This is a genomic window from Mycobacterium aquaticum (assembly GCF_002086485.1).
GTDB lineage: Bacteria > Actinomycetota > Actinomycetes > Mycobacteriales > Mycobacteriaceae > Mycobacterium > Mycobacterium aquaticum.
Genome location: NZ_MVHF01000023.1, coordinates 57,672 through 108,342 on the forward strand (window position 1 = coordinate 57,672; position 50,671 = coordinate 108,342).

The window sequence follows — 50,671 nt, forward strand, 5'->3', positions numbered from 1 at the left end:
CGAAGGCGCCGGCGGCGGGCACGCGCCTGACATCATGCGCGTGGTCGGTGAGCCGTACTGCCTACCGTCCTCGACCAATCCGACGAACCCATACACGCTCAACACCTTCGACGAGCATCTGGACATGGTGATGGTGTGTCACCATCTCAACCCACGTATCCGGGAAGACGTGGCCTTCGCGGAGTCCCGTATCCGACGCGAGACGATCGCGGCCGAGGACGTCCTGCACGACCTCGGTGCCATTTCGGCGATGGGTTCGGACTCCCAAGGCATGGGCCGGATCGGTGAGAGCATCGCGCGCACTTGGCAACTGGCATCCCACATGCGCGCCACCCGGGGACCGCTACCCGAGGACGTGACCAGCGGACCGCCTGCCGACAACGCCAGGATCCTGCGCTATATCGCCAAGCTGACCATCAATCCGGCCAAGCTGTTCGGCATCGACCACGAGGTCGGCTCATTGGAACCGGGCAAACTGGCCGACATCGTCCTGTGGGAGCCGAAGTTCTTCGGTATCCGTCCCGAAGTGGTGTTCAAGGGTGGATTCCCCGCCTGGTCTGTGATGGGTGAATCGAACGCCTCACTGATGACCTGCGAACCACTGAAATATCGACCGCAGTGGGCCGCCTACGGTCGCACACCCGCCGACGTCTCCGTGAACTTCGTCGCCGAGGCAGCCATCGAGGGCGGACTGGCCGAGCAGCTGGGCCTGCAAAGCCGGCTGGTGCCCTGTCGCGGTGCTCGGTCGCTGACAAAAGCCGATCTACTGCACAACAACTACCTGCCAGATATCTCGATCGAACCCGATACCTACCGGGTGATCGTGGATGGTGAGCTGTGCAGCAGTACCCCGATGGCAGCCGTGCCACTGGGCCGGCGTTACACCCTGAAATAGGGAGGCAGACAACGTGAATGAAGTGATCCGCATCGGCATCGGTGGTCCCGTCGGATCCGGCAAGACCCGGCTGGTCGAGACGTTGATCCCCGAACTCGTCCGAAGAGGGCTCAGTGTCGCGGTGATCACCAACGACCTGGTGACCGACGAGGACGCGCAACGGGTCCGGCGCAGCGGTGTCATCGACCCGGCCCGGGTGCGTGCAGTAGAGACCGGCGCGTGCCCGCACACGGCGATTCGGGAAGACCCGTCGGCCAATCTCGCTGCGGCACGGGCCCTGGCCACGGAGTTCGACGATCTCGACCTGATCCTCATCGAGTCGGGCGGCGACAATCTCGCCGCCACCTTCACTTCGGACCTGGTCGACTACTGGATATTCGTGATCGACACGGCGGGCGGTGACGACATTCCGCGTAAGAAGGGCATCGGCCTTCTACAAGCAGACCTGCTGGTGGTCAACAAGATCGACCTCGCCGAACTGGTGGGCTCCGACCTCGACGGGATGCGGCGTGACTGCGACATCGCGCGACCGACCAAGCCCACGGTGTTCACCGACCTGCGCTCCGGACATGGACTGATCGAACTGACCGATGTCCTGTTGGACGGTGCCATGCTCGTCCCGGGCCGCGCGTGATCGCACCCGGTGAGCTGACCGTTCACGTCGGCACCGACGACACGGGACGTACCCGCATCAGCAAGCTGCGGCAGCGTTATCCGCAGCGGGTCACCACCGTCCTGCATTCCGACGAGAGGTTCCCGCTCGCTGCAGTGCTCTGCGTGCAGAGCCCCAGCGGCGGGACCTTCTCCGACGACGACCTGTGCACCACCGCGGTGTGTCCGTCGGGATCACATCTTCTGCTCACCACCCAGGCGGCGACCCAGGTGTACGCAGGAGCCGGTCCAGGAGCCAGGCATCGGCTGCAGTTCACGGTATCCGCCGACGCCATCCTGGAGTACTTCCCCAAAACGGTTATACCGCAGTCTGATTCGGTATTCGAACAGACGCTGGACATCGATATTTCACCGACCGGGACTTACCTCGGGTGGGAAGCCGTGGCCGCCGGCCGCATCGCCCACGGTGAGCGGTTCCGGTACGCCTCCAGCGACTTCGCCGTCACGGTGCGCAGTGAAGGACAAGTGATAGCACGTGACCGACAACGGTTCACCCCGGCGGTCGCGCCGTTTCTCGGCGGCGACTACGTCGCGACCATGATGGTGCTCACCCCGGGGCGCCCGGCTGTGACCAACGTGGTCCGTGAGGCGCTCGCCGGCCTCCCGTATGTGCGGGGCGGTGTCGGCGAATTGCCCCGTGGTGCGGGGACTTTTGCCCGTATCACCACCGACCGTGCGCCGACGTTACGAAATGCCCAAGAGACCATCCACGCCGCCGTGCGCGACGCGGTCCTGCCGCACTGAAAGGTGCCCACGATGATGATGAATGCCGACACCATTCTCGGCACCGCGACCGACCCACAGTTCACCGGACGCACGGTGCAGCACGCCGATATCGGCTGGGGAGACGCGAGTAAGCACCGCCAACGTGTCACGACCGATGCCGGGTCCGAGGTGCTGATCCAGCTGCCTCGCGGCAGCTTCCTGTACGACGGCGCAGTGCTCAGCGACGACGGGGTCAACGTCGTTGTGGTGCGCCGTCCTGCCGAACCGGCCGTCCGAGTCCGTTTCGCCGACAACAGCGGTCGGGCTCTGCTGCTACTGGGTCACCTGCTCGGTAACCAGCACGCTCCGATAGACGTCGACGAAGAGGGGCTCACCGCTCCCCTGTTCACCAGCGCCGAGGCGGCGAAGCAACTGCTCGCAGACCTGGGCCTGGTGGGAGAAGTAGGCGACGTCGTGATGGCCCGCCAGGGATGGTCCCGAACCTCGGCGGATAACCATGCCGGCCATCACCACTGACCCGGATGTCGGGGCGGCGTTGTGGATGCAGTTACATGACAGCGCGTTTCCCGCAGGACGGCTGGTGCACAGTCACGGATTGGAGGAATGGCTGGCCGGCCATCCCGAGGCCGATGCCGACGCCATCGAGGCCACCGTGCTCGGCTACCTCATCCACGGCCACGCCCCTTTGGATGCCACGATAACCGCGCACGCCTGGGCGATGTCTGAACACCCGCACCGGCTGGCCGAACTCGACGAGCTGACCGCGTCGTACAAGCTTTTCGGCAACACCAGGACCGCGTCGACATCGATCGGCCGCCAACTGGCCGCGACCGCAACCGATATCGGCATGGTCGACGGCGATCCGTACATCGCCGGGGTGATCGACGGGACCTTTCCCGGGCACGCGGCGGTTGTCGAGGGTGCGGTCCAGTGTCGGCTGGGTATCCCCCGGCACGTCGCCGTGCTGGGGTCGATGCAATCGATGATGGCGTCACTGCTCAGTGCCGCGGTGCGACTGGGCCGACTGGGTCCGCTGCAGAGCCAACGCATCCAACTCCGCGCCGCCGAACTGGCGGTTCAGCTGTCAAAGGAGGCGTGCGAACGCCCGTTGCACGACCTGTCCAGCACAACACCCGCTTTGGAGATCAGCGGCATGCGTCATGAAGAACGGACGGCGAGACTGTTTGCCACTTGAAGGCGCGAACTGGCAGCGATCTAGCTGCACCGATATTGGCCGTTGAGAACACAATTCGACGGTGGTGTGTAGAAGCCGCTCAGCACGCCCCTGATCCCACCGGTTGCGGTGCCGCCGGGTGGGATGATGCGATTCCAATTCGCCGGGCCGACAACATAGTGCGTGCCGTATTGCGTGAAAGTACTGCTCCACGTATGCGAGATGGATTCGCCTGGTGGCAAGTCGAACTCCAGCTTCCAATCGCTGAGCGGCACTGTGCTCGCGTTGGTGATGACAAAGCGGGCGATGAAACCGGTCTGCCACGTCGACGTCACCGAAAGGGTCGCCGCAGCCGCAGCCGCATGAGCTACTGGCGGGATGGCAAGTCCGACGGCGGCAGCCACCATTGCCGACATGATCAGATGAAGCGCTGTGCGACAGCGCTTCACATAGTTCCCCTCCTCGACCACAGCAGCCAACGATAGAGCCGTCGAGACGGTGTCGACCGTCGTATCGCGAGTAGGCTGCAGGACCTTTGCTCAACTGAAACCGACACGAGACTTTTGCCTCGCGGTTTGGCCGCCTTTCAGCCGTCCCAGCGCCTAATAGAGGATCGAAGGAATCCAGCCGCCCTCCGGCGCGCGGTATTCGCCCAGCGTCATGTAGGTGAGCGGCTTGATCGGCCGTAGACCCTGACTCAGGCACCACCGAAAGAGAACCCCCTGCCGCGTCGGCAGGATGAAAGACGCAGGCACTTCGCCTCCCACGACTGCCCCCGCGATCAAGGCGCACATGTCGTCCTCGGTCTCCGCCACGCCGTAGGCCGCGGGGAAGAAGGTGACCGTCGTGGCATAGGCAGTGATTCGACCGTCGCGGACCGCGACAACTGGGGAGAGCATCGGCGCGCCGAGGGCGTCGCGCAATTCGCCGGTGCGCTCAAATCCGTGGATGCGCAGGCAAAGTCGCTCACACTCCGCGATGTCGCCCTCCTCAAGCGGCCGGACCTCGATGCCGCTCGGCGGCCCGCCCTTGGGAGTTCCGGTCATGACGACAGCTGGTTCCCTGACTTCGAAGCCCAGCGAGGCGTACAACGCGAGGGACTGCATGTTGAAGGAGTCTTGAAAAAGCCGAATACCACGCGCTCCGGCACCCCGCCCGATCACTTCCTCCATCAGGCGCCGGCCGACACCACACCCCTGCACAGCGGGATCGATCGTGATCGGCCCGACGCCGAGCACCGGGCCCCGCTCATCGAGGAAGTTCGAGCCGACGATCCGGCCGTCGGCCTCCGCGACGACGCCCCAGAACCGGGGATGTGCGATCAAACTGCCGGTCAGTTGCGAAGCCGCTTCGACCGTCGGAAAGTCACGCGGGAATCGGTGATAGTCGTGCACGCCGGCGAAGGCCTCATAGACGATGCGGGCGCACTCGTCGCCGTCGGCGGGTTCAACCCCGCGCACCACGATGCCCTCCACCCCGAGCGCTTGTTTCACATCGGTCCCACCGGCCATGGCGCGCCCCTTCGATAGGTGTAGAGCGATGTTCTTCCTAACCCTCCGCAAAGTCAATCGCGCCGGCGTTACAACTTCTGACCAGCTATCTCGCAGAATCCCACCAGGTGAGCAACCGTGTCCCGTACAACGTGAGCCACTTCGAGGGCTGGCCGGCTGGAACATCGACTTCGAACCACACACGACCGGGCTGGCGACCGGTCTGCAACCACCTGCCATCAGGCCTCCTGGCCGCACGAACGATGCCGATCGCCTCGCTGATCCGAGGATCCGGGAGGGTGCCGTCGTGCAACGCGGCCAGGCGGAAGTACTCACAAGCGTTGAGGGCGCTGTAAGACCAACGCATGGGGTAGATGAAGTCGTTGATCCATCGCCCCACCGGCTGATTCGTCGTCAGCCGGTGCAGCAGGTGGCGTTCGAGCAGGTACTCCTCGCCGCTACGGCGAGCGGCGCGGGTATCGGATGTGCCGCCGGTGGCCGCATCGAAGGCGAGCAGCCCTTTCAGTGAATTCAGCGTCGAATGAAACGACGACCGGCGCGACCCGTCAACCCATTCGCAGTTCCACCCGCCGTCGGTCAGTTGATGCTCGAGAAACCAGTCGGCAATGCCATTGACGTCGGCACCCAGCCACACTCCGTTGGCCAGAGTCCAGGCGTTGATGCAACAGTCCACCTCACCCGACCAGTAGGGCGAGCCGTCGTAGTCCCAGCGGCTGTGCTCCTCGAGCAACTCGGCGGTCCAGCGCTCCCGTAACACGGACACGTCAAGACCCCACTCTCGCAACGTGTTCAACGTCCAAGTGGTCGCTGTCCACGGTTGACCCGCCTCCGACGGCTCGGCGTCGGCGTAGTCGTAATCCTTCGGAAAGAAGGAACCACCCGCCCACTGGCCGTCAGCATCTTGCACAGCGAGCAAACGCGCGCCGAAGCCATCGGTTGCGATTCGTGTCCGCGTCGCTTCCCATACCTCCGGTGCGGCGTCGAGCAGATCGCGCTCGACTTGCCACCGCAAGGCCGGATCGGAGTCCAACAGCCAGTCCGTCACGGGGCCGCTTGTCATGAGACCAAGCTAGCCAACAACGGCACCGACCTGTGCCATGGTGCTGGGATGACAACGTTCGTCATCGATGCACAGGTGGCCATCGACCTCGTCACCGACACAGTGGACATTCCACCGCAGCACAGCCTCGCTGCCCCGACGTTGCTGCGCTCGCAGGCGCTGGCTCTCGTGTATGAATCGGTGCATCGCGGCCAGATCGACGAACCGACCGGCCGCAGGATTCTCGACGGTATCCGTGGGCTGCGGATCCGGCTCCTCGGCGACCGATCACTGCAAGACCACGCATGGCGAATAGCCGCGAAACTGAACTGGCCGGACACTTACCGGGCCGAATACATCGCACTGGCCCAGTTGCAGGCGGACGCGTTGGCCACCGCAGACAGCGAACTTGCCGCCGGGGCACGGGGATTCGTCGCAACCGTGACGCCCGACCACATCCTGCTGCCGTAGGACACGGTCTGCAGATCGGGATCCCTTGTCCCACATCAAGTATCGGACCGTCGGGGGTCGCATCTCGCGCATCAAGGCCGCCGGGCCACGACATAGAGGCGCTGCGTGGTCTCACCCCGCCACTCATGCGGTCCGCGCAGATACCACTCGACATCGGTGAGCCCCGCCGCTTGCAAAGCCGCAATGACGTCGGTCACGTCGTGCAACACGACGTCCAGTGCCGGAACCTCCGTCTCGAACCAGCTGGTCACCCGGCGCACGTCGGCACCCGCATGCAAACCGAGCACCAGAACGCCGCCAGGTGCCAGTGGCCGGGCCAAGGCGGCGACGGCGCCGGGCAGTTCGGACGCAGCGAGGTGGATCAGGGAGTACCACCCGAGGACGGCACCCCACCCGGCAGCCGCCGCCGGTCGCATCAACCGCCGCAGATCCCCCACTTCGTAGCTGATGTCGGGATGCCGCTGATGCGCCTCGGCGATCATCTCCGGGCTGAGGTCGAGGCCCTGTGCGTCGGCGCCGGCGGCAGCCAGATACGCCGTCACGTGGCCCGGACCGCAGCCGGCGTCCATGATCGGCAGGCCATGGGCCGCCACGGCCACGCGGTCGAGGAGCCAGCGCTCGAACGGCAGCCCGTCGAGCTCGTCGGACAGCTCACGCGCGTAGGTGGGAGCCACGGCAGCATAGGTTGCCCGCACCCGGTCGTCGCGGGCCTCGGCCGAGTCGGCGATGGGCGCCTCACGATCGACCGCCGGCCGCGCTGGTGGCTCTCCCGTCTCGACCCGGCCCAGCTCGTGTACCCAGCGGTAGTCCTGCTGACCTGGCCGCCGGTCGAGCCGCCGCACCAGAGGTTGGTCACGCTTGCCCATGCGTTCCAGACACGCCTCGACCGCGCCGCGGTCGGAGAACGGGAACAGCCGCTCGGTTCGGGTGCGCAACTCCCCAGGGGCCTGAGGTCCGCGCAGGAGCAGCACGGTGAGCACAGCGCGCTCGTCGTCGCCCAGGTCGAGGAGCTCCGACAGTGTCTGGTGATACTTCAGAGTGCGCCGGCCGGTGTCAGACCAGACGATGCGCAACAATCCACGGTCCTTGAGTGCCCTGGCAGTGAGCTCGACCGTTCGTTCGTCAAGGTCCATGACCGGCTCGCGGCTGCTGGTCTGGTTGCAGGCGGTGCGCAGGGCAGACAGCGTCAGAGGGTACGACGCGGGAACCGTGACCTGCTTCTCGAGAAGGCTGCCCAGGATACGCTGCTCGACCGGCTCGAGGTCCATGCGCAGACCCTACTTCGACGCCGTCGGCGCGGTGGTCCAACCGCCGTATCGTTGGTCACGTCAACGGTTTTCAGATGTGTGACGCCGACGGTCGTCGCCATCCAGGGCGCCCGGCGATGCCGAGCAGGTTTGAAATCCGCCAGTTTGGATAGACCGACCGAGGAACAAACGGCAATTACGCCTGGACAACGGCACTGGCGAAGGGAGCTTGACGTGGCGGTTTCACAGATCGCAGCGAAAACGACGGCAGTTGCTACGGGGATCGTGACGGCAGGAGTATTGGCAGCAGCGCCGGCGCTTGCCGACCCCGAAGCGCTCCAGTTCGGCCAATCGGCAGAGATACCCAGCCCCGGTGGCGCCATCGAGTACACCGTGAGCAACTTGCAGCCCAGTGGTCACAATGACGGCATCTGGTATTCGGACGTCACAGCCCAGGCTGTGAACGGCTTGCCCACTCCGAACATCTCCGATTTCAACGCGCGAGCCGTCAACAGCTCGACCTACGCGGACATGAAGGGTAACGAGATCGACGGTCTGCCCAACCAAGCGATCGCGCCGGGAAGTCAGACATCGGGCCGGATCTACTTCGACGTGCGCGGCGGTACAGCGCCCGACAGCGTTGTCTATCGCGACGCCGGCGGCACCGACAAGGTCGTCTGGAAGGGCTGACCGTCCCAGCCGATCCCTGCTCAGGTCGGCGCAGAAGCGTCGTGTAGCAGGCGTTCGACCATATCGTCATCAACGTCGGCGAAGAACGCACCCACCACATCTTCGATCTCATCGAATCCCTCGGCGCAAAAGAGCACCGGTTGGTAGTGCGTGATGTCGTACGTCTGAACACCCATCCGGCCGACGTCGAGCGCCCGGAGGTCGGCTTGTTCGATCTGCTGGATCTCGCCGTACGAGGACAGTAGCCCTGCACCGTAGGTGCGCACCTCCCCGTGCTCGCGCACCACACCGAATTCCAGGGAGAACCAGAAGACCTTTGAGATGAACTCCAGCGCCTCAGCGGTTTCCACTCGCCGAGCCGCCTGTCCGGCCAGCCGGTAGAGGCCTGCGAAACGATCGTGAGCCAGACAATTGCCGTGACCGACCACCTCGTGGATCAGATCGGGCTCTGGCGTGTACAGCGGCACGGAGTGATGCCGCAGGTACTGGGTGGAGTGGAAGATCCCATCAGCCAGGAACCCGTAGAACTCGCGCAGCGGTACCAAGCCGGCTGCGGGCACGTACTGAAAGCCGGTGAGTGGTCTGAGCATCGTGTTGACATCGACGAGTTGTGGAATGTGATCCTCGGGAAGTTGGAGCCGCTCGCGGCCCTCCAGGTAAGCCGCGCAGGCCAAGCGCCGGTGCAGCTTGTGCAGCTCAGCGCAGGCGATGCGCCAGACCTCCTGCTCCGCGTCGGTGTATGTCGCGGTCGGAGGCGGCGTACCCGGCTGCCAGTCCATGGCGAGCGCGGCTATCTCGTTGCGGCGGGCACGGTATTCGGGATCGACCGCACCTGGGTGGTCGGCAGCCAGGTGAACGGTGACGTCATCTCCTGACCGCGTCACCGGTGCGTACAGCTGAGCTTCCTCGAACATTGCTGCCTCCCGGAGATCCGGGCGTCGCATAGCGCGGCGTCGCTCGTGGCCGGCCGTCGCTACGGCGTGCCATCACGGCGGCCAGCCGGGTTTGTCGTCCTGCACTCCAGGATATGCGCGCGACGGGCAAGGCGGCGGATGCGCGCGGTGCGTCAAGCGATTTCGCTCGCGCATCCGTTGCAGTGGCGCCGGGACTACCGCACCGAATCCATCGGTATCGGCGGGCTGACGAGGCGGAAATGCGACTTGCTGCGCTCCATGAATCTCCGCTCGTATATGCCCTTGATCTGCTTGCCGTCCAACTCTCCCGTCAGCACCAGCCGGTCCTGGTCGGGCTGGGTCGCGCGGAGCACCACCTGAGTGATATCCGAGTCCGGCTTGCGCAACTCGAGGCGATCTCCGTCGATGGTGAGCAGCCACCTGGTGGTGTAACCCGCGGGCTCCTGGCTGACAAACCTCACCACGCCGAGTTTGGGCACTTTGTTGCGGTCGGTGATCGCCACGTTGACCCACGGCTGCGGATCCGCCTGGTTCAACGTCGCTTCGCGCCCGTCGATGGTGAATGACGTTGCGCGCCAGACGCCGTCGAGAGTTGAGCTGGGCGTGTGATAGCCGATGTATGCCATGACGCCCCCCACTCCGGTGATCACCAGCAGCAGCGCGGCGATGCCGAATTTGGCAACCACGCCGGCTCGCCGCAGCCAACGATTGTCTGCCCAGAGTGGCGACCAGAGCTCGACCGGCCGGGTCCCACCGCGATTGAACACCACACGCGCGAGATTCGGCCAATACGGGCACGTGATGGCGACGGCGACCAAGAACAGTTGGGCCGCAACCAGCTTGACCGGGACGTCGTAGGTCAGGTTCAGAAGGAACACCTGCGCTGTGGAGATCACCGCGCCGACCGCTCCGAGCACCCACGTACGGTTCCACAGCAGCAGAAGTCCCGACAGCAGTTCGATCAGCCCGATGGCGACCGAGTACGCCTCAGAGGCCCCGACGAAGCCCCACAGGGTGTTGAACAGGCTGGTATCGCCCGTCAGCTGCAGCTGATGCTCCGGCAGCGGCATGTACCCCATCTGGACGGGAATCACCTTGCCCCATCCGTAGAAGATCATCACCAGCGCCAGCCCGAACCGCGCGAACACCAGCAGCGATGCGGCCATGCTCCGATAGTTGGGACGCCGTCGATCCATGACTGTCCACAACGCGGTGATCGGCAGTGCCACCACAATCCACCCGAGCTGGAAACACCACATCCACAACATGTCTCCACCGGCAGACCTGGTGATCTCGACGCTGCGCCCTCGGGCCACGTAGCTGCCGATCTGTGCGAGCAGCCAGAGCAGTCGCTCGCATGGATAGTGCCCCTCGTCGAAGCCCACGACGCTGCCGAACACCGTGACGAGCAGAACCACACCGCCGGTGACGGCGAGCATTCCGCCACCAACGGTGAAAAGCAGTCGGAAACCCAGTTTCTGAAGCGATGTCCACTGCGGGACGCTTTCGGCGATATCGGGTGTTTCCGTTGTGGGAATCGGCGAGTACGCGGCTCTCGTCACGGTAGCTAGGGTAAGGCTCCTTGCCCTTTTACGCGCGTTAATTCGCGAGAAGCTACGCGTCGTATCGCGCCAAAACCGTTGGCATTACACCTATCTCGGTTGGCTATAACTGCCCACCGCTCGGACGGTGCTGCGCAAGAATGCGAAAAGAGCAAATAAGTTGGGTTGCCACCGGCATTTTCTCCAGAACCGTTTCACCTGCAATGTCTTCGGTTCCAAATGTCGACGCCGCGTTGTGCCAGTTCATCCAGGTGATCAGGCCGCGGACGACGTGCTCGGCGAGTGTGGCGTTGCCAGAATTGAGCTGTTCTGGAACATCCGCGATCAGCGCGACCACTGCCAGGCAGCGGATGCCGGCCCGCTGGTCGCTCATACCAATCGCGATCAGCCCGGATCGGGTCAGCTGATGGTGAGTGTGTCTCCGGTCGTGGTGACCGTCTTCGGTGCCAGCGGCTGCTCGGCCGGCCCCTTGACCACAGAGCCGTCGACGTCGCTGAATCGGCTGCCATGGCATGGGCAGTCGATGGTGCCATCGGCGACTTTCGACACCAGGCACTGCTTGTGTGTGCAGACCGCCGTGAAGGCCTTGAACTGGCCGGGCTGCGGTTGGGTGACGACGACTTTGGGATCTTTGAGCACGACACCCCCGCCCACGGGCACGTCGGCAGTCTTCACCGTCGCGGGAGCCGCGGCGGCCGTCGGGGTTGTCTCACTGCTCGCGGATTGGCCGCCCGACATCGACGGTTCTTTTCCGCCGCACGCGGTGACGACCATCCCGGCGGCGACTGCCCCGGCGCCGATGAGAACGCCGCGGCGGCTCGCCGCGCCCGGCCCTTCGTACGGTTCGGCTGTGTGCCCGGTCCCTGTCATGTGCCCAGCCCTTCGTTGCGCCTACGTCATGGTCGCAGACGAACGCTCCTCAGATGGGGAATCTCGGCATAGTCGTGGAACGCGCCGGACAATCTGACGGAAAGGTATCGAGAAGCACTGCAGCCCAAGGCAATCAGATGTCAGCGTCGGGGGGTTGCGCTTGTACCCCCTCTGGCTCGACCTGCCGCTCGCGGCTGAGGCAGGGTTCTCTGGTTCGGGTGATGACCCAGGTATCCACTGGCGGTATCGACGCCGTCGACCGGCCTCGGCATGCGCCTTCTACTTTGATCGCGGCGCTGCTGGGCTTCTTCACCATCACGCTCGACGCGGTCGTGGTGAACGTGGCCCTGCCGACCATCCGGGACGATCTCGGTGGTGGTGTGTCAGGGCTGCAGTGGGTGGTCGACGGGTACACCATGATGTTCGCGGCCCTGATGCTGACGGCCGGTTCGCTGTCGGACCGGCTCGGCGCCAAGCGAGCTTTCGGCGGCGGCATGGCGGTGTTCGTGCTTGCTTCGGTGGCGTGCGGTTTGGCGCCGACACTCGGCGTGCTGGTCGCGGCCCGGTTCCTGCAGGGAGCTGCGGCGGCCGCGATGATGCCTGCGTCGATGGCACTGATTCGGCAGACCTACCCCGAGCCGCTGCAGCGGGCGCGTGCCGTGGGCATCTGGGCGATGGGCGGTGCCGTCGCGTCGTCCTCCGGTCCCGTACTGGGCGGGGTCCTCAGCATGCTCGACTGGCGCCTGATCTTCTTCATCAACGTCCCGGTCGGCGTGATCGCCCTCCTGCTTCTGACCCGCACAGATGACTCAGCAACCCGGCGTGCCCCGTTCGATCCGGTCGGGCAGCTCACCGGCGTCTCGGCCATGGGCGGGTTGACCTACGGCGCCATCGAAGCCGGCTCCCGCGGGTTCACCGATCCGACGGTGGTCGTCGCGCTCGTCGTCGCGGCGGTGTCGCTGATCGCTTTCATCGGCTCTCAACACATGGCGGCGCATCCGATGCTGCCGCTGGACCTGTTCCGCTCCCGCACTGTCACCGTGGTCACCGCGACAGGTTTTGCGTTCATGGTGGGCTACTTCGGCCTGCCGTTCGTTGTCAGCCTGTTCCTGCAGCAGCACCGGGGTCTTGACGCAGTGCACACCGGCGTCGTCTTCCTACCGATGATGCTCGTCGGTCTGGTGCTCACACCGTTCTCCGCCCGAATCGCAGAGCACTTCGGCCGCCGCACAGTGATCGCGACCGGTTTGGCCCTGATGGCCGCCGGCCTCACCGCGGTGGGCCTGTAACCCGCGGGCGCACCGCTGTGGCTGCTGTCGGTGCTGATGGTGCTGGTCGGGCTCGGCGGGCCGACCGTCTCCCCACCGGCTACGGCGGTGCTGCTCGACACCGTCCCGCGCCACCAGACCGGTGTCGCATCCGGCGTGTTCAACACCAGCAGACAGGTCGGTGGAGCACTTGGGGTCGCGTTATTCGGCGGTCTGCTCACCAACCCGGAGACTTTCGTTCACGGCGTTCACGTCAGCCTGCTGATCGCCGCGGGCGTCGCCGCCCTGACCGCCGCTCTCGCCCTGTCCCTGCCCCGCACCACCCAACACCACGAGGAGCACATGTGACCGACGACCAGAACACCGGGTGGACGGGCGGCCGACGCGCGTTCGGCGACTTCGCGCCCGGCATGGTGCACTACACCGACCGCGTGCTGTTCGACGAAGTGTGGGAACGGCCCGACCTGTCCAAACGCGACCGCAGCCTGGTCACCGTCGCGGCTCTCACCGCCATGGGCAAGGCTGAACAGCTGACCTTCCACCTCGACTACGCACGCGGCAACGGCGTCACCGAACGCGAGCTGAAAGAAGCCATCCTGCACCTGGCCTTCTACGCCGGCTGGCCCAACGGTATGTCCGCGATGGGCGTCGCCAAGCAGATATTCGGCGATGCCCAAGATGGGACCGCCTGATAACGAGCCGCGAAATCGACAGGAAAATGGTTGGACGGCAACAGGTTCGTATTGCTACCGTGCGGTAGACCGTGGCAGTACGCGAGGAGGTGAGACCCATGAACGCAGTAACCCTGTGGGTGCTCCCACTCGTGTTCACGGTTGGTGATTGAGGTAGGGGTCGCCGGGAGCGCCCGAACACGGCAATCCCGAAAGGCAACCGCTATGCACTTCACTTCTGAGACATCGTCCAACGGTGTCATCGAACGCACCTTCACCCTGGATGACGTCACCGGTGTCCTCTGGTCACCAGAATCCGGCCCCGCCGGCGCTCCCCTGGTCTTGGCAGGTCACCCGGGCGGCCTGGACAAGAAGGCGCCGGGACATGTGGCCCGGGCCCATTCCTCGGTAACCATTGACGGCTTTCATGTCGTCTCCATCGACGCACCCGGCCACGGTGGCCGGCCGCGAAGCGCACAAGACGAGCGCTGGGTCGCCGAATTCCGCCGGGCGCGCGCCGAAGGCAGTCCCTCGTTCGGCCATATCCTTGCCGACTACTGCGCCTCGGTGGCCGAGCGTGCAGTCCCCGAATGGCAGGCAACCATCGACGCCGTGCTGGCTCTGCCGGACATCGGCGCACACGTTCCGATCGGCTACTCGGGTATGTCCTTGGCCGGCGCGATCGGGATACCGCTCGCAGCGGTCGAGCCTCGGATCACCGCCGCGCGCTTCGGCTGGCTGTCCGAGCATGACTCCCTGCTTGCGGCGGCGAAACAGATAACGATCCCGATCGAATACCTACTCCCGTTGGACGACAAGGAAATTCCGCGCGGATTCGGTCTCGAGTTGTTCGATGCCTTCGCCTCGGCCGACAAGGTGCTACACGCCTTCCCGGGCGGGCACGCCCAGGTACCGACAGATGGCCGTCTCGACACTCGGTTCTTCGCCCGGCATCTCGGGCGGGCCGTCGGCAGACCGGCGGCATGACGTGAAACAGGTATCGGCAACCGGCGCGCGCCGGTTGCCGATCTCTGCTGCCCGATATGCGTAACACCCTGCATATCGGGCGATCGAATATGTATCCTCAGACCGCGGCACCGACTTGGAGCAGCGCACGAGAAGCGTTGGGCAACATGATGAGCGTATGTACCGAGACGGCTCTGCCTGCGGCGTTTGACGAGCTCGACACCAAGATCAACGCGGGCATGGCGGCTTACGCGATACCAGGTGTCGCGGTTGCCGTCTGGGCCGGCGGCCAAGAACACGTCAAGGGCTTCGGTGTCACCAACGTCGACCATCCGCTCCCCGTCGACGGCGACACCGTCTTCCGGATCGGCTCGACCACAAAGACTTTCACAGGCACCACGATGATGCGGTTGGCCGAGCAGGGTGACGTGGATCTGGATGCCCCGGTGCGCCGTCACCTCCCCGACTTCGCTGTGGCCGATCCGGCTGCCAGCGCAGCGGTGACCGTGCGCCAACTGCTCAATCACACATCGGGCTTTCTGGGTGACGACATTCAGGGATTCGGGCGCGGCGACGATGCAGTGGCCCGCTACGTCGCTGCGATGGCACGACTACCGCAGCTGACCCAGCCGGGAACCGTGTTCGCCTACAACAACGCAGGTTTGGTGGCGGCCGGACGGATCATCGAGGTCGTCACCGACTCCAGTTATGAATCGGCGGTGCAGAATCTGCTGCTCGAGCCCCTGGAGATGGGCCACTCTCACTACTTCTCCGACCAGATCATCGGCTTGAATGTGGCCGCGTCACACAACGTTGTCGATGGCAAACCGGTCGTCGACACGAGTTTTTGGACATTCCCACGCAGCTGCCACCCGACCGGCGGCCTGATGTCCACTGCACGAGACCAATTGCGGTACGCGAGGTTTCATCTCGGCGACGGCACGGCACCCAACGGCACCCGACTGCTGAGTCCGCAAGCGCTCGCGGCAATGCGGTCCAACCCGGGTGCCGGCGGCACACTGCAGGTCGAGCTCACCGGCATGGGCATCACCTGGATGCTGCGGCCGTCGGCGGAGAACATGACGGTCGTTCAGCACGGCGGCACCTGGAACGGCCAGCATTCAGGGTTCTTCATGGTGCCCGACCGCGACTTCGCCATGACCGTGCTCACCAACTCCGAGGGCGGGGCGCAGCTGATCAATGATCTTTTCGGCGACGACTGGGCGCTGCGCCGGTTCGCGGGGATCAGCAACCTGCCGGCGACGGCACAGAATCTCAGCGCCACTGACCTGGACCCGTTCCGGGGGCGCTACGTTGCCCGGCACGTCGCCGAATCCGGTGATCCGGGGCAGACGGTCATCGACTTCGAGGTCGGAAGCGGTCAACTCGACGGCACGATGACCGCCGATGACATCACCGGAAGCAATCCGAATTCGCAGACCAGCCACCGACTGGGCTTCGCGTTCTATCGGCCCGACCATGGACTCGACCTGGGAGCTGACAACAAACCCATCGGTACCCGCTCGGATTTTGTGCGCGGCGCCGACGGGACCATCGCCTGGTTCCGCAGTCACGGGCGCCTGTATCGACGCCAATAGCGCAGCCCGGTCATGGGCGCCCGCCCACGCGTCGGAGCCCTCGGCAGATCAGTCGTCGTCACTTGGAGCCCCGGATAGGCGCTGTGCGCCGACGACGCCGTTACGTAACATCGATTCCGGCAATCGGCATTCCTACGCAACGCAAAGGTTCTCCATGTACACCATCGATTGCACTGAAGCCCCCGTGGCGCCGCCCCGAAAGGGGCCGCGCAGGTTTGCGGGCATCCTCACGATCGCCTTCACCGTCCTGGCACTGGCAAGTGCTCCGCCACCTGTAGCCAACGCCGACCCGTGCCCGGACGCGGAAGTGGTGTTCGCCCGTGGCACAGGCGAGCCTGCGGGCGTCGGCGGTATCGGGCAGGCATTCGTCGACGCTCTTCGCGCCAAGGCCGGCGCCAAATCGGTCAGTGTCTACCCGATCAACTACCAGGCCAGTGCCGATTTCAACGACGGCTTCCAGTTCGCGCTCACCGTCATCGACGGGATCCGGGACGCTACCAACCACATTCAGACCGTCGCCGCCACCTGCCCGGCGACCAAGATGGTGCTCGGCGGATTTTCCCAGGGCGCTGCCGTGGCAGCATTCACCACGTCGGCCGAGATCCCTGCAGGCGTGCCCGCAGCCTTCGTTCCGCCGCCGATGCCGCCCGAGATCGCCAATCACGTCGCTGCGGTGACGTTGTTCGGCAAACCCTCGAACCAGTTCCTCAGCGATGCCGGCGCGCCGCTGATCACCATTGGTCCGCTGTACGTGCCCAAGACCATCGATCTGTGCGCCAGCGGTGACAGCGTCTGCGATGGAGCGCCACCCGGGCCACCTACCGGCGCGCACAACTCCTACATCGCCAACGGCATGGTCGACCAGGCCGCCCAGTTCGCCGCCGGACGCATCTAGCGACGAACTGGCAGTCGCGGCGTGTGCTAACTTTTCGCGCCTCGCAGTCCCGTTCGCGAGGGTAGGGCCTCTATTTTCAGCGTCCGCTTCACCGGGTCAACCGAATAGTGCGCGCGCTCGGAGAATTCGTTCGCCGCTACGTGCAGAACCTGCAGTCTCTTGGTGTCGAGGCCCAGGTTCAGGGCAACCCTGAGCGTCTGCGCTTCGAGCTCAGCCTGCGAGGTGTCGGGCGCCCCTTCCATCGTCACGACGCGATGGACGTGGTGTATTTGGCCCTGCGGATCGAAAAGCAGGCAGCAGCTGACCGATTTCACGTTCTGCGAACCAGTGGACGAGAATTTCATGGCACACCTACCCCCAGTAGTCCATACGCGCGACAAGAAAGGCCTCTTGATCTTCGCCGGTTGCCGTGGCGAAGGTGATGGAGCTGATGTGATCGAAGATGACCGGAGGCCAATTGGGCCAGGCGCCGAAGTCGATGTCCTTGTCGGATCCGTCCTTGAGTCGTCGCCGATAGTGCATGATGCCGGTGTAGTTGGCTCCACCACCGACTTGGCCTTGCAGGGCCGTTTGGGCACCCAATGTCGCCGGAGGCAAGTTCACCTGGACGGTGTTGTAGCCCGGTGGCCACCCGTCCATCCAGTGCCAATCGATTCTTGTCACGGTCATGCCAATCACCCTCTCTGGCTTGTCATCTCGGGTCTTTGCCGGCGGACCGTACCGCCTGCGCAACACCTAGGATCGGGCTTGCCGACCGTCGCCCAATAGCGTAGGGCGCTACTCGTTTCTCGAGTTTGACGTTTCGACACGTCGTGACCACGACGCATCGTGCCTGCCAGAGGACATCGTGTGAGACCCGCTCGTGGCGGTGCGGACGCATCTGACCCTGGCGTCAAAAATCAAGTGTCAGTGTGTTTGTCGCGAGCAAAGCCGTCGTTTCGGGCGCCATTTCGACGCGGAGCTTGTCGACGGCTCGCTCAGTCCTCCCGGCATGCCCGGGGATGTCTGACCCGACCAGTTCCCTGGATAACTCATAGCGCCGGAGGGCGTTCTACGCGACGACAGGTCATTTCCCGGTCCTCGGTAGAGCGTCAAAAGGAGAATCGCATGAGCTTGGACAACATTTCGCACCTGGGCGCGCAGGGAGCCGACGAGCACGTCCCGTCGCGCTACGCGGTGCAGGTCGGCGACATCGAAGTGCTGGTGATCAGCGACGGGGTGCTGCCGATAACCGCCTCGACGTTGGCCACCAACGTCGAGGCGACGGAGCTGGCGCACTGGCTGGACGACAATTTCCTGCCACCTGAGGTGGTCGACTGGCCGCTCAACGTGGTGGTGGTGCGCAGCGGCGACCGAACCATCCTCGTCGATGCAGGGCTGGGCTTGGAGTTTCCGGACTTCCCCCGGGCCGGACAGACGGTGCAGCGGCTGGAGGCGGCCGGGGTCGATCTCGCAGCGGTGACCGACGTGGTACTCACCCACATGCACATGGACCACGTCGGCGGGCTGCTCACCCAGGGGCTGAAAGACCGGCTGCGTCCCGACCTGAGAGTCCACGCCTCCACAGCAGAGGCCGAGTTCTGGGACGCGCCCGACTTTTCGCGCACCACCATGCCGCAGCCGATACCGGACGTGCTGCGCCGGGTCGCTTCGCAGTTCCTCGACGAGTACCGCGGTCAATTGCGGACATTCGAGACGGAATATGAGGTGGCGCCGGGCGTGCTGGTTACCCGGACCGGTGGTCACACCCCGGGGCACAGCGTGGTCCGCCTGGCTTCAGGCAGCGACAAGCTGACGTTCGCCGGGGACGCCGTGTTTGCACCTGGATTCGATAATCCTGAGTGGCACAACGGATTCGAGCATGATCCCGATGAGGCTGCCCGGGTCCGGATCCGTCTGCTCAGTGAGCTGGCGGCGACCGGCGAATTACTGGTGGCCACTCACCTACCGTTCCCATCCGTCTGTCGGGTCGCCGCATCGGGTGACGTCTTTCGGTGCGTGCCAACGGTGTGGGATTACTGACGGCGCGACGTGTTCACCGCCTTGGCCAGATCAAGGCGGTGCACACTCGACCATTCGGCCGTCAGCGGTCTGTCTGGGATTGCGAAGCGATGATCCAGTTGCCGAATTCGACCGCGAGGTGCCAGCGGTGGGCGGCGACCAATGGCGCGGGCGTGAGGCCCGGAAACTCCACGGTGAGAAGGGCTTCCAGCGCACCATCGCGGTCGCGTAGCTGGTGACGGACACCGCCGATGACGAAACCGTCGTCGAGGAGCGCCTGGCCCGCGATCTGGATGGGGTAGTCAGGATCGGCCGGCGTCGAGAGCGTGTCGGTCGTGGTGTAGTCCACCAGGAATCGCGTCGGTGCCGGTGAGCCACCGGTTGTTTCGACGACCTCCTGTCGTCCGTCCGGCAGCCCGCGCAGCAGATAGTGGTCGGGCATCGCGTCGATCATGTTCACCTCGTCGTTGACGACGACGAGGTTGTTGAACCAGTCGGCGAACGCGGAGGCCGAACACCCCGGCGCAATCACCCGGATGACACTGCGGGCAACACGTCCCCGGCTGGCTGCGACGGCGACCCGGGAGACCTTCTCCGAGGTCGCCAGGTCTCGGCGCAACATGGCATAGATCCCGGCATGCCCGAGTCCGGTCTTGAGGGTGACCAGCGCTGCCCGCTGTGTATCGAGGTCGGCGGCGAGCACGGTATCGATGTTGAGGTCCGGCGCGATTTCAGCGATCGCTCGGGTGCCCAACCGAGAGACGAACTTCCTGAGGACCGCTTTGGCTCGGCCGGCTTCCCAACGCTGGACGTCAGATCGGGCCACGGCCCTGTCATCGATGAAGCTGGTGATGGCTGGCATTCAGCCAACATAGGCCTTGGCCGGCGATAGCGTGGCCGCGGTATGCCTGCCGTCGGCCCAAACTCTCTTGCGGTCACTGGGTGGACACCGCGCACGTTGTCGTCGGTGCGCTCACCGGCGCACCGCCGGCATGTGCAGCCGCCGACAAACCCATCGCACCGCCGATGACGACAGCGACGGCGGCGGGCACAACAGCGTGGCGACCCAGGCTCTTGACGAAGTTCATGGCAATCCTCCTGTGTGAGTGAGCGTTGTGGCAGGACATTACGAAGCCGACCGATGTACGCGCGCCGTTGTGCGCACAAGCTGAACAAACGCGCAATGAGCAGGCTTTTCCGCGTTCTGCTCACTGCTCCGGTCCAACACCAAGCAGATGGGACTCGACCGGCCGACGGCGGTTCGATGAGTTACCGAGCCGCCGCCGGTCTGTACCGGCATGACTGACGAAACCATGAGCGCCGCGTGCACCATCAACGCGCCGGCGACCACCGTCTTCGCCGTGCTGGCGGACCCGACCATGCATCAAGCGATCGACGGCACCGGCTGGGTGCGCGAGTCGCTGGACGGCAAACAGCTGACCGCAGTGGGTCAGGTCTTCCGAATGGCGATGTACCACTCCAATTACGGAGGTATGCACTACGAAATGGCCAACCGCGTCGAGGTCTTCGAGCCGCCGCATGCGATTGCGTGGCTGCCGGGCCAAGGCACCGACGACGACCACCTCGAGTTCGGCGGCTGGACCTGGCGATACGACCTCAAGCAGGTGCAGGTCGACCAGACGGAGGTCACACTCACCTATGACTGGTCGGCGGTACCGCAGGCCATTCGGGAACACATCGGGTTCCCGCCGTTCGACCGGCAGCACCTCGACAACTCGCTCAAACACCTCGCCGAGCTGGCGCAGCATCGGGCCTAGTCCGGCGCGCCGTCATTCAGCATCGCTCATGACACCACGACGGCGAGTTGCGCTGCAGAAACGCGCTTCCCGGACGCGCGCACACGGGCGGGACGACGGAAACCGGAATGCATACCCATCGCCCTCCCGATGGCATCGGTGACACATTCGGCGGCATCGTGCAGCAGCATGTGGCCGGCGCTCGGATGGTGCAGGTGGACCGCGCCGGGAATGGCCGCGGCCAGGTCACGCGAATGCGAAGGCGGCGTCAGGACGTCGTTGCCGCCGCTGACCACGAACGTCTTGGCAGCAATGGACTCCAGAGCGTGATACATGTCGTAGCGTTTGAGGCTCGGCAGAAAGCCGGCGGCCGTCGTCAGTGACGCTGTCCGCAGGGCTGCGGCCCCCACGGCGGCGGCGACCGCTGCGGCCGTGGTGCCGTCACCCGAGAACGTGCTCAGCACCTCACCCAACGGGCGGATGAGCGCCTGGACGGCTTTGTCGGTCGCCCGTTGTGGCATGCGGTGAACCAGCCCGAACAGCGCGCCCGGAGCAGGAGTTGCCAGCAGGCGACCGATCCCCCGCTCGGCGATGCTGCCTGCCGTAGTTCCCACCAGGACCAGACCGGCAGGCTCGACAGGACGTTGCGACGCCGCGCGACCGAAGTATGCGAGCGCTGTCATCCCGCCCATCGAATGGCCGGCCAGAGTCAACGGGCCGGTGATGTGCAACGCCGTCAAGACCTCTGCGAGATCGGCTGCGAGTTGGGAGATTTCGTAGGTGCGCATAGGCGCGCCGGCCGACCTACCGTGACCGCGGTGGTCGTAGGAGATGACCCGAACCCTGCCGCCGTAACGGCGGCGCAGTTCACCCACCTGCAGTCCCCAGCTCTCTCGCGAGAGCAGAAGACCATGCAGCAAAACGATTGTCGGCGCATCGGCGTGTTCAGAAGGGTACTCCGATATCGCGAGACGGACGCCGTCCTTCGTCGTCACCGTCCGCGCGACGCAGCCGTCATCGCGTGCTGCCTCAGACCCAAACACGTTGGGCACCAATGGTTCGGGGGCAACCGACATGATGGACTCCTCGGTACGGGTGGACACCGGTACGGTCCCGGTATTTCGCTGCGCCAGAACCTACGGCGGTGATGCACCCGGCGGCTCACTTGTGCGCGCTACCCGCACAACTCGCCGATTTGGAGTTTGTGTGCATTGACCGCGTCGCTCGGCGTCCTGAATACATTGCGGGAATTGGAGATTCGAGCCGACGACAACTACGTGAGCACAATGCGCAGAAGTGACAAAACGCGTACTTGTACGGCTTGTGCGCACAAGCGGGCCAGCGCGCAGGCAGTTCCCTAGCGTCGTGAGCACCGATGACCAAGGCCCCACACAAGGAGCGACAAATGACGACGCGGCCTCCGAACCACACCGACGACCCATGGTCCGCCGCGACCATGGCCGCCAGCGTTCCCCAGACGGTGACGATGCGCACCGCGGCGGCAGACTCAGCCACCACCCATTACGCGTGGTCGGCCGAGCCGCCCGCGCCCGCCGTGCCACAGCTGGCCCCTGAACCGCACCATCGGTTCATACGCCGACGTGCCCTGTCCCTGATCGCGGGTGGCCTGGCGGTCGCAGCGTCAGTCGGTTTCTTCGGCGCCCTGCACGCACGCCCGAGCACGGCAGTCGACACGGCCACCCTCACCGCTGCGGCCCCCGCGGTGGCGCCGGCCGCGGCGCCCACCTCGCAAGCGGTGTCACCGCCGGCGGTACCGGCGCCCACGCCCGTCGTTCACACGATGCGCACCACCACGAATCACCCGGCGCCCACCGGCCACAAGACATCAAATGCCGTCAAGCGGCAGTCTCCGCCGCCGCAACCCCAGTCGAACCACGACAGCGTGTCGACGCCCAGAAGCTGGAACCACAGCTTCTTCTCCTGGTTCACTCATCGTCACGACCACGACGGCCGCTGGCTGCACAACTTCGGACACGCGAAATGACCACGATGACACCTACAGCACACCCCGACCGGGACAGCCAGCAGCGCCAGATCGGGCGCCTCCTCGACAACCTTCCCGTCGGCCCCGTCCACCGCAGAGCGGTCATCGCCATCGGGCTCGGCCTCTTCTTCGAGGTTTACGAGATCTTCCTGTCCAGCACGATCGCCGCGACCCTGAAGACGCACTACGGACTCGGCGGCACGGCGCTGCAGCTGCTACTCGCGTCGTCGTTCCTCGGAATGTTCGTCGGGGCAATCGCCTTCGGCCGGATCGCTGATCGCATCGGTCGACGGCGAGCTTTCCTGCTCACCCTGGTGTGGTTCTCGGCGTGGAGCGTCATTGCCGCGTTCGCTCCGAACGCCTGGCTGTTGGTTGCGGCACGCTTCATGGCCGGCATCGGTGTGGGAGCCGAATACCCCATCGCCGACTCGTATCTCGCCGACGTACTGCCGAAGGCTCATCGGGGGCGGATGGCCGCGTGGGCTTACACCTGCTCGTTCCTCGCGGTACCAGTGCTGGGCTTCCTGTCACTGTGGCTCTCGGGCCGCAGCATCTTCGGCGTCGACGGTTGGCGAGTCCTGTTGGTGTTCGGCGCGATCGGCGCGCTGTTCATCATCGTGCTGCGCCGCAGCCTGCCGGAGTCACCGAGATGGCTGGCCAGTGCCGGCCGCATGGATGAAGCACGCGCCGCGCTGCGGGCCTTCGCGGCCGGTACCGATCCGGCTCCCACCGGCTCGGCCGGTCGCGATGACACCGGCGACGTCGCGGTGCCGCCAGCGCCGACGGCGTCGGCGCTCGAGAGACTGCGACGGTCGCCCTACCGCCAGCGACTGATCATGCTCGGGGTCTTTCACCTGTTCCAACCGTTCGGCTACTACGGGTTCGGCACGCTGGCGGTGCTGGTACTTGTCAGCCGTGGGTACGACATCACCTCATCGCTGCTGTTCACGGCCGTGTCCTTCATCGGCTACCCACTCGGTTCGCTCATCTCCATTCCGCTGCTCAAGCGGTTCGAGCGCAAGTACTTGATCATGGTGATGGTCGTCGTGATGGCAGTCTGCGGTGTGCTGTTCGCAACCGCGACCGTTCACGTACTCATCGTCGTGTACGGGTTGCTGATCACCGCCTCGAGCAACGTGTTCTCGAACATCTACCACGTGTATCAGGCGGAGATCTTCCCCAGCGATGTGCGCGCGACGGCAGTCGGATGGACGTACTCGGTGTCGCGGCTGTCGAGCGCAGCGCTGCCGTTCATCCTCATCCCGGTGCTCGACCACTACGGGGCGACGGCGATGTTCGCTGTGGTGCTGCTGGCGCTCGCCGCCACGATCGCGGTGATCGCGCCGATCGGACCGCGCACCACGGGCAAGAGTCTCGACGACATCAATCCGACGTGACCGGTCTTCAGACACGTGACCGGATCGCGGGTTTTGCTCATTGTGCTCAAGACGGCGCGTACGCTCAGCCCATGGTCAGAAGGCTGCACATGGATGTGCGGCTTGCCACCCAGGTGCTGCTGCTGCAAGTCGCCGTTGTGACGCTCACGCTGGGCATCGCCGGCGGTCTGCTTGCCTTCATGAGTCACGAGCGTCTCGCCGCCCAGTACGAAGACCGGTCGTTGGACATGGCCCGCGCCATCGCGTTTGCCCCCGCGGTCCGTGCCGATGTCGCGCGCTACGACGCTGCCCCGCTGACCCCGAGCCCTGCGCTCACCGACGAATTGGCGAAAGGTCCACTGCAGCAGCTGGCCACCGAGATCCAACAACGCACCGGCGTGTTGTTCGTGGTGATCACCAACGATCAAGGCGTCCGGCTCTCGCATCCCAACCGCGACGAACTCGGCAAGCATGTCAGTACCGACCCCGCCGAGGCGTTGGCCGGCCACGAGGTCGTGACGCGCGAATCGGGCACCCTGGGTCCCTCGGTTCGGGCGAAAGTACCTGTGCTTGCCCCTGATTCGTCCCGGGTCATCGGTGAGGTCAGTATCGGCATCTCGACGTCCGCCGTGCACCATCAGTTGTGGACCGATGTGCGGACCGCGGCGGCACTGGTCGGCTTGGCGTTGTTCATCGGTGTCGTGGGCTCATACCTTCTCGCCCGGCGCTGGCGGGGCCTCACGATGGGTCTGCAGCCCTCGGAGATGGCGGAGTTGATCCGCACGCAGGCCGCGGTGCTGCACGGTATCGACGAGGGTGTGCTGGCCGTCGACACCACCTGGAAGACGACGTTCATCAACGACGAAGCCGCCCGCTTGCTGGAGGTCGGTCGCGAGGCGGGCAGGCCTGTGGAGCAGGTCGGCCTCACCCCACGGGTAATGGAGGTGTTTCGCGCCGCCGACGCGACACCGAGTATCGCCACCGTCGGTGACCGGATCGTGGTCGTGTCCTCGCGGCCCGTCACGCGGGACGGCCGTGAGCTGGGCACCGTCCTGGTCGTGCGGGATCGCACCGACGTGGAATCATTGACCCGCGAACTCGACGCCGTACAGCTGATGAGCACGGTGTTGCGGGCCCAGCGTCACGAGTTCGCCAACAGGCTGCATCTGCTCAACGGTCTGCTGCACAGCGGCCACGTCGACGAGGCAGCTCAGTACGTCGAGGAGCTGCTGGGCTCGGGCCCGCTGGGCTCGGCGCTCCCCGGCATCGACGCCGTCCGCGACGCGTTCCTGCAGGCGTTCCTGGCCGCGAAGGCGGCAGTCGCCCGGGAAGCCGGCGTCACCTTGACGATCGGTGAGAACACCTGGGCGCCAGGACGACTCGCCCTGCCGGTGGATGTGACGTCGGTGCTCGGCAATCTGTTGGACAACGCCATCTACGCCGCCCGCACCGGCGCGAAAGCCGACAAAGTGGTGGAAGTCGAGCTGCTGCAGGATGGTTCGACGTTGCACATCACCGTGGCCGACACCGGTGACGGGGTTGCCCCCGATTTCGTCGAGCATGTGTTCACCGAGGGCAAGTCGACCAAGCCGGACTCCGGCATACCGGGTGGGCGCGGGATCGGCATGGCGCTGTCCCGTCAGATCAGTCGTGCGCTGGGCGGCGACATCCGGCTGTCGAGCCCGGGTGACGCGGACGCCGAGTTGTGCGGCGCAGAGTTCATCGCCCGGCTACCGGGTGTCATGGTGGAGGAGGAAGCCCAATGGGTGGCACAGAACTGACGGTGCTGGTGGTCGACGACGACTTCCGGGTGGCGAACATGCACGCCGGCATCGTCAACGCCCTACCGGGGTTCTCGGTATCAACGGCGGTGACGACGCTCGCCGCCGCGCACAAGGCCGCTCCGGTCGACCTCGCCCTGGTGGACGTCTATCTGCCGGACGGCTCAGGAATCGACTTCGTGCGCGGGTTGCAGTGCGACAGTATGGTTTTGAGCGCGGCCACCGATGCCCGGACGATCCGCGCCGCGATGGCGGCCGGGGCGTTGAGCTATCTCGTCAAGCCGTTCGCACCGGCGGACCTCGCCGCCCGACTGTCGGGGTATGCGCGCTATCGCCGGATCCTCTCGGGCACCAACCTCGGCGGCAGCGAGGTCGACTCGGCACTGGATGCCCTGCGGCCCCGCATCGCCCCGGTGCAATCCCCCACTGCCGTCGCCTCGCCGACCAAGCAGCTTGTGCTCCAAGCACTTCGCACCTCGGGTCGGGCGATGTCGTCAGCCGAGGTCTCCACGGAGATCGGCGTATCGCGCGCAACGGCACAGCGGTACCTGTCGACGTTGGCCAACGCGGGCGAAGTCAAGATTCAGCTCCGGTACGGCACGACCGGGCGGCCAGAACAAGAGTTTGTGGCCATCGACAAGCCACCCAGTCGCCCTGTGCGGTAACTAGATCCGCCGGCTGAGTTCATCGACTCCCGGTCCGGACAGCTCCGCCAGCGCAACCCGACGGCCGCATGAGGCAAGCAGTAACGACAACGCCGGCCCTTCAACCGCCAACCCGGCTCCGACTGTGACACCGACATCGGTCCCGCTCAACCGCACACCGGCCAGTCGCCTGCTGCCGCCCGACAATCGGTCGCCGGCCACGTAGGCCACGGCCGCTGCCATGTGATCGGTGGAGTACCTGTGGTGCAACCCGAGTGGCCGACGGATGTCCTCGCCGTGCACGACGATCTCGACGATGCGTGAAATCGTGGGAAGTGGCGGAGAAGCAGTCGAATTCACCGAGGCCCGCAATGCCGCCAACAGTTCCGAGGGATCGCGGTCACGCCCGGCCATCACCTGCCGTTGCACGATCCGCTCCGCACTGAGACCCGCGCGGATGAACTCGCCGACGAAGCGCCGCTTCGTCAGAACCGCCGTTGCCGCCAGGTGAGCCACGACATCGCGAACCGTCCAGCCGGCGCACAACGACGCGACGTCCCATTGCAGCGGTGTGAGCCTGCTCAAGTCCTCGACGAGTGCGGCCCGCTCGTTATGCACATCGGCCCACACCCCGCGCGTATCGCCGGCCATGGTGACCAGCCAACCACATCGCCACCACGCCGGCCTGCCCTCGGCCCACGTCTGTGTCGTCGCGGAGCTAATACCGCACCCGGAACCCGCCGACGAGCCGGATAATGTTGTTGTCCGGATCGGTGATCGTCGACAACCGAACACCCTTGGCAGCATCGGTGATTTCGCCCGGCTGTAAACCGCGTTGTCTCAATTCATCGAGATGGCGCTCAAGGTCATCGACCGCGAAGTTGACGAGCGTCGAGCCCGCACGCTCGGTATCAATGAAGACCTGGACCCAGCCGCCTGGAACGACCTGCCACTCAACGAGATTCGGCATCGGATTGTTGTCCGCCGGCCGACCGAAAAATGATCGGTACCAGTGTTCGCTGCGCTCCAGATCGGAAACCGGGACAACGGCCAGCACATGCTCTATCGACATTTGCACTCCCTCCTCTCAACACGCGTACACCTATGCCGACCACGACCGCGCCGAGAACTCATCGCGCACCATCAGGTAAACCGGTATGCGTCGCCCTGGCCATCAGGTTCTGCCATACGGGACCAAAGGCCCTATTGTGGGTGCGCATCGGGGACTGCAATGGTCCAATGACGACTACCGCCCTCAGCATGCCCACTGCATCTGACACCACCGACGGCGTGCGTGCCGCGGTGGTAACCGCCTTCGGTCAACCACTTCGTATCGAGCGACTCGACCTACCCGAACCCGGCTACGGTGAGGCGCTGGTGAAACTCGAAACATCCGGCGTCTGCCACACAGATCTCCATGCCGCACATGGTGATTGGCCGGTCAAGCCACAACCACCGTTCGTGCCGGGTCACGAGGGATACGGCACCGTCGTAGCGCTCGGCGACGGTGTCGACGACCTCAGGATCGGTGACAAGGTCGGCAACGCCTGGCTATGGTCAGCCTGCGGCCGCTGCGAGTACTGCCGCACAGGGTGGGAAACCCTGTGCGAGAGCCAGCAAAACGGTGGCTACAGTGTCAACGGAAGCTTCGGCACGTACATGCTGGTCAATGCCGCCTACGCGGCGCGGATCCCCGATGGCCTCGATCCGCTGGAGGTGGCACCGATCCTGTGTGCCGGTGTCACCGTCTACAAGGGACTCAAAGTAACCGACACCAGACCTGGCCAGTGGGTGGCGATTTCGGGCATCGGCGGGCTCGGACACATCGCGGTGCAATACGCCCGCGCTATGGGATTGCGCGTTGTCGCCGTGGATATCGACGATGCCAAACTCGCCTTGGCCACGAAACTCGGCGCGGAACTTGCCTTCAACGCGACCACCTCTGACGTCGTCGCCGAGGTGCAGGCGGCCACCGGTGGCGTGCACGGTGTGCTTGTGACGGCGGTGCATCCACAGGCGTTCGGCCAAGCAATCGGCTTGACGCGACGCGGTGGGACGATCGTCTTCGTCGGGCTGCCTCCCGGCGAGTTCCCCGCTCCGATCTTCGACATCGTCCTGAAGGGCCTGACCATCCGCGGGTCGATTGTCGGAACTCGTCAAGACATGGCCGAAGCATTGGACTTCTATGCGCGAGGTCTCATCCACCCGACGGTGCACAGCGCCAGCCTCGATGACATCAACGACGTGTTCAGCCGGATGGAGCGCGGCCAGATCGACGGCCGCATCGTCATCGATTACCGTCGACCACCCTCCGAGTAGCCGACCAGTAGTGGCAGCGTCGGATCGGCACTCCATTCCTCCAGGGATCCGTCGTAGACACGCACGTTCTCGACGCCGGCAGCTGCAAGGGCCAGTGCGTTCACCGTCGCCGAAATACCACCGCCGCAATACAGGATCACCTCGCGGCCCAGGTCTGTTCCGGCGTCCCGGTAGCGCTGCGTGATCTCGGCCGGCGGGCGTATCAGGCCGTCATCGGTGAAGAGTTCGCGCGCCGGCACGTTGACGCTGCCTGGGATGTGACCGCGGCGCGTGTACCGCGTCGGCTCCTTGCCCCAGAATGCCTGCGGAGACAGCGCACAGACCAAATTCCCTGCGCCGCAGTCGATGCCGCGCAAGTCATCGAGTTCGATCCACGCGTCGCGCACCGGGTGGGCCCGCCACGGCGCGACGGGCCGGACATGCGTGGCACCAGACTCCAATGGCAGTCCAGCAGCGCGCCAAGCGCTCAGACCACCGTCGAGCACTCGCACCGGGACCCCAATCCAGCGCAGCAGGTACCAGACCCTGGCCGCCCAAAAGCCACCGGTGCTGTCGTACACGACAGTCGGCGTGTCAGGGCCAATGCCGAACCGGGCGAGGCGTTCGGCGAGGGCCTGCGGCGGCGGATGATGGTTATGGGTCGCGGCAGGGAATGCGAGGTCGGAGTCGACCTGCACGTGGATCGCCCCGGGCACGTGCGCGGCGTACCAGGCACCGTGACCACTGTCTGTCCGGAAGTCGCCGTCGAACCTGGGTCGGTGCAGGACCAGGCTTGCGTCAAGAATCACCGGCGCGGTAAGACCAGTCAACTCGCCGAACAGATCCTCAGCACGCACGAACGGATCGGGGCTCACAGCACCTGTCCCGCAGTGGTGAACGAGCAGTCGGTGAACGCCGCACCCCAGTGCTCGGGTGTGGCGAGGATCCCGTGCCGGGCGAGCCAGTGAGCATACGGTTCTACCAGCTCGGAACGGACGGTGCCCCAGGCGTTCTCGTAGAACCAGGTGCCGGAGATGGCTTCGAGTGAGCGGGCGATCACATCGTCCGGGAAGTAGGGTGTGATGCTGCTGAGCAGTCTGACCGCCTCATCTGGATGCTGCGCGGCATGGCGGAAGCCGCGTTCACTGATCGCCCGAAAGTCGGCCAGCAGCACGGGGTCTCGCTCGGTCAGATCGGCATGTGCCCCCAGTAGATAGCTGTGGTAACCGAACGGCAGCTCATCGTCGACCCGCCAGACCCGCTCCGGCCGGTCCGGATGCTCGCTGAGCAGAATGTCCCACGCCCAGTAGGAACCGAAGGTGGCGTCGGCCGCGCCGGCGGCCAGCTCGGCGCTGGTGAGTTCGCGTACGCCGACGTCGACCATGGTCACGGCATCGGGGTCGCCGCCCGCACGGGTGACCAACTCGCGGACCACCGCCACCCCGCGTGGCGTCGGATTGAGTGCCACCCGCCTGCCGGCCAGCTCGGCCAGGCTGCCGATCCCGCTGCTGGCAAGCGTGCGAATCGTCTCCAGGCCGCGCTGGTTGACGGCGGCGATCGCCCGCAGTGGCTCGCCGCGTTCGGTGCGCATCAGCAGGCGGTTCGTCGGGAAAACCGCGAGATCCACCAGGCGACGCCCGAGGTGTTCGAGGCTGTCGCCGATTCCCGGGTCCACAGTGCGGATCTGCAGGTCGATTCCCGCATCGGCGTACCAGCCGTGGTGCCTGGCCAAATAGAATCCAGCCGAGTTCGGCCATGGATGAAAGTACTCCAGTGCCAATGAGAGTGCTGTGGTCATGACGTCCTTTGTGAAGCGGTGAATTCAAATCCGGTCGGGGTGGCCACCGCGATCATGTCGGCGGACTCCCTGGGCCGATACCGGGCTATGAAGTCCTCTTCCTGCACCGCCCATCGGTCCCAGTGCGGCCGGTAGAGGTCGCCGTCGCGGTGCAGTGCCCGGAGCTTGCGGACGACATCGTCGGCATCGACCCAGATACCCAGATCGGCCAGCGCCCGCCCGGACGGCGTGAGCGCGCCGATGCCTTCGATGATCAGGCGCTGTTCGCACGTGACGGTGTGCCAGTCCGCAGGCGCGTCGCCGGCCCAGTCCCAACCGCGCCAGCGTCCGGTCTGCCCTTCGGCACGCGGCGCGAGCAGCGATCGGTGGACGTGCTCGGCGGCCCAGCACAGTCCGTCCCATCCCGGGTATATGTCGTCGAGGCGCACCACGAGGCTGTCGGCCCAGGCGTCCTGCAATTGCGTCGCGAGCGTCGACTTACCCGATCCCGAACGGCCGTCGATCAACACCGTCCGTGCTCGTGCCGATTCGAGTCGACCCGCGATGTCATCGAGCGCCAATGAAGTTCCAAGATCCGGTGGCGACAGAGACTGTGATCGCGGCGGCCGCGATCACCAAACCTGCTGCGATGAGGGAGAACTCACGCGCAGCGAAAGGTGAAGGCCGAGCCCAGCTCCGAGCGGGATAGGCGCCGAACCCGCGCGCCTCCATCGCCGTGGCGAGTTTGGACCCGCGTCGTACCGCGAAAACCAGTAATGCGAAGCACTGCCCGGCGACGCGGCGTACCCGGGCATGATCGGCGACACCCCGGGCGCGGCGGGCGTATCCGAGATACTGCCAGTCTTGCCCCAGCAAGCCGACCAGGCGCAGGCCGGCCAGCGCACCGAGCACGAACCGGGCCGGCAGTTTCAGCACTTGTCCCAATCCATCGGCCAGTTCGGTCGGATCGACGTCGGCGAACAGGATGACCGACGGTAGTGCGATGGCAAGTACCCGCAGAAAAGTGGCCAGCGCCAAGGCGATCGACCCGTCACTCACCGTGACGAGCAGAAGGTGCCAGTGCACGGCCCCACTGGGCTGGCCGTAGAGCACGATGGTGATGGCGGTCAGTGCCGCCGCGACGGCGATCACCGCACCCCGCTTGAGCACCGGCTCCAACCGGGCACCGACGGCGAAGAACAAGCCGAGCTCCAGCACCAGCGCAGTCAGTGCCGACACCCAGTCGACGGACAGCACCAGCCCAGCCGCGATGAGAACGGCAGTGAGTAACCGGGCGACGGGATTGGCCGAGCGTGCGGCGGCGATGTCCGCTGTGGTCATGACGTCGGCTCCGTCGCGGTGTGCCACGCATCCAGCTCGATGCAGGTATCAGCCAGCAGGCCCGCGAAATCGAGGTCGTGGGTGACCGCCACGATTGCCGTGCCCGCGTCGGCGACCTCCGCCAGCAGCCGGATCAGTTCCTCCCAGGTCCTGCGGTCCTGCCCGAAAGTCGGCTCGTCCAGGACGATCACAGTGGGTCCCGTCGCCAGCACGGTCGCCACCGACAGCCGACGCTTCTCACCGCCGGAGAGGGTGTAAGGATTCGCGTCGGCCAGGTGACTCAAGCGCAGCCGGTGGAGCAGTTCGTCAGTGCGGGACGCGATTTCGGCGATGCCACGCTTGAGCGCCCTGGGGCCCAGCGAAAGCTCGTCGCGGACCGTACCGGTGAGGAACTGGTGCTCGGGGTCCTGGAAGACGCTGCCGATCCTGGTGAGCAACTCCTTCGATCGCCAGCGGATGGGTTCTGGCCGCGACCGTGGTGGCGCGAGCGCGGCGTCGGCTACGAGTCGCCCCGCCGGCGGCGCGAGCAGCCCGCCGAGCGTGAGCGCCAGCGTTGACTTGCCCGCTCCGTTGGGACCGGTGACGACAGTGGTTCGCCCGCGCCGGACCTCGAATGCCAAGCCGCTGTGCAGTCGGGCTCCACCGCGATATCCCAACGCCAACTCAGACGCGCGCAGGAGCACACCGTCGTCAGCACAGCGCCGCCTACCGATCTCGGGCAGCGGAATGTCGGGCACCCAGACACCGGACCGAACCAGGTAGTCATGTTCGCGCCGGATCGTGTCATCGGGTGTGCCGTCAGCGATCACCGCGCCGTCGGCGCCCAGCACGATCACTCGGTCGACAACCGGCAACCACACCTCGGTGCGGTGCTCGATGACGATGAGCGTCGCACCCGTCCGACGCGTGGACTCGGCGATAGAGTCGCGGACCTCGATCACGCCGGCGGGGTCCAGATTGGCCGTCGGCTCGTCCAGCAGAATCAGGCCTGGATGCATGGCGACCACACCGGCCAATGCCAGACGCTGCTTCTGTCCGCCCGACAGCTCCGAGGTGTCCTGGGAAAGCGGCACATTGAGCCCGACCGAGTCGAGCGCCCGACAGACACGGGGCCAGATCTGAGCCCGCGCGACGCCGAGATTCTCCATCCCGAACGCCACGTCGTCGCCGACCCGGGAAAGGATCACCTGGGAATCGGGATCCTGCAGCACCATGCCGATACGGGAGCGCCGTTGGGCCGGAGGCGCACCGTCGACATGCAGATACCCGGCCTGCCGGCCCTCCTCGGCGCCGCCGAGCAGCCCGGCGATGCCGTGCAGCAGTGTGGATTTGCCCGCGCCGGACGGGCCGAGCAGCAACACCCGCTCCCCGGGTTCTATGGACAATTCGAGATCACGCACGGCCCAGCTCCCGCGCGTGGCGTGCTGCCAGCCCCAGCCGCACGCCGTTACGGCAGCGCCGTTGGCACGCGACGAGCCCGACTTCGTCCCCGCATGTTCGGGCAGAACCATCATCGTGCCGGGCTCGGATCCACCCGTCCTGCCGCGAAGCGGCTGAGGGCCCCCGTCCTGGCGAGGCTTCTCACCACGAACCAGGACAACAGTCCGGCAAGTGCAGCGCCAGAGACAATCGCGGAGACCACATAGACCGCAGCGAAACCGAATGCCGAACCGGGATACCACAAGATCAGGTCGTTGATGGCCAACACGACTCCGGCAACTGCCCCAGAGAGCACCGCGGTGGGCAACCCCCACCGCCGGTAGAGGAACACCGCGAAGACGAGTTCGGCACCCAGGCCCTGGACCAGGCCCGATTCGAGGGTGAGCACACCCCACTGGTTACCGACCAGAGCCGATACCGAGGCGGCGACGAGTTCGCCGTAGACGGCCGCTCCCGGTTTGCGGATCACCAAGGCTGTCAGCACACCGGCAAACAGCCACCCGCCACCGAGCAGTGCCTGCAGCCCCGGCACCAGCGCGCCCAACGGTGCGCTGACCGGATTGGACGCGATGTTCCACAGCACGAAAATCAGTCCCGCCGCAGCCGCGAGCACGCTCGCGACGACGATGTCGACGACACGCCATCGCAGTACAGGGCGGGCGACGGTCGGCGGTTCGTGTCCGGCCTCCGCGGTATCGGTGGGCTGGTTGCTCATAGGTCTCCTTCAAGGCAATCACGCGGGCACGCAAGGGCATCAGTATGGACGGCCCGTCCGAGAGTCGTATGACTTCGCATCACCATGAGTATTTTCTGTATACAGAACAATCCGAAATGTATGCTCAGCAGAACGCGAACTTGGAGGGCAGGTGCAACGGACGCCATTTCACAGCGCATTTCGTGCCGATCTGCTGGCGGGCCGGTTCTCCACGGCCGAGCCGCTCAGCGAGAGCACCCTCACCGCCGCATACGGAGTTTCACGGACTCCGGTCCGAGAAGCGCTCAGTCGGCTCGAGCAGGAGGGCCTGATCACCCGATCCGCCCGCGGCTACCGCATCCGCTCCGGCACACCCGACGATGTGATCGAGATCTACGACGTGCGCATCGCACTGGAGAAGGCGGCCGCCGAGGCAGCTGCGGCTCGGCGAACCGAACTGCAGGTCGCGCAGCTCGCACAGCTACACCAGCACGCGGTTGCCGCGAAAGATCCCGCCACAGCAAGGCAGTTCAACTCGCAGTGGCACGAGGTGCTGTGGGCCGCATCGCACAATGCGACCCTCAGGGAGACATTGACCAACCTGGTGGCGCGGCTGCGCCTTTGTGACCGCGAGGCGATACACCGCGACGATCTCGCCGACGTCGTCGTCGAACACGCGGCGATCATGGACGCCATCCGTGAACGTGACGGCGAAGCCGCCAGCGCCGCCATCACCACGCACCTCCAACGGACCAAGCAGGAACGCCTCGACACCTTTGCGCGCCTTTACAGCGCGCCGCCACTGTCGCCCAACGATCTTCGTTAACCGACTGGATTCTGAGGTGGGCGGCCGCCAGAGGTAGCGACCAGCGGATCACCATGCCGGCGCCGCTGCGACAATGGGCATATGGTCGAGCAGAGCATCTGGATGCAAAAGGTCGCGGCCGACCCGGGCCATTCCCAGTGGTACATCGAGCGGTTTCGTTCCATGGCGCGCGCAGGCCAGGACCTGGCCGGCGAGGCTCGACTGATCGACGCGATGGTCCCCCGCGGTGCCCGCATTCTCGATGCCGGCTGCGGTCCAGGGCGTCTCGGCGGATATCTCGCGGAGGCCGGCCACACCGTGGTCGGTGTCGATGTCGACCCGGCTCTGATCGCCGCCGCAGAGCAAGATCACCCCGGACCACGCTGGCTCGTCGGCGACCTCGCCGAACTCGACCTGCCTTCTCGCGGAATCCCCGAGCCGTTCGACATCATCGTGTCGGCAGGCAACGTGATGACCTTTCTCGCCCCGAGCACCCGAGTTCAGGTGCTCGGCCGTCTGCGTGCGCACCTGGACGACAGCGGCCGAGCGGTGATCGGGTTCGGGAGCGGCCGTGATTACGAGTTCAGTCAGTTTTTCGACGATGCTGCCGCGGCCGGATTCACGCCGGACGTGCTGTTGTCGACCTGGGATCTGCGTCCGTTCACCGAGAACTCCGACTTCCTCGTCGCAATTCTTCGGCCGTCGTCAGCGTAGGAGCTTGGCGAGGAAGACCCGGTCGAACCCGTCTTCGCAACGCCGCTCGATCTCGACGTAACCGAGGCGTGAGTACCACGCGATGTTCTCGGTCATCGCCACGTTGGTGTACAGACGCGTCTCGTGATAGCCCAGTTGCCTTGCCCTGCAGTCGGCTTCGGCAAGCAACAGCCGCCCGTAACCCTGACCTTGGGCGGTGGGCGCGATCGCGACATTCTCGATCAGCAGATGGCCGACGGCAGGGACCAACACGATGACGCCGACGATGCCATCGCCGTCCTGCAGGACGCTCACGTGGTCGGTCGTGCGCACGAGTTCGTGGTAGTCGACCGACATGGGCGCAGGCTCGCGTCCGATCCTGCCGACGTAGGGTGCGTACGCCTCGGCGACGATTCGGGTGATCGACGCCGCGTCAGCGGGTGTCGCGCGGCGGATGACGCCGTTACCCCACATCGGCCCGGGCCTCCATTTCAATCGCACAATACGGGCGCCGAAGTCAGTGTGCTGCGGCCGCCAACGCAACCAGCCCGTACGCGACCGCGAACCGATGACCCAGCTGACCGCGCACGTTACCGCGCCCGACAGCGACGCGATGACCGAGCCGTTCGCTGACCGCCCGAACGAGTTCGTCGTCACCGGCACCGCCCCCGACCAGCAGGACGCCGCCGGCGTCAGGAGCCACCTTCTCGATGCCCCGCATCACGTTGCCGCCGATCACCATCCGCTTGGCCGCCAACCGCCAGCTGCGCCATTCAGCCCCGGATAGCCGCGACGTGAACGGCAGCAGACCGCTCGGGGCCGAGGTCAGGAGCCAACCGGTACATCGTCCGTCGACGGGTTTGTCGAGGAATCGCCGTCGACCGTGTTCGTCTTCGACGAGCTGAACCGTTACGGCGGTGAGCGCCTCCGCCCGTTTGGCGTATTCGGCAGCGCTCCTGGATATTTCGAGTGCCGTGGCCGTGGCGCTGGTGAGAAGCTGCCCAGCGCCAGGAAGAACGACGCGCGCGTCGTCGGTGACGACGTCGACAGTTCCGCCTCCGATGTCGACGACCACGACGTCCGCGGTGACACCGGGTGTGGTGAGCGCGCCGGCACGTGCTGCCGCAGCCTCGGCATCAATGCGGGTCACCGGTACTCCGAGAGCGGTGCTGAGCGCATCGACATCCGCCGGTGCGAGATTCCCACCACCCAGGGTCGCCATCACCAGGCTGTCCACCGCGACCGAACCGCGGCGTGAATTCGCTTGCGCAGCAATGTCGGCCAGATAGATGACCAAAGCCTCATCGCCGCCGGTCGGTTCGGGCTGCGCGGAGGGCATCGTGGTGCGCGTGCCGCCGTCCAGACAGACCACCGCACACGCGCTGTCGAACAGCGAATCGGCCACGGCACGGGCGTCGGCACGTTCGTCATCGCGCAGGCCGAACACGTCAACGAGCCAGAACGGATCGGTGAGCCGCTGCAGTGGTCCCGTCCCCTGCCGCACCTCCACCGCGACGAGGTCTGCCGACAGCGCTCGCCGCACATCGACGTCGTCGACCACCGGAACCCCGACCCTCAACCGGTTCGACACGAGCACCGCCTCGTCGTTGGCGGTCAGCACCGCGACGACGTTGCGGCCGGCCTCGACAGCCTCGTTCACGAGGCCGGCGACCGCGCGGTAATCCCACTCCTTCGTTGCGCACGCCACGACAGGATGCTCGGATGTCCCCTCGCGCAAGCGTTCCACCGGCGTCGGCAGCCCGACGCCCGCGTCGTCGCCGGCGGTGGTGGCCGCCGAACGGGTCGCAACGGTGAGCCGGCCCGTGGGACGCACCGCCAACCGGACGCGTTCGACGGCCGAGGAGACCGGCTGGGTCGGCGCGAACGCGGCCCTGTCGACCACCAGTCCATGGGAGTCGGCCAGACGTCGCACAAGCTGGGCTGCGCCCTGCACGGCCCGCATCGACCCCTTCCCACCGCGGGTCGGAGTCCGCCCGCTCGCCAGCACGTCGGACCCGTCGACTCCGGTGCAGAGCACCACCTCGGTGGTGGCGTTACCGATGTCGATGCCGGCCCACACGGTCATCGCAACAAGCCACGCCGCCGGTACACCGCAGCCGCCTCGCGCACGAACTCCGCGCAGGTGTGGGCCTCCTGCGCGGCGAGTCGATCTGCCACCGCGTGCAACTCCTCGAACGTGGAACGCCCCGGCCGCAGCGCCTCGTAGGCGGCGAGCATGTCTTCGGCACTCAGGGCGGTCAGCTCGGACGCCCGCCGAAGATTCTGGGCCAATTGGACCGACCCGGCCTGGTCAGCGATGTCGGCCTGACCGAGCAGCGTTTCCCGGCTGATCCGGACGTCATCGAGTGTCAGGGCGCCGTTGCGGGCGGCTTCGACGGTGACGTCGTGGACGCTGCGGCCCGAGTGTGACGTGGCGGTCATCGCTTGAACTCCAATTCGACGTGCGGGTTGGTGCTGTCGTCTCCGTTGCGGCACAGGGATTCTCGGCGCTCGATGGCGACCATCGCAACAACCCTGGTGTGATACCGAGCCGTGATCGCCTCCTCGGTGTAGGCGTTGCGCATCGGGGCGGGCGTCGTGCCCTTGGCGTGCCTGCCCGCATTGATGCCGATGAGTCGGTACATCTCCGGGGTGATCAGCGGAGCGATGCTGAGCAGTTCGAGGTTGGCCAGCGGGGACAGGTCGCGGCGGTGGATGATGGTGGTTCCCTTGGCCTGTAGCCCGACCGAGATTCCGGACCCGGACAGCCGCGCCGCGGATTTTCCGATCGCGCCGAGGTCGATGCTGTGGGCGATCCGCACCAGCCGCGGCACGCACTGCTCCTCCTCGAGACCAGCGAAGATCTGCTCAAGGGCGTCGTAGATGGTCATGCCGGAAAGGGTGCGAAACAGCTTGGTGCCGAAGGCAGGTGACACTCCGATGACGACCTCCCGCGGATCCTCGCCCACCTGCGCCGGGCCGCAGACGATCAAGCGGTCCGGTTCGGCGAAACCAGCCTGCTCCCTCACCAGGTCGGTGACCGACCGTGCCTGCCGCACACTGTCGATCTGGGCCTGCCGTTCGGCCGACGGCCGATAACCGGTGCCCGGGCCGCGGTAGTCATTGGGGTCGGTGAGAGCCGACAGCACGTTCATCTCCTCATCGAAGATCGCGGCGGTCTGCAGGTAGTCGCCGGAGATCCGGGCCCGGGCCATACCCAGGACGCGATCGGCGATGTCAGGGAATCCCGTCTCGGCGAGCGCGGCGACGACGTCGAGGACGGTGAGCCCGGATTGCTCGATCATCCTGGCCGCGCTGAGCACGCGCACCCCGTCGGTACTCGGTAGGTCCTTCGAACCTTCCGCTCCCACAACAGCTTCGACGTGATCATCATCGAAGTCGGCGAGACCAAGGTATTCGAAGACCGCACGGGTGGCCTCGGCAGCCTGGCGGCGCATGGCTTCCAAGGTGGTCGGGTCGACCGACCGCAACCCACCGTCGACACCCCAGTCGCGCTGCAACACCAGATAGTCGTCGAGGTCGCCGGCATTGAAGTTGGAAGGCCCGAACATGTTGTCGTAGGCCATCACCGAGCCGAAACCGGAGAAGATGAAATCCGACCCGGACAACAGCACCGGAAGTGTCCGGCTGGTGCGGCGCATCGTCGATTCGGAGACCAGGGTGTCGTTTCCGCTGCATGACTCCAGCCCGCGAAGCATGACCATGAGGTTTTCAGCGATGAGCTCGCGAACGCCCCCGGGTACCGATGCCGTGATCGACGCACCGTCGATACCGCCGTTCTGAACCCCCTGGGCCCCGATGCCCTTGGCAAGGGCCACACATCGGGATTCCAGGTAGTTCATCGACTTTCGCTCGGCCTCGCCCATCAGGACCTCGGATCCGGCGCCGCTGGACAGCCGCATCTTGATACCACGGGAGGCGTAGCACGAGGTCAGGAAGGCCTTGGACCACGGGGTGTCGTCACCGTCGGTGAAAACCTGTTCGGTGCCGTACACCGATACCGTCTCGGCGTACGAAACCAGGCCGCGCACACCCATTTCCAGCTCGCGGGCCTCTTCCACCGAACATTGCGTCAGCGCGCCGGGGGCGGGCACCTGGGAGCCGATCAGCAGGCCGACGGCGACGGCCGGGGCATCGTCGAGAACCGGGACGGTCGCCTCCAATTCCCGGAAGCCGTATACCACCGCGGTCGCGGCATCCGCCGCGATCAGCAGTGGGTCGTCGAGACGATTTGTCACGTGAGCCTGGTTGGCCGGAGTGCGACGGGCACGCATCTTCATCATCGCCATCTGGATCTCGACCGGCTGCAGCATCGCCACGACGCGAGCCATCTTCGCCGGGGTCAGTCCTGCACAGACCCTCAACACCTGCTCGCGGGAGACGCTTGAGTCGACGATCATCCGCGCCAGATCGACCTCGGCGATCGCCATCGACCGCGGCGCCTCGGCACGATCGATGGCGTACCGCACGATGAACTCGTCGATCGTGTCGAAGTCCGTGGCTCGCGTCGAATCCATCTCCAGCACGGTTCCGTCGTCGGCCACGACCCACGACGGTTCCGGGTCGTGCGGTGACAGATGCGAGATCATTCCCAGTTCCGGGTCGGCTTCGGCGAATCCGTCGAGGTTGACGCGCTGCTCATCCAACATCCGGATCCGCCCGAGCCGGTGATCCTGCTCAAACTCGGTGCCGCTCAGGTACATACCGGTCCCCCATACCTCTCTCGTACACGACGGGCTCAGCATCGACGGAACTGCACGGGCGGGACAACGGTCTGCGCCCGGCTTCCACCAACATGTTGAGGCAGTCCTCACCGCGGCGGCACCGGTGTGACGTGGCCTACAACAATGTGTTGGAAAGTCGTAGAGACCCTCTGACAGCCGGTGTGCCCTTCTCGCAGACTTGCGCCGAACTTCACGCAGCCGCCGTCCGCGACTGCGCTGTGAGAGGAGGAATCCACCCATGACCGAGGTTGTCAACGCGGACAACACGCCTCGCGGCGATACGTCACCGGAGCGTCATCCGGCCAAACTGCGCGGGCACCTCGGCGTGCCCGCCATCGTGTTGATGGTCGTGGCCGCGGCGGCGCCGCTGTCGACCATCGGTGGCAACGTGCCGATCGCGATGGTGCTCGGAAACACCACGGGCATCCCGGTCGCATTCGTCGTCGCCGGCGTGATCTTCCTGCTCTTCGCGGCCAGCTTCGTCGCGATGTCGAAGTACGTCACCGATGCCGGCGCGTTCTACGCCTACATCAGGAAGTCCCTCGGCCGCGCGGCCGGAACCGGAGCTGCCGTCCTCGCCCTCCCGGCCTACATGGCGACTCTGCTCGCCGTCGCCGCGTACGACGGTGTCATCCTCAACGGCCTCATCACGCGATTCGACGGGCCGGACATCCCGTGGTGGGTGCTCACCGGCGTGGTGCTCGCGATTGTCGCCTGGCTGGGCTACCGCGACATCGACCTCAGCGCCAAGGTCCTCGGTGTCTTCCTGGTCTCCGAAGTCGCCATCCTGCTGGTCCTCGACCTGGTCATCGTGGTGCGCGGTGGTGAACACGGCATCACCGGCGACTCGTTCACCCCGCAGGGCATCGCCGGCGGATTCGGCATCGCCCTGCTGTACGCGCTGTGGGGCTTCGTCGGTGTCGAGGCGACCGCCGTGTTCCGGGACGAGGCCAAAGACCCCGACCGCACCGTGCCCCGCGCCACCTACTGGGCGGTGGGCATCGTGGCGGCGTTCTACGCCTTCTCCAGCTGGGCTCTCATCGAGGGCAACGGCGGACACGACGCCATCCAGGCGGCCAAGGACGATCCCGACAACTTCATGGTGAACACCGCCCAGCAGTACCTCGGAATGGTGGGCCGCGATCTGAACACCGCGTTCTGGTTCGTCAGTGTTTTCGCGTGCGCCTTGGCATTCCACAACATCAGCTCGCGGTATGCGTTCGTCCTGGGGCAGAGCGGGGTCTTCTCGAAGAAGATCGGCCAGGTGCATCCACGGCACGGCTCGCCGTCCAACTCGTCCCTGGTCATCACCGTGGCGTCGTTCGTGATCATGGCTGTCCTCGCCGCACTGAAGCTGGACCCGGTGCTGCAGATCTTCGGCCCGCTGGGCGGCTTGGGAATCCTGGCGCTGGCGATCCTGTGGCTGCTGACGACCGTCTCGGTGGTGATCTTCTTCCGCCGCCGCGGCGGGTCCACCGGCACCGTGGTACTCGCGTCGGCCGCGACCCTGGTCCTGGCCGCGGCACTGGTGCTGGTCGTGTCGAACCTGACCCTGGTGGTCGGTGGGACGCCCACCCTTGCCGCGATCTTCGGCGTGATGCCGCTGGTGTTCTTCGGCGTCGGGATGCTGCTGAGCCGGCGGGCGACCGCGGAGCTCTCAGCGGCTCCGTGATTGCCGTCACTCACCGACCGATCTCCTGATTCCACTGCCTGGCAGGGCGCTGATACCGTCGGATCCGGTGTCGGCGCCCTGCGGCAGTCTCGCCGGCGCCGGTACCGAACAACCGAGCCGAATACGGTCGATCAGCAGAAGGGACGACATGTCGCGGGACACGCCGCTGAGCGTCGCGGCGGCCTTGACCGTTCCGCCGCTGGACCAGGGGTCGGTCGTCGCCGGGCATCGCGGTTTGACGCGCGAAGTCCACTGGGTGGACATCAAGCACGCTCCCGCCGAGTCTTTCGTCCGCGCAGGCGATCTCGTCCTGACCACCGGTGCCGACATCCATCAGCCGGGGGTGCGGGAATTCCTCACCTACGTCGTGTCCTCCCAGGCCGCCGGGGTGGTGGTGAACCCTCCGCCCGACGTCGCCGTCCACGAACTCCTGGCGTCACTGGTCCCGCTCGCCGATCACCACGAGTTCCCGGTGGTGCTGTTGCCCTGGGAAGTCGCGTTCTCCCAGGTACAGCGAAACCTCCTGCCGTTGGTCAGCCCGTCGTCGCCCGACGCCCAGATCGAAATGGCCATCGGCCGCCGTGAACACGAGCACGCCGCGTGGATCGACGTCGCCGGCGCCTTCGCGCAAGCCCTGCACGACTCGGCGGGCGCGGCCGGCCTGTCGGTGAGGTCCTCGGTGACCGAGGACCTCGTGATGTGTCAGTTCTCGTCGGCCCAGTCTGCGGCGACAGTGTCGGCGTTGGTCGCGTCTGCTCAGCAGCTCAGTGCGCTGCCGGAAAACCTCGTCAATTGGGTGCTGCTTCCCGCCCTGCAGGGGCAGGCCGTCACCGTCGCGCCGTCGGTGGCCGCACCGGTGACCGAAAAACCCGCCGGCTCATGGCAATTCGCTGAAGTTCTGCGTCAGCATCCGAGGTGTATGGCCACCATCCTGCAAACATTGCAGCCATTGGTCGAGTACGACAAGACCCGCCGCGGCCAACTCGTGCACACATTGGAGATCCTCCTCGACGAAGCCACGAACATCAGCGCGGCCGCCCGAGCGCTGTTTCTGAACCGGCACTCCCTCATGTATCGCATCAAGCTCATCGAGGAACTCACGGGCCTGTCGCTGAAAAACCCGGCCGACCGGTTCCAACTGGAGGTCAGCGTTCGCGTCCACCGAATCAACGAGGCACGCGTCGCCAGCCTTCGCCCGTGACGGCGTGATCCACACCCGCCAACCGAATCCGCAGCGAAAGTCCAAAGAGCTGCCAGATCCATCTCAGCGTCCCAACAGCGCGCCGGTCATAACGTCGCTCGAGCGATACGAAGGCAATCTGATCGGAGGACGATGGGCAAGCTGGTCGGCAAAGCCGCCATAGCAATCAGCGCGGCAGCCATTCCGGTGGGAATCTTGGCGACCGGCGTGGCCTCGGCGGACGACTACGCAGGTAAGACCTACGCCGACGCTCAGGCAGCGCTGTCGGCCGCGAGCATGAAGGGTGTCATCGCCACCCGCTCGGGCGATACCCTGCCCGACGACAAGTGCGTGGTGACCAGCTCGGAGAAGGCACCCTGGATCAAGGGTGACAAGTTTGCCGCGGTCACCGACACCGTGCTGCTCAACCTGAACTGCAGCGCCACGGTGGCGTCGGCAACCCAGGCCGGCAACTCTGCGGCCAGCCCGGAAGGGCGGGCGGCGATTGCGGCCGCACAACAGCAGGCCGCTCAGGACCAGGCACAGGCCGCCGCCGACCAGAACAACAAGAAGCACTAGGAAGTTACGACTGCACCTGGCCCAGGGTGACCTGAACGGTCTGGGAGGCCCCCGACGGGTCATCGTAGGTCAACGTGACGTTGTCCCCCGGCGCCTTGGAACGAACCGCGGCGACCAGCGCGTCCGGACCGTCGATCACCTGGCTGTCCAGCTTGGTGATCACCGCGCCCCTGGGCAGGCCCGCCTGGGCTGCCGGGCCACCGTCGACGACCCCGGCGACGGCCGCGCCGTGCGAGTCCTCGGCAGACGCGAGCTGCACACCGAGGGAGGCGTGCTGGACGGTTCCCGTCGAAACCAGTTCGTCGGCAATGCGTTTGGCCTGATCCACCGGTATCGCGAAGCCGAGCCCGATGGACCCGCTCTGCCCGCCACCCTGCGAGCCCTGGCCACCGCCCAGTGAGGCGATCGCCGAGTTGACCCCGATGAGGTCGCCGTTCATGTCCACCAGCGCCCCTCCGGAGTTGCCCGGATTGATCGCGGCATCGGTCTGGATGGCGCTCATCACCGAGTGCTGACCGGTCTGCTCGTCGCCGGTCGCGACGGGACGGTCGAGTGCGCTGATGATGCCGGTTGTCACGGTCCCCTGAAGTCCCAGCGGCGAGCCGACCGCCACGACGTTCTGCCCCACCTTCAGGTCCTTCGAAGAACCGATGGTGATCGGCGTGAGCCCGGAGACGTTCTGGGCCCGAACCACGGCGATGTCATCGGCAGGGTCGGTGCCGACGACGGTGAACGGCACCGTGCGGCCGTCGGACATGGTGACCGTCGCCTGCGCAGCCCCGGAGACCCGGCCAGACGGTCTGGCGGACGGCCCGCCCGACGGATCCTGGGTGTCGGGTCCGTCCTGGCTGTCGCCGGGGTACTGGCCACCGGGGAACATTCCGCCCGGCAGTCCGGGGATCCGCATGCGAGGTCCGCTGTCGGAGGTCATCGGGCCCTGATTACCGGAATCCTGGGCGACGGCGGCCACCACGTGATTGTTGGTCAATATGAGCCCGTCGGCGCTGAGGACGATGCCAGAGCCCTCCTCACGCCCCTGCCCGGTTTCGATCTGCAGTTTCACCACGCTGGGCAGAACCTTGGCCGACACCTGCTCGACCGAGCCCGTGGGCGCGGCGCTTCCGGGCTGCGCCGGCGCCGAACCCTTTGCCGGCGCGGGCTTTCCGATGTTCACCGGGGCGGGCGCCTGCGCGCTGGGTGTCGCGTGCCCGGCGTGGTCCACCACGGCGACGGCCGTCGCGGCACCCGCGGCCATCGCCATTGCGGCCGTGCCGACGACAAGGACGCCGACACGAGAACGCTTTCGCTGATTCTGGTTTTGCTGGGCCGGTGGTTCTTGGAGCGGGGTACCCGCGTCGTGATGCGCCACGTACGGCGGTGGGTACGCCCCGGTGACGCCAGACGATGTGGGGGGATAGTGGTACCCGGACTGAGTCCACTGTTGCGGGTTATGGTTCTCAGACTGCTGTTTCGGGCGCCACTCATCGTGGCTTGGCTGTGACGAATTCCTCGACCAGTCACTCATTGCGTAGATTCTTCTTCCTCGAGACGCACGTACCCATGCGCCGTACCGGCGCCTGAAGGTAGGTTGCCTGCGCTGACTGAGGCTTTGCTGAGAATGAGTTCAATGCCGGCCAAGACTTTTCGAGCCTCCCCAGACGAGTGATTTCGCGAACCGGCTGACGGGGCGTACTACGCTTCGGGCGTCCAGAAGTTGTTGTCCTGCCCCGAGCGGAGAAGGCATGCACGTTCGGACGAGTATCCGATGACGGCGTCGGTCGCCGAATTGCGCGCCGCCGAACGCTGGTTTCTGGACCGCGGCCTTCCCTCGGTTTTGACAGCACGTGGCCGACTTCGCGCCGTGTGGCCACGATCGGCGCCTGCCTTGTCGGGTTTCGCAGTGCTGTCGGCATGTTCAGCGATGACCTACCTGCTCACCGGAACGACGACACTCGATGTCGATGAGGTCGACATCACCCCGGTTCAGTGGGTCGCGCTGGCTGTCGTGGCACTTGCGGTGCCCATCGCCGTCACTGTCGGCTGGCTGGTCGCGCGGACGACCACGGACCGCAGGCAGTCCGTAGCGTCGGCGGTCTCAGTGGTGATCGCCTTGGCCTGCAACATCATTCAGCGGGACTGGGCATCGTTGGCGGTGACGGTCTGCGCTGTCGGTGCGGTGCTCGCGCTGACAGCGTCCGGTCTGGGATCGGTGCTCGGGTGGGCCGCGCGGCTCGCCACGGCGCAGATCGCGGCGATCGGCGAATTGATGGTCGAGTCGCTACCGGTCGTACTGCTCACCGTGCTGGTGTTCTTCAACACCCACGTGTGGCTGATGGCTGCGACGATCACCCCGGTCAGGATGTGGCTGGCGGTCGGTCTGCTGGTCTTGATCGCCGTCGCCTTCGTGATCTCGCGCCTCGTCGAGCGAGCCAAGCCGATCCTGCAAGCAGCTTCGGCGTCTGCGCGGCATGGCGACCGGTTGAAGGGGACGCCCTTCGAACACATGGCAGACCCAGGGTCACCGTATCCACTCACCCGTGCCGAGCGATTCAACGAGGTGTTCGTTCTGGCCGCCACCCAAATCGTGCAAGTGCTGACCGTCGCCGCGGTCACCTCCGGGATCTTCTTCGTGTTGGGCCTCATCGTGCTGAGCCCCGAGGTCGCCGACAAGTGGACTCGTGGGGGCGCCGGATCCGCCAATATCCTCGGGCTCGTGCTGCCGGTCCCGCAGGCGCTCGCCTACACCACCCTGTTCCTCGGGTCGCTGACATTCATGTATGTCAGCGCCCGGGCAGTCACCGATACCGAATACCGAGCCACCTTCTTCGACCCGCTCATCGATGACCTCAAGCTGACGATGGTGGCGCGCAACAGGTACCGCTCCAACACTTCGGCCTAACCTGCTGACCGTCGAGCCGCTGCCTGGGCTGTAGCGTGGCGGCCGTGAACTCTTCTCGTGTGTCTCGTTCCGTCGCGTTCGCGGCCTGCGCCGCATCGATCGCCATGACACTCGCCGCGTGCGGGTCCCATGCGGGCAACCCGTCGGCGAGCACGTCAAGCGCCGCGGCGACACACACGTCGCCTGTCGAAGCAGCGCCCTCACCCGTCAGCACGACGGCACCCATCGCCAGCACCTGCCCCACGGCAGCCCCCAACACCGCAGGCACGCCCGAATGGACGCTGGCGGGCAGCACCGGGAACGTCTCCGTCACGGGTTCGACAGACACCGCGGCGCCGGACGTCAAGGTCGGCGCACCGTTCAGCGTGACCGAGACACAGGTGCACACCCTGGTTCCCGGCGATGGACCGGTCGTCGCGGACACCGCAACGGTGTCCGTCTGCTACATGGGCGTCAACGGCCGTGACGGCAATGTGTTCGACAGCAGCTACCAGCGCGGCGAACCGGTTCAATTCCCGCTCGACGGTGTGGTGACCGGCTTCAAGAAGGCCATCGCAGGACAGAAGATCGGTTCCACCGTGGCGGTCGCCATGACCCCGGCAGACGGTTACCCCGAAGGTGAGCCCCGTGCCGGGATCCAGAAGGGCGACACCCTGGTCTTTGCGATCAAGATTCTCGACGCCACGGGCTAGGCGGCGCCTGTGCTGCGCGACGCGCGGGACTTCGTCATCGGTTGTTACGGAACGTCTTCCAGTCGCCGATCGCGGCCAGTCGACGGCGCTGCTGGGCTGCGGCTCCGCTGTCGAGTCCATGGTTGCGGTCCTCGAGCTTGCCGATGACGCGTTCGCGGTGCTCGACCGGATTGTGGTCGTCGTACTTGAACTTCGCCTCGACGCGCACAACGGACAGTCGCAGGCCCCGGATCCCCGGGAGCATGCGCCCGTACGGACCGTCAGCCACGGCGACCTCGGCATGTCCCCCCTCGGGCTGGAAATCCCCGAGTTGAGCAGCCAGAATCGACACCTTGCCCTCGGCATCGTCGACCACTGTCGGCCGGCAGACGAACTGCACGGAGGTGTAGTAACTGGTCGGCACACCGTCCTCGTCGGGGCCGCCCGCCTTGGCGCGCCAATACGTCGGGATGTACGCGTAATCACCGATCACCACCAGCCGAACCTCGCCGGCCGCCTCCATGTGCGGCCACACCGGATTGGGCCGTGCCAGATGGACCAGCAGCTCCTCCCCGGCAACGGTGAAGTGAGTGGGCACCACCACCGGCGCCTGGGCGGGGTCGACGTTGTTGACCGCCAACATCCCGAACCGGTCGGTGTGGGCCAACCACTCCTGCCATTCGGCGGTCTCCAGTGCGGCATCCCACGGGTGGATCAGCATGTTTGAACTCCTAGGTTGTCGCTGAGCTGCTGGACATGAAGCGTTGCGCAACACGGACATTGGTGCCCAGCCCGCGCAACCGGATAGCCAGGTCGTCGGCGGCGGCATGCAGTTGCAGATCCGTCATCGCACCCAGCGCGTCGAGGATGAACAGCGCCGAAGTCGTGTCATCCCGAAGCTGGGTACGGCGGGCCTGACGCCAATTCCACCGCCGACAGGTCACCCCGGCGTCGTCGCACCACACGACTTCACCGGGTTCGGGATGCTCGACGACCCCCAGACCGTCGGCCGTGGTGTCGAAACTCTCATCGCCGGTGGCGCGGATCAGCTGTGGCGCTCCCTGGTACCGGGACAGGTCTTCACCGCCCACCGGCACCTGGTGCAGCACAGAGATCGCGTTGTAGATGTCGGTGAGCCGATTGACCCGCGGCAGACCCGAACCGGCCCGCCGCGTCAGCGCCTCCACGCTGTTGCGGGTGCGTTGCGGCTTCGCACCGAACGCTCGATACGCCTCGCGCCAGTCCGCGATGTGCGGGAGCTGGTCGACGGGAACTTCACTGATCGATTGAGCGGCAACGGATTCGGCCTGGCGCAGGAGCAGTTCACCGGCTTGGTCGCTGGGCCCGGGCACCAAGCCGTCGACTGCCAGCAGCACAGCTCGGTAATCGGGCCGCAAGGCGAAAACGGCGTCGTCGATGCGCGCGGCGTCGAGGAACGCCTCGAGAGATTCAGCCATGGAGGGGCTCCGAAGGTGCAGATGCTCCGCCCACGCCGGGTTCGAACACGGCCAACGAGAACCGCGCTCCGGTGGTGTGCGGATTGGCGTAGGCATGGTCGACATCGCCGGGAAAGGCGATGGCATCCCCGGTTTCCAGTGCGATCACCTCGTCGGCGACCTCGACCGTGATCGCACCGTCGAGGACGTGGACCAGTTCCTTGGTGCCGGCCGCGTGCGCCTCGCTGGCGTGCCGGTCCCCCGGTCCCAGCGACCAGTCCCACAACTCCATGACGTCCGGAGGGTTCGTTCCGGCGACCAACACACCGCGCCCACCGGCCGCGCCACTCCACAACTCCGCACCCTCGCCACAGCGAACCACCTTGACCGCCTTGGGTTCCGGTGGCTCCACCAGCGCCGGAAGCCCCACACCGAGAGCGTCGCTGAGCCGGAGCAGCGTGCCCACGCTGGGGTTGACGGCACCCTGCTCGACGCTGACCACCATGCGGCGACTGACCGAAGCGACCTCGGCGAGATGGTCCAAGGTCCAGCCGCGCGCCTGACGCTCCTGCTTGACCCGCGTACCGATCGCTGTTGCGAGTTTGGCTACCGAATCCACGGAGTGCACTATAGAGCACTAGCGGTGCATGAAGCCACACTGAAGGCCGTGCAGGGGTGGTAGCTGACGCAGTGCGGTCCTCCAGTTGTTCGCCAGTGGATGCCGACACCCGGGAGAGTCCTCGTCACGACGACCCGTGGGCGGCTCGCAAAGCCTTGGTGCACAACGGATTACCGAGCACGACGATGGTTACGGTCCGCCAACCAGGCGATCGAGCCGACAGCGAAATCAGCCGGATCGCGGCCGGCCGGGCTGTGCGCGGGAATGGTCGCGACGCCGGAGGTTTTTCCGACTTCCAGAACCCCTCCACGGCGCGGATGCCCGGCGGCGAAGACTGACGAAGACCCAGGAACACCAGGAGAATTCGGCAACGTGACCGGTCGCGGGCCCGCTATACTCCTGCTGCGCCGCAGCTCGATATCGGTGCCACAACCGGGAAGGATCGCCCTGCCATGCCAATGACTTCTTCGATTGCGCGACGGGCGGCACTGCCGATGGCCGGCGTTGCCGCCGCGCTCATGGCTTGCCTGCTCATGCCGGCGACCGCGGGTGCCGAGCCCGTTGACGCACCCAACTGCACGGCCGCAGACCTGGCCGGTGTCTCTGCGGGTGTCGCGGCATCGGTATCGGCATATCTGTTCACTCACCCGGACGTCAACGACTTCTACACCGGCCTGCGCGGCCAGCCCCGCGATCAGATGGCGGCTGCGGTGCGCACCTACTTCGACGGCAATCCGCAGGCCCATACGGATCTGCTCGGTATCCGCCAACCCCTAGTCGACTTCCGCAACCGCTGCGGCATGTCGGAACCCGACCAGCCACTGCTGGGGCAGTGATGTTGAGATCATCGACCCTGTCACGGTCACGCCGATCCTGGATCGCGGCGGCGTTGGCGACAGCCGCCATTCCGGGTGCGATCGTGTTCATCACGCCCGCGGGTACCGCCGCGGCCGACGTGTGCGTCGGCGCGGGCCGCCGAATCAATGTCAGCGGCTGCGCGAACATCGCCGACGCCATCGCGCCCTACGTCCCGCCACCCACCTACTACGCACCGTTACCTGAGGACGTGCCACCACCGCCTCCCCCACC

General features: G+C 65.9%; 57 protein-coding genes and 1 pseudogene (1 of these 58 running past the window's edge). 29 read left to right on the forward strand and 29 right to left on the reverse strand.

The window, feature by feature from the left end; all coding sequences use genetic code 11:
• The 5 genes in view from ureC to BST13_RS21390 are tightly spaced (at most 13 nt apart) and all read left to right on the forward strand, a layout consistent with a single transcriptional unit that may run on beyond the window.
• Positions 1 to 895, forward strand: partial view of an urease subunit alpha gene (ureC, locus tag BST13_RS21370; RefSeq protein ID WP_083166017.1) — the 3' portion only. 827 nt of this gene lie to the left of the window's left edge; 895 of the gene's 1,722 nt are visible here — the last part of the coding sequence; its start codon lies off the left edge, out of view; it ends in the stop codon at positions 893 to 895.
• 13 nt (positions 896 to 908) lie between these two features.
• A complete protein-coding gene (gene ureG, locus BST13_RS21375) occupies positions 909 to 1,529 on the forward strand; it encodes an urease accessory protein UreG (RefSeq protein WP_083166018.1) in 621 nt (206 codons plus the stop codon).
• Positions 1,526 to 2,311, forward strand: coding sequence for an urease accessory protein UreD (locus BST13_RS21380; RefSeq protein ID WP_083166019.1), 786 nt, complete (start codon positions 1,526 to 1,528; stop codon positions 2,309 to 2,311). Before ureG ends, BST13_RS21380 begins: the two co-directional genes overlap by 4 nt.
• Before the next feature lie 12 nt (positions 2,312 to 2,323).
• Complete coding sequence (locus BST13_RS21385; RefSeq protein ID WP_083166020.1) at positions 2,324 to 2,809, forward strand: urease accessory protein UreE; 486 nt, start codon at positions 2,324 to 2,326, stop codon at positions 2,807 to 2,809.
• Positions 2,790 to 3,488 carry an urease accessory protein UreF gene (locus tag BST13_RS21390; RefSeq protein WP_083166021.1) on the forward strand — a complete coding sequence of 233 codons (699 nt, stop codon included), beginning with the start codon at positions 2,790 to 2,792 and terminating at the stop codon, positions 3,486 to 3,488. The genes BST13_RS21385 and BST13_RS21390 overlap by 20 nt, the downstream gene beginning before the upstream one ends.
• Before the next feature lie 20 nt (positions 3,489 to 3,508).
• Here BST13_RS21390 and BST13_RS21395 read toward each other — a convergent pair whose 3' ends face one another.
• The 3 genes from BST13_RS21395 to BST13_RS21405 form a co-directional block, all read right to left on the reverse strand.
• A complete protein-coding gene (locus tag BST13_RS21395) occupies positions 3,509 to 3,883 on the reverse strand; it encodes a cellulose-binding domain-containing protein (protein WP_083166072.1) in 375 nt (124 codons plus the stop codon).
• 186 nt (positions 3,884 to 4,069) lie between these two features.
• Positions 4,070 to 4,942: a GNAT family N-acetyltransferase gene (locus BST13_RS21400; protein ID WP_211296147.1), complete on the reverse strand. Its 873-nt coding sequence runs from the start codon at positions 4,940 to 4,942 to the stop codon at positions 4,070 to 4,072.
• Positions 4,943 to 5,063: 121 nt separating this feature from the next.
• On the reverse strand, positions 5,064 to 6,038 hold the full coding sequence (locus BST13_RS21405; RefSeq protein WP_083166022.1) for a squalene cyclase: 975 nt from the start codon (positions 6,036 to 6,038) through the stop codon (positions 5,064 to 5,066).
• A 48-nt stretch (positions 6,039 to 6,086) separates the two neighbouring features.
• On the opposite strand from BST13_RS21405, the gene BST13_RS21410 reads away from it, so the two are divergent.
• Positions 6,087 to 6,488: a type II toxin-antitoxin system VapC family toxin gene (locus tag BST13_RS21410; protein WP_083166023.1), complete on the forward strand. Its 402-nt coding sequence runs from the start codon at positions 6,087 to 6,089 to the stop codon at positions 6,486 to 6,488.
• A 71-nt stretch (positions 6,489 to 6,559) separates the two neighbouring features.
• On the opposite strand, the gene BST13_RS21415 is transcribed toward BST13_RS21410, so the two are convergent.
• Positions 6,560 to 7,756: a DUF480 domain-containing protein gene (locus BST13_RS21415; protein WP_083166024.1), complete on the reverse strand. Its 1,197-nt coding sequence runs from the start codon at positions 7,754 to 7,756 to the stop codon at positions 6,560 to 6,562.
• Positions 7,757 to 7,969: 213 nt separating this feature from the next.
• Here BST13_RS21415 and BST13_RS21420 point away from each other — a divergent pair, with 213 nt between their 5' ends.
• Positions 7,970 to 8,425 (forward strand): DUF1942 domain-containing protein, encoded by a 456-nt coding sequence (locus tag BST13_RS21420; protein WP_083166025.1) that lies wholly within the window; start codon positions 7,970 to 7,972, stop codon positions 8,423 to 8,425.
• A gap of 20 nt (positions 8,426 to 8,445) precedes the next feature.
• Here BST13_RS21420 and BST13_RS21425 read toward each other — a convergent pair whose 3' ends face one another.
• The 4 genes from BST13_RS21425 to BST13_RS21440 all read right to left on the reverse strand — a co-directional run bounded on the left by BST13_RS21425 (position 8,446) and on the right by BST13_RS21440 (position 11,771).
• Entirely contained in the window at positions 8,446 to 9,339 is an 894-nt protein-coding gene (locus tag BST13_RS21425; protein WP_083166026.1) for a phenylalanine 4-monooxygenase, read from the reverse strand.
• Between the two features lie 194 nt (positions 9,340 to 9,533).
• Positions 9,534 to 10,877 carry a hypothetical protein gene (locus BST13_RS21430; protein ID WP_342744310.1) on the reverse strand — a complete coding sequence of 448 codons (1,344 nt, stop codon included), beginning with the start codon at positions 10,875 to 10,877 and terminating at the stop codon, positions 9,534 to 9,536.
• Between the two features lie 127 nt (positions 10,878 to 11,004).
• On the reverse strand, positions 11,005 to 11,274 hold the full coding sequence (locus BST13_RS21435) for a hypothetical protein (RefSeq protein ID WP_083166028.1): 270 nt from the start codon (positions 11,272 to 11,274) through the stop codon (positions 11,005 to 11,007).
• Positions 11,275 to 11,300: 26 nt separating this feature from the next.
• Positions 11,301 to 11,771, reverse strand: coding sequence for a Rieske (2Fe-2S) protein (locus tag BST13_RS21440; RefSeq protein WP_083166029.1), 471 nt, complete (start codon positions 11,769 to 11,771; stop codon positions 11,301 to 11,303).
• A gap of 221 nt (positions 11,772 to 11,992) precedes the next feature.
• On the opposite strand from BST13_RS21440, the gene BST13_RS21445 reads away from it, so the two are divergent.
• From BST13_RS21445 to BST13_RS21465, 6 genes and pseudogenes are all read left to right on the forward strand, one after another.
• On the forward strand, positions 11,993 to 13,060 hold the full coding sequence (locus BST13_RS21445) for an MFS transporter (protein ID WP_211296148.1): 1,068 nt from the start codon (positions 11,993 to 11,995) through the stop codon (positions 13,058 to 13,060).
• Positions 13,061 to 13,081: 21 nt separating this feature from the next.
• Positions 13,082 to 13,387, forward strand: a complete 306-nt coding sequence (locus BST13_RS39490; protein WP_281254762.1) for an MFS transporter — start codon at positions 13,082 to 13,084, stop codon at positions 13,385 to 13,387.
• Positions 13,384 to 13,731: a carboxymuconolactone decarboxylase family protein gene (locus tag BST13_RS21450; RefSeq protein WP_095533649.1), complete on the forward strand. Its 348-nt coding sequence runs from the start codon at positions 13,384 to 13,386 to the stop codon at positions 13,729 to 13,731. The genes BST13_RS39490 and BST13_RS21450 overlap by 4 nt, the downstream gene beginning before the upstream one ends.
• Before the next feature lie 204 nt (positions 13,732 to 13,935).
• Entirely contained in the window at positions 13,936 to 14,697 is a 762-nt protein-coding gene (locus tag BST13_RS21455; protein ID WP_083166030.1) for an acetylxylan esterase family protein, read from the forward strand.
• Between the two features lie 179 nt (positions 14,698 to 14,876).
• Positions 14,877 to 16,274: pseudogene (locus tag BST13_RS21460) on the forward strand (serine hydrolase domain-containing protein); the annotation flags it as partial.
• Positions 16,275 to 16,428: 154 nt separating this feature from the next.
• Positions 16,429 to 17,169, forward strand: coding sequence for a cutinase family protein (locus BST13_RS21465; RefSeq protein ID WP_083166032.1), 741 nt, complete (start codon positions 16,429 to 16,431; stop codon positions 17,167 to 17,169).
• Positions 17,170 to 17,195: 26 nt separating this feature from the next.
• Here the strand turns inward: BST13_RS21465 and BST13_RS21470 are convergent, their stop codons facing one another.
• Together BST13_RS21470 and BST13_RS21475 are read right to left on the reverse strand one after the other, a co-directional pair.
• Positions 17,196 to 17,513, reverse strand: a complete 318-nt coding sequence (locus BST13_RS21470) for a hypothetical protein (protein ID WP_083166033.1) — start codon at positions 17,511 to 17,513, stop codon at positions 17,196 to 17,198.
• Between the two features lie 7 nt (positions 17,514 to 17,520).
• On the reverse strand, positions 17,521 to 17,838 hold the full coding sequence (locus BST13_RS21475) for a hypothetical protein (RefSeq protein ID WP_142282820.1): 318 nt from the start codon (positions 17,836 to 17,838) through the stop codon (positions 17,521 to 17,523).
• Positions 17,839 to 18,276: 438 nt separating this feature from the next.
• Here BST13_RS21475 and BST13_RS21480 point away from each other — a divergent pair, with 438 nt between their 5' ends.
• On the forward strand, positions 18,277 to 19,191 hold the full coding sequence (locus tag BST13_RS21480) for an MBL fold metallo-hydrolase (RefSeq protein ID WP_083166035.1): 915 nt from the start codon (positions 18,277 to 18,279) through the stop codon (positions 19,189 to 19,191).
• 61 nt (positions 19,192 to 19,252) lie between these two features.
• Here the strand turns inward: BST13_RS21480 and BST13_RS21485 are convergent, their stop codons facing one another.
• Together BST13_RS21485 and BST13_RS39075 are read right to left on the reverse strand one after the other, a co-directional pair.
• Positions 19,253 to 20,032 carry a hypothetical protein gene (locus tag BST13_RS21485; protein ID WP_083166036.1) on the reverse strand — a complete coding sequence of 260 codons (780 nt, stop codon included), beginning with the start codon at positions 20,030 to 20,032 and terminating at the stop codon, positions 19,253 to 19,255.
• Positions 20,033 to 20,105: 73 nt separating this feature from the next.
• Positions 20,106 to 20,258 carry a hypothetical protein gene (locus BST13_RS39075; RefSeq protein ID WP_158087177.1) on the reverse strand — a complete coding sequence of 51 codons (153 nt, stop codon included), beginning with the start codon at positions 20,256 to 20,258 and terminating at the stop codon, positions 20,106 to 20,108.
• A gap of 210 nt (positions 20,259 to 20,468) precedes the next feature.
• On the opposite strand from BST13_RS39075, the gene BST13_RS21490 reads away from it, so the two are divergent.
• Entirely contained in the window at positions 20,469 to 20,948 is a 480-nt protein-coding gene (locus BST13_RS21490) for an SRPBCC family protein (RefSeq protein ID WP_083166037.1), read from the forward strand.
• Positions 20,949 to 20,974: 26 nt separating this feature from the next.
• Here BST13_RS21490 and BST13_RS21495 read toward each other — a convergent pair whose 3' ends face one another.
• Positions 20,975 to 22,003 carry an alpha/beta fold hydrolase gene (locus BST13_RS21495; RefSeq protein WP_083166075.1) on the reverse strand — a complete coding sequence of 343 codons (1,029 nt, stop codon included), beginning with the start codon at positions 22,001 to 22,003 and terminating at the stop codon, positions 20,975 to 20,977.
• Between the two features lie 329 nt (positions 22,004 to 22,332).
• On the opposite strand from BST13_RS21495, the gene BST13_RS21500 reads away from it, so the two are divergent.
• The 4 genes from BST13_RS21500 (at position 22,333) to BST13_RS21515 (ending at position 26,754) form a co-directional block, all read left to right on the forward strand.
• Positions 22,333 to 22,932 (forward strand): hypothetical protein, encoded by a 600-nt coding sequence (locus BST13_RS21500; protein ID WP_083166038.1) that lies wholly within the window; start codon positions 22,333 to 22,335, stop codon positions 22,930 to 22,932.
• Positions 22,933 to 22,937: 5 nt separating this feature from the next.
• Positions 22,938 to 24,329: an MFS transporter gene (locus BST13_RS21505; protein ID WP_083166076.1), complete on the forward strand. Its 1,392-nt coding sequence runs from the start codon at positions 22,938 to 22,940 to the stop codon at positions 24,327 to 24,329.
• 71 nt (positions 24,330 to 24,400) lie between these two features.
• Positions 24,401 to 26,089 (forward strand): ATP-binding protein, encoded by a 1,689-nt coding sequence (locus tag BST13_RS21510; RefSeq protein ID WP_083166039.1) that lies wholly within the window; start codon positions 24,401 to 24,403, stop codon positions 26,087 to 26,089.
• Positions 26,071 to 26,754 carry a response regulator gene (locus BST13_RS21515; protein ID WP_083166040.1) on the forward strand — a complete coding sequence of 228 codons (684 nt, stop codon included), beginning with the start codon at positions 26,071 to 26,073 and terminating at the stop codon, positions 26,752 to 26,754. Before BST13_RS21510 ends, BST13_RS21515 begins: the two co-directional genes overlap by 19 nt.
• Here BST13_RS21515 and BST13_RS21520 read toward each other — a convergent pair whose 3' ends face one another.
• Both BST13_RS21520 and BST13_RS21525 read right to left on the reverse strand, forming a co-directional pair.
• Positions 26,755 to 27,384 (reverse strand): maleylpyruvate isomerase family mycothiol-dependent enzyme, encoded by a 630-nt coding sequence (locus tag BST13_RS21520; RefSeq protein ID WP_158087178.1) that lies wholly within the window; start codon positions 27,382 to 27,384, stop codon positions 26,755 to 26,757. It lies immediately after the preceding gene.
• A gap of 67 nt (positions 27,385 to 27,451) precedes the next feature.
• On the reverse strand, positions 27,452 to 27,805 hold the full coding sequence (locus BST13_RS21525) for a VOC family protein (RefSeq protein ID WP_083166042.1): 354 nt from the start codon (positions 27,803 to 27,805) through the stop codon (positions 27,452 to 27,454).
• A 188-nt stretch (positions 27,806 to 27,993) separates the two neighbouring features.
• On the opposite strand from BST13_RS21525, the gene adhP reads away from it, so the two are divergent.
• Complete coding sequence (gene adhP, locus BST13_RS21530; RefSeq protein WP_245839760.1) at positions 27,994 to 29,052, forward strand: alcohol dehydrogenase AdhP; 1,059 nt, start codon at positions 27,994 to 27,996, stop codon at positions 29,050 to 29,052.
• Here the strand turns inward: adhP and BST13_RS21535 are convergent.
• From BST13_RS21535 to BST13_RS21560, 6 genes are read right to left on the reverse strand one after another with little or no spacing between them, the layout of a single operon-like run.
• On the reverse strand, positions 29,028 to 29,906 hold the full coding sequence (locus tag BST13_RS21535; protein WP_083166044.1) for a sulfurtransferase: 879 nt from the start codon (positions 29,904 to 29,906) through the stop codon (positions 29,028 to 29,030). The two genes, adhP and BST13_RS21535, sit on opposite strands and share 25 nt — an antisense overlap.
• Positions 29,903 to 30,829 (reverse strand): ABC transporter substrate-binding protein, encoded by a 927-nt coding sequence (locus tag BST13_RS21540; RefSeq protein WP_083166045.1) that lies wholly within the window; start codon positions 30,827 to 30,829, stop codon positions 29,903 to 29,905. The genes BST13_RS21535 and BST13_RS21540 overlap by 4 nt, the downstream gene beginning before the upstream one ends.
• Entirely contained in the window at positions 30,826 to 31,389 is a 564-nt protein-coding gene (locus BST13_RS21545; protein ID WP_083166046.1) for a nucleoside/nucleotide kinase family protein, read from the reverse strand. The genes BST13_RS21540 and BST13_RS21545 overlap by 4 nt, the downstream gene beginning before the upstream one ends.
• Positions 31,376 to 32,149, reverse strand: a complete 774-nt coding sequence (locus BST13_RS21550; RefSeq protein WP_083166077.1) for an energy-coupling factor transporter transmembrane component T family protein — start codon at positions 32,147 to 32,149, stop codon at positions 31,376 to 31,378. Before BST13_RS21550 ends, BST13_RS21545 begins: the two co-directional genes overlap by 14 nt.
• On the reverse strand, positions 32,146 to 33,663 hold the full coding sequence (locus BST13_RS21555) for an ABC transporter ATP-binding protein (protein ID WP_083166047.1): 1,518 nt from the start codon (positions 33,661 to 33,663) through the stop codon (positions 32,146 to 32,148). Before BST13_RS21555 ends, BST13_RS21550 begins: the two co-directional genes overlap by 4 nt.
• Positions 33,660 to 34,304 (reverse strand): ECF transporter S component, encoded by a 645-nt coding sequence (locus tag BST13_RS21560; RefSeq protein ID WP_083166048.1) that lies wholly within the window; start codon positions 34,302 to 34,304, stop codon positions 33,660 to 33,662. The genes BST13_RS21555 and BST13_RS21560 overlap by 4 nt, the downstream gene beginning before the upstream one ends.
• A gap of 151 nt (positions 34,305 to 34,455) precedes the next feature.
• Here BST13_RS21560 and BST13_RS21565 point away from each other — a divergent pair, with 151 nt between their 5' ends.
• Positions 34,456 to 35,109 (forward strand): GntR family transcriptional regulator, encoded by a 654-nt coding sequence (locus tag BST13_RS21565; RefSeq protein ID WP_083166049.1) that lies wholly within the window; start codon positions 34,456 to 34,458, stop codon positions 35,107 to 35,109.
• An 81-nt stretch (positions 35,110 to 35,190) separates the two neighbouring features.
• Positions 35,191 to 35,802 carry a class I SAM-dependent methyltransferase gene (locus BST13_RS21570; protein WP_083166050.1) on the forward strand — a complete coding sequence of 204 codons (612 nt, stop codon included), beginning with the start codon at positions 35,191 to 35,193 and terminating at the stop codon, positions 35,800 to 35,802.
• Here the strand turns inward: BST13_RS21570 and BST13_RS21575 are convergent.
• Genes BST13_RS21575 through BST13_RS21590 form a run of 4 tightly spaced genes read right to left on the reverse strand, consistent with a single transcriptional unit; the run spans position 35,794 to position 40,505 of the window.
• Positions 35,794 to 36,255 (reverse strand): GNAT family N-acetyltransferase, encoded by a 462-nt coding sequence (locus BST13_RS21575; protein WP_083166051.1) that lies wholly within the window; start codon positions 36,253 to 36,255, stop codon positions 35,794 to 35,796. The genes BST13_RS21570 and BST13_RS21575 overlap by 9 nt on opposite strands.
• 43 nt (positions 36,256 to 36,298) lie before the next feature.
• The gene (locus tag BST13_RS21580; protein WP_083166052.1) at positions 36,299 to 37,867 is read right to left on the reverse strand and encodes a diol dehydratase reactivase ATPase-like domain-containing protein; all 1,569 of its coding nucleotides are present in this window, start codon (positions 37,865 to 37,867) and stop codon (positions 36,299 to 36,301) included.
• Entirely contained in the window at positions 37,864 to 38,223 is a 360-nt protein-coding gene (locus BST13_RS21585; RefSeq protein WP_083166053.1) for a diol dehydratase small subunit, read from the reverse strand. The genes BST13_RS21580 and BST13_RS21585 overlap by 4 nt, the downstream gene beginning before the upstream one ends.
• A complete protein-coding gene (locus tag BST13_RS21590) occupies positions 38,220 to 40,505 on the reverse strand; it encodes a propanediol/glycerol family dehydratase large subunit (protein ID WP_083166054.1) in 2,286 nt (761 codons plus the stop codon). Before BST13_RS21590 ends, BST13_RS21585 begins: the two co-directional genes overlap by 4 nt.
• A 259-nt stretch (positions 40,506 to 40,764) precedes the next feature.
• On the opposite strand from BST13_RS21590, the gene BST13_RS21595 reads away from it, so the two are divergent.
• The 3 genes from BST13_RS21595 to BST13_RS21605 all read left to right on the forward strand — a co-directional run bounded on the left by BST13_RS21595 (position 40,765) and on the right by BST13_RS21605 (position 43,957).
• On the forward strand, positions 40,765 to 42,198 hold the full coding sequence (locus tag BST13_RS21595) for an APC family permease (protein ID WP_083166055.1): 1,434 nt from the start codon (positions 40,765 to 40,767) through the stop codon (positions 42,196 to 42,198).
• Positions 42,199 to 42,346: 148 nt separating this feature from the next.
• Positions 42,347 to 43,399: a PucR family transcriptional regulator ligand-binding domain-containing protein gene (locus BST13_RS21600; RefSeq protein ID WP_083166056.1), complete on the forward strand. Its 1,053-nt coding sequence runs from the start codon at positions 42,347 to 42,349 to the stop codon at positions 43,397 to 43,399.
• A gap of 132 nt (positions 43,400 to 43,531) precedes the next feature.
• Complete coding sequence (locus tag BST13_RS21605; protein ID WP_083166057.1) at positions 43,532 to 43,957, forward strand: PASTA domain-containing protein; 426 nt, start codon at positions 43,532 to 43,534, stop codon at positions 43,955 to 43,957.
• Between the two features lie 4 nt (positions 43,958 to 43,961).
• Here BST13_RS21605 and BST13_RS21610 read toward each other — a convergent pair whose 3' ends face one another.
• Positions 43,962 to 45,212 (reverse strand): S1C family serine protease, encoded by a 1,251-nt coding sequence (locus BST13_RS21610; protein ID WP_083166078.1) that lies wholly within the window; start codon positions 45,210 to 45,212, stop codon positions 43,962 to 43,964.
• A gap of 510 nt (positions 45,213 to 45,722) precedes the next feature.
• On the opposite strand from BST13_RS21610, the gene BST13_RS21615 reads away from it, so the two are divergent.
• Both BST13_RS21615 and BST13_RS21620 read left to right on the forward strand, forming a co-directional pair.
• Complete coding sequence (locus BST13_RS21615; RefSeq protein ID WP_083166058.1) at positions 45,723 to 46,856, forward strand: hypothetical protein; 1,134 nt, start codon at positions 45,723 to 45,725, stop codon at positions 46,854 to 46,856.
• A gap of 44 nt (positions 46,857 to 46,900) precedes the next feature.
• Positions 46,901 to 47,548 carry an FKBP-type peptidyl-prolyl cis-trans isomerase gene (locus BST13_RS21620; RefSeq protein WP_211296151.1) on the forward strand — a complete coding sequence of 216 codons (648 nt, stop codon included), beginning with the start codon at positions 46,901 to 46,903 and terminating at the stop codon, positions 47,546 to 47,548.
• A gap of 34 nt (positions 47,549 to 47,582) precedes the next feature.
• Here the strand turns inward: BST13_RS21620 and BST13_RS21625 are convergent, their stop codons facing one another.
• Genes BST13_RS21625 through BST13_RS21635 form a run of 3 tightly spaced genes read right to left on the reverse strand, consistent with a single transcriptional unit; the run spans position 47,583 to position 49,582 of the window.
• Entirely contained in the window at positions 47,583 to 48,248 is a 666-nt protein-coding gene (locus BST13_RS21625; protein WP_083166060.1) for an FMN-binding negative transcriptional regulator, read from the reverse strand.
• 10 nt (positions 48,249 to 48,258) lie between these two features.
• Positions 48,259 to 48,984 (reverse strand): B3/B4 domain-containing protein, encoded by a 726-nt coding sequence (locus BST13_RS21630; protein WP_083166061.1) that lies wholly within the window; start codon positions 48,982 to 48,984, stop codon positions 48,259 to 48,261.
• On the reverse strand, positions 48,977 to 49,582 hold the full coding sequence (locus BST13_RS21635) for a helix-turn-helix domain-containing protein (RefSeq protein ID WP_211296152.1): 606 nt from the start codon (positions 49,580 to 49,582) through the stop codon (positions 48,977 to 48,979). The genes BST13_RS21630 and BST13_RS21635 overlap by 8 nt, the downstream gene beginning before the upstream one ends.
• Before the next feature lie 494 nt (positions 49,583 to 50,076).
• On the opposite strand from BST13_RS21635, the gene BST13_RS21640 reads away from it, so the two are divergent.
• Positions 50,077 to 50,418 (forward strand): heme-binding protein, encoded by a 342-nt coding sequence (locus tag BST13_RS21640; RefSeq protein WP_234792041.1) that lies wholly within the window; start codon positions 50,077 to 50,079, stop codon positions 50,416 to 50,418.
• Positions 50,418 to 50,671: hypothetical protein (locus tag BST13_RS21645; RefSeq protein ID WP_083166063.1), on the forward strand; the 254-nt coding region annotated here is incomplete at its 3' end. The genes BST13_RS21640 and BST13_RS21645, both read left to right, overlap by 1 nt.

Coding starts and splice junctions, on each gene's coding strand:
- BST13_RS21385 (WP_083166020.1), top strand. CDS start 2,324: ATGATGATGAATGCCGACACCATTCTCGGCACCGCGACCGACCCACAG.
- BST13_RS21390 (WP_083166021.1), top strand. CDS start 2,790: ATGCCGGCCATCACCACTGACCCGGATGTCGGGGCGGCGTTGTGGATG.
- BST13_RS21395 (WP_083166072.1), bottom strand. CDS start 3,883: ATGTCGGCAATGGTGGCTGCCGCCGTCGGACTTGCCATCCCGCCAGTA.
- BST13_RS21405 (WP_083166022.1), bottom strand. CDS start 6,038: ATGACAAGCGGCCCCGTGACGGACTGGCTGTTGGACTCCGATCCGGCC.
- BST13_RS21410 (WP_083166023.1), top strand. CDS start 6,087: ATGACAACGTTCGTCATCGATGCACAGGTGGCCATCGACCTCGTCACC.
- BST13_RS21415 (WP_083166024.1), bottom strand. CDS start 7,756: ATGGACCTCGAGCCGGTCGAGCAGCGTATCCTGGGCAGCCTTCTCGAG.
- BST13_RS21425 (WP_083166026.1), bottom strand. CDS start 9,339: ATGTTCGAGGAAGCTCAGCTGTACGCACCGGTGACGCGGTCAGGAGAT.
- BST13_RS21435 (WP_083166028.1), bottom strand. CDS start 11,274: ATGAGCGACCAGCGGGCCGGCATCCGCTGCCTGGCAGTGGTCGCGCTG.
- BST13_RS21440 (WP_083166029.1), bottom strand. CDS start 11,771: ATGACAGGGACCGGGCACACAGCCGAACCGTACGAAGGGCCGGGCGCG.
- BST13_RS21445 (WP_211296148.1), top strand. CDS start 11,993: ATGACCCAGGTATCCACTGGCGGTATCGACGCCGTCGACCGGCCTCGG.
- BST13_RS21455 (WP_083166030.1), top strand. CDS start 13,936: ATGCACTTCACTTCTGAGACATCGTCCAACGGTGTCATCGAACGCACC.
- BST13_RS21465 (WP_083166032.1), top strand. CDS start 16,429: ATGTACACCATCGATTGCACTGAAGCCCCCGTGGCGCCGCCCCGAAAG.
- BST13_RS21470 (WP_083166033.1), bottom strand. CDS start 17,513: ATGAAATTCTCGTCCACTGGTTCGCAGAACGTGAAATCGGTCAGCTGC.
- BST13_RS21475 (WP_142282820.1), bottom strand. CDS start 17,838: ATGACCGTGACAAGAATCGATTGGCACTGGATGGACGGGTGGCCACCG.
- BST13_RS21480 (WP_083166035.1), top strand. CDS start 18,277: ATGAGCTTGGACAACATTTCGCACCTGGGCGCGCAGGGAGCCGACGAG.
- BST13_RS21485 (WP_083166036.1), bottom strand. CDS start 20,032: ATGCCAGCCATCACCAGCTTCATCGATGACAGGGCCGTGGCCCGATCT.
- BST13_RS39075 (WP_158087177.1), bottom strand. CDS start 20,258: ATGAACTTCGTCAAGAGCCTGGGTCGCCACGCTGTTGTGCCCGCCGCC.
- BST13_RS21490 (WP_083166037.1), top strand. CDS start 20,469: ATGACTGACGAAACCATGAGCGCCGCGTGCACCATCAACGCGCCGGCG.
- BST13_RS21495 (WP_083166075.1), bottom strand. CDS start 22,003: ATGTCGGTTGCCCCCGAACCATTGGTGCCCAACGTGTTTGGGTCTGAG.
- BST13_RS21500 (WP_083166038.1), top strand. CDS start 22,333: ATGACGACGCGGCCTCCGAACCACACCGACGACCCATGGTCCGCCGCG.
- BST13_RS21505 (WP_083166076.1), top strand. CDS start 22,938: ATGACACCTACAGCACACCCCGACCGGGACAGCCAGCAGCGCCAGATC.
- BST13_RS21510 (WP_083166039.1), top strand. CDS start 24,401: ATGGTCAGAAGGCTGCACATGGATGTGCGGCTTGCCACCCAGGTGCTG.
- BST13_RS21515 (WP_083166040.1), top strand. CDS start 26,071: ATGGGTGGCACAGAACTGACGGTGCTGGTGGTCGACGACGACTTCCGG.
- BST13_RS21520 (WP_158087178.1), bottom strand. CDS start 27,384: ATGGCCGGCGATACGCGCGGGGTGTGGGCCGATGTGCATAACGAGCGG.
- BST13_RS21525 (WP_083166042.1), bottom strand. CDS start 27,805: ATGTCGATAGAGCATGTGCTGGCCGTTGTCCCGGTTTCCGATCTGGAG.
- adhP (WP_245839760.1), top strand. CDS start 27,994: ATGCCCACTGCATCTGACACCACCGACGGCGTGCGTGCCGCGGTGGTA.
- BST13_RS21540 (WP_083166045.1), bottom strand. CDS start 30,829: ATGACCACAGCACTCTCATTGGCACTGGAGTACTTTCATCCATGGCCG.
- BST13_RS21550 (WP_083166077.1), bottom strand. CDS start 32,149: ATGACCACAGCGGACATCGCCGCCGCACGCTCGGCCAATCCCGTCGCC.
- BST13_RS21555 (WP_083166047.1), bottom strand. CDS start 33,663: ATGATGGTTCTGCCCGAACATGCGGGGACGAAGTCGGGCTCGTCGCGT.
- BST13_RS21560 (WP_083166048.1), bottom strand. CDS start 34,304: ATGAGCAACCAGCCCACCGATACCGCGGAGGCCGGACACGAACCGCCG.
- BST13_RS21570 (WP_083166050.1), top strand. CDS start 35,191: ATGGTCGAGCAGAGCATCTGGATGCAAAAGGTCGCGGCCGACCCGGGC.
- BST13_RS21575 (WP_083166051.1), bottom strand. CDS start 36,255: ATGTGGGGTAACGGCGTCATCCGCCGCGCGACACCCGCTGACGCGGCG.
- BST13_RS21580 (WP_083166052.1), bottom strand. CDS start 37,867: ATGACCGTGTGGGCCGGCATCGACATCGGTAACGCCACCACCGAGGTG.
- BST13_RS21585 (WP_083166053.1), bottom strand. CDS start 38,223: ATGACCGCCACGTCACACTCGGGCCGCAGCGTCCACGACGTCACCGTC.
- BST13_RS21590 (WP_083166054.1), bottom strand. CDS start 40,505: ATGTACCTGAGCGGCACCGAGTTTGAGCAGGATCACCGGCTCGGGCGG.
- BST13_RS21595 (WP_083166055.1), top strand. CDS start 40,765: ATGACCGAGGTTGTCAACGCGGACAACACGCCTCGCGGCGATACGTCA.
- BST13_RS21600 (WP_083166056.1), top strand. CDS start 42,347: ATGTCGCGGGACACGCCGCTGAGCGTCGCGGCGGCCTTGACCGTTCCG.
- BST13_RS21605 (WP_083166057.1), top strand. CDS start 43,532: ATGGGCAAGCTGGTCGGCAAAGCCGCCATAGCAATCAGCGCGGCAGCC.
- BST13_RS21610 (WP_083166078.1), bottom strand. CDS start 45,212: ATGGCCGCGGGTGCCGCGACGGCCGTCGCCGTGGTGGACCACGCCGGG.
- BST13_RS21615 (WP_083166058.1), top strand. CDS start 45,723: ATGACGGCGTCGGTCGCCGAATTGCGCGCCGCCGAACGCTGGTTTCTG.
- BST13_RS21625 (WP_083166060.1), bottom strand. CDS start 48,248: ATGCTGATCCACCCGTGGGATGCCGCACTGGAGACCGCCGAATGGCAG.
- BST13_RS21630 (WP_083166061.1), bottom strand. CDS start 48,984: ATGGCTGAATCTCTCGAGGCGTTCCTCGACGCCGCGCGCATCGACGAC.
- BST13_RS21640 (WP_234792041.1), top strand. CDS start 50,077: ATGGCCGGCGTTGCCGCCGCGCTCATGGCTTGCCTGCTCATGCCGGCG.